Source organism: Ascidiimonas aurantiaca, from assembly GCF_037646345.1.
Taxonomy (GTDB): Bacteria; Bacteroidota; Bacteroidia; order Flavobacteriales; family Flavobacteriaceae; genus Ascidiimonas; species Ascidiimonas aurantiaca.
The window spans coordinates 1-57,671 of sequence record NZ_JBBEWR010000001.1 but is presented as its reverse complement, the minus strand read 5'-3'; the positions used below and the strand labels follow the sequence as shown (position 1 = coordinate 57,671).

At 36.3% G+C, this 57,671-nt stretch carries 51 protein-coding genes (1 of these 51 running past the window's edge); 12 read left to right on the top strand and 39 right to left on the bottom strand.

Annotated features, from left to right (window positions below):
* Window positions 1-13, top strand: partial view of a 3-isopropylmalate dehydrogenase gene (gene leuB, locus WAO84_RS00250; RefSeq protein WP_340063006.1) — the 3' end only. The gene continues 1,106 nt to the left of window position 1, outside the view; the window shows 13 of its 1,119 coding nt (coding positions 1,107-1,119); its start codon lies off the left edge, out of view; its stop codon occupies window positions 11-13.
* 129 nt (window positions 14-142) lie between these two features.
* Complete coding sequence (locus tag WAO84_RS00245; RefSeq protein ID WP_340063005.1) at window positions 143-325, top strand: hypothetical protein; 183 nt, start codon at window positions 143-145, stop codon at window positions 323-325.
* A gap of 538 nt (window positions 326-863) precedes the next feature.
* Here the strand turns inward: WAO84_RS00245 and WAO84_RS00240 are convergent.
* Genes WAO84_RS00240 through ilvD form a run of 6 tightly spaced genes read right to left on the bottom strand, consistent with a single transcriptional unit; the run spans window position 864 to window position 9,208 of the window.
* A complete protein-coding gene (locus tag WAO84_RS00240) occupies window positions 864-2,456 on the bottom strand; it encodes an NADP-dependent glyceraldehyde-3-phosphate dehydrogenase (RefSeq protein WP_340063004.1) in 1,593 nt (530 codons plus the stop codon).
* Window positions 2,457-2,469: 13 nt separating this feature from the next.
* Window positions 2,470-3,732: a threonine ammonia-lyase IlvA gene (gene ilvA, locus WAO84_RS00235; protein ID WP_340063003.1), complete on the bottom strand. Its 1,263-nt coding sequence runs from the start codon at window positions 3,730-3,732 to the stop codon at window positions 2,470-2,472.
* Window positions 3,733-3,745: 13 nt separating this feature from the next.
* Entirely contained in the window at window positions 3,746-5,215 is a 1,470-nt protein-coding gene (ilvC, locus tag WAO84_RS00230) for a ketol-acid reductoisomerase (RefSeq protein WP_340063002.1), read from the bottom strand.
* Between the two features lie 24 nt (window positions 5,216-5,239).
* Window positions 5,240-5,779, bottom strand: coding sequence for an acetolactate synthase small subunit (gene ilvN / locus WAO84_RS00225; protein ID WP_340063001.1), 540 nt, complete (start codon window positions 5,777-5,779; stop codon window positions 5,240-5,242).
* Between the two features lie 5 nt (window positions 5,780-5,784).
* Entirely contained in the window at window positions 5,785-7,518 is a 1,734-nt protein-coding gene (gene ilvB / locus WAO84_RS00220; RefSeq protein WP_340063000.1) for a biosynthetic-type acetolactate synthase large subunit, read from the bottom strand.
* Between the two features lie 13 nt (window positions 7,519-7,531).
* Entirely contained in the window at window positions 7,532-9,208 is a 1,677-nt protein-coding gene (gene ilvD, locus WAO84_RS00215; protein WP_340062999.1) for a dihydroxy-acid dehydratase, read from the bottom strand.
* A 462-nt stretch (window positions 9,209-9,670) separates the two neighbouring features.
* Here ilvD and WAO84_RS00210 point away from each other — a divergent pair, with 462 nt between their 5' ends.
* Together WAO84_RS00210 and WAO84_RS00205 are read left to right on the top strand one after the other, a co-directional pair.
* A complete protein-coding gene (locus tag WAO84_RS00210; protein ID WP_340062998.1) occupies window positions 9,671-11,050 on the top strand; it encodes an aldehyde dehydrogenase in 1,380 nt (459 codons plus the stop codon).
* 2 nt (window positions 11,051-11,052) lie between these two features.
* Complete coding sequence (locus tag WAO84_RS00205; RefSeq protein ID WP_340062997.1) at window positions 11,053-11,784, top strand: nitroreductase family protein; 732 nt, start codon at window positions 11,053-11,055, stop codon at window positions 11,782-11,784.
* Between the two features lie 39 nt (window positions 11,785-11,823).
* On the opposite strand, the gene WAO84_RS00200 is transcribed toward WAO84_RS00205, so the two are convergent.
* The 3 genes from WAO84_RS00200 to WAO84_RS00190 form a co-directional block, all read right to left on the bottom strand.
* The gene (locus WAO84_RS00200; protein ID WP_340062996.1) at window positions 11,824-12,468 is read right to left on the bottom strand and encodes a response regulator; all 645 of its coding nucleotides are present in this window, start codon (window positions 12,466-12,468) and stop codon (window positions 11,824-11,826) included.
* Window positions 12,465-13,250, bottom strand: coding sequence for a sensor histidine kinase (locus WAO84_RS00195; RefSeq protein WP_340062995.1), 786 nt, complete (start codon window positions 13,248-13,250; stop codon window positions 12,465-12,467). The genes WAO84_RS00200 and WAO84_RS00195 overlap by 4 nt, the downstream gene beginning before the upstream one ends.
* A 638-nt stretch (window positions 13,251-13,888) precedes the next feature.
* Complete coding sequence (locus WAO84_RS00190; RefSeq protein WP_340062994.1) at window positions 13,889-14,530, bottom strand: hypothetical protein; 642 nt, start codon at window positions 14,528-14,530, stop codon at window positions 13,889-13,891.
* A gap of 300 nt (window positions 14,531-14,830) precedes the next feature.
* Between WAO84_RS00190 and WAO84_RS00185 the strand changes: the two genes are divergently transcribed.
* The gene (locus WAO84_RS00185) at window positions 14,831-15,064 is read left to right on the top strand and encodes a hypothetical protein (RefSeq protein WP_340062993.1); all 234 of its coding nucleotides are present in this window, start codon (window positions 14,831-14,833) and stop codon (window positions 15,062-15,064) included.
* A 2-nt stretch (window positions 15,065-15,066) separates the two neighbouring features.
* Here WAO84_RS00185 and WAO84_RS00180 read toward each other — a convergent pair whose 3' ends face one another.
* The 5 genes from WAO84_RS00180 to WAO84_RS00160 form a co-directional block, all read right to left on the bottom strand.
* Window positions 15,067-15,900, bottom strand: coding sequence for a 5-oxoprolinase subunit C family protein (locus WAO84_RS00180; protein WP_340062992.1), 834 nt, complete (start codon window positions 15,898-15,900; stop codon window positions 15,067-15,069).
* Window positions 15,893-16,636 (bottom strand): 5-oxoprolinase subunit PxpB, encoded by a 744-nt coding sequence (gene pxpB, locus WAO84_RS00175; protein WP_340062991.1) that lies wholly within the window; start codon window positions 16,634-16,636, stop codon window positions 15,893-15,895. The genes WAO84_RS00180 and pxpB overlap by 8 nt, the downstream gene beginning before the upstream one ends.
* Entirely contained in the window at window positions 16,606-17,364 is a 759-nt protein-coding gene (gene pxpA, locus WAO84_RS00170; RefSeq protein WP_340062990.1) for a 5-oxoprolinase subunit PxpA, read from the bottom strand. The genes pxpB and pxpA overlap by 31 nt, the downstream gene beginning before the upstream one ends.
* Entirely contained in the window at window positions 17,361-18,566 is a 1,206-nt protein-coding gene (locus tag WAO84_RS00165; RefSeq protein WP_340062989.1) for an Nramp family divalent metal transporter, read from the bottom strand. The genes pxpA and WAO84_RS00165 overlap by 4 nt, the downstream gene beginning before the upstream one ends.
* A 104-nt stretch (window positions 18,567-18,670) precedes the next feature.
* Complete coding sequence (locus tag WAO84_RS00160) at window positions 18,671-21,892, bottom strand: S41 family peptidase (RefSeq protein WP_340062988.1); 3,222 nt, start codon at window positions 21,890-21,892, stop codon at window positions 18,671-18,673.
* 377 nt (window positions 21,893-22,269) lie between these two features.
* On the opposite strand from WAO84_RS00160, the gene WAO84_RS00155 reads away from it, so the two are divergent.
* Both WAO84_RS00155 and WAO84_RS00150 read left to right on the top strand, forming a co-directional pair.
* Entirely contained in the window at window positions 22,270-24,918 is a 2,649-nt protein-coding gene (locus WAO84_RS00155; RefSeq protein WP_340062987.1) for a M12 family metallo-peptidase, read from the top strand.
* A 246-nt stretch (window positions 24,919-25,164) separates the two neighbouring features.
* Complete coding sequence (locus WAO84_RS00150; RefSeq protein WP_340062986.1) at window positions 25,165-25,890, top strand: DNA alkylation repair protein; 726 nt, start codon at window positions 25,165-25,167, stop codon at window positions 25,888-25,890.
* Between the two features lie 251 nt (window positions 25,891-26,141).
* Here the strand turns inward: WAO84_RS00150 and WAO84_RS00145 are convergent, their stop codons facing one another.
* The 17 genes from WAO84_RS00145 to WAO84_RS00065 all read right to left on the bottom strand — a co-directional run bounded on the left by WAO84_RS00145 (window position 26,142) and on the right by WAO84_RS00065 (window position 44,181).
* Window positions 26,142-26,960 carry a hypothetical protein gene (locus tag WAO84_RS00145; RefSeq protein ID WP_340062985.1) on the bottom strand — a complete coding sequence of 273 codons (819 nt, stop codon included), beginning with the start codon at window positions 26,958-26,960 and terminating at the stop codon, window positions 26,142-26,144.
* Window positions 26,961-26,962: 2 nt separating this feature from the next.
* Window positions 26,963-27,490: a hypothetical protein gene (locus WAO84_RS00140; protein WP_340062984.1), complete on the bottom strand. Its 528-nt coding sequence runs from the start codon at window positions 27,488-27,490 to the stop codon at window positions 26,963-26,965.
* 16 nt (window positions 27,491-27,506) lie between these two features.
* Window positions 27,507-28,355, bottom strand: a complete 849-nt coding sequence (locus WAO84_RS00135; protein ID WP_340062983.1) for a hypothetical protein — start codon at window positions 28,353-28,355, stop codon at window positions 27,507-27,509.
* Between the two features lie 1,073 nt (window positions 28,356-29,428).
* Window positions 29,429-29,896: a GNAT family N-acetyltransferase gene (locus tag WAO84_RS00130; protein ID WP_340062982.1), complete on the bottom strand. Its 468-nt coding sequence runs from the start codon at window positions 29,894-29,896 to the stop codon at window positions 29,429-29,431.
* A 9-nt stretch (window positions 29,897-29,905) separates the two neighbouring features.
* Window positions 29,906-30,574, bottom strand: coding sequence for an FMN-binding negative transcriptional regulator (locus WAO84_RS00125; protein WP_340062981.1), 669 nt, complete (start codon window positions 30,572-30,574; stop codon window positions 29,906-29,908).
* A 258-nt stretch (window positions 30,575-30,832) separates the two neighbouring features.
* Window positions 30,833-31,306 carry a hypothetical protein gene (locus WAO84_RS00120; RefSeq protein WP_340062980.1) on the bottom strand — a complete coding sequence of 158 codons (474 nt, stop codon included), beginning with the start codon at window positions 31,304-31,306 and terminating at the stop codon, window positions 30,833-30,835.
* A gap of 157 nt (window positions 31,307-31,463) precedes the next feature.
* Complete coding sequence (locus WAO84_RS00115; protein ID WP_340062979.1) at window positions 31,464-32,414, bottom strand: hypothetical protein; 951 nt, start codon at window positions 32,412-32,414, stop codon at window positions 31,464-31,466.
* Window positions 32,415-32,758: 344 nt separating this feature from the next.
* Window positions 32,759-34,336, bottom strand: coding sequence for an acetolactate decarboxylase (gene budA, locus WAO84_RS00110; protein ID WP_340062978.1), 1,578 nt, complete (start codon window positions 34,334-34,336; stop codon window positions 32,759-32,761).
* An 11-nt stretch (window positions 34,337-34,347) separates the two neighbouring features.
* Window positions 34,348-35,355 carry a zinc-dependent alcohol dehydrogenase family protein gene (locus tag WAO84_RS00105; protein WP_340062977.1) on the bottom strand — a complete coding sequence of 336 codons (1,008 nt, stop codon included), beginning with the start codon at window positions 35,353-35,355 and terminating at the stop codon, window positions 34,348-34,350.
* A gap of 69 nt (window positions 35,356-35,424) precedes the next feature.
* Window positions 35,425-36,330, bottom strand: a complete 906-nt coding sequence (locus tag WAO84_RS00100) for an AraC family transcriptional regulator (RefSeq protein WP_340062976.1) — start codon at window positions 36,328-36,330, stop codon at window positions 35,425-35,427.
* 330 nt (window positions 36,331-36,660) lie between these two features.
* Window positions 36,661-37,140: a DUF6265 family protein gene (locus tag WAO84_RS00095; RefSeq protein WP_340062975.1), complete on the bottom strand. Its 480-nt coding sequence runs from the start codon at window positions 37,138-37,140 to the stop codon at window positions 36,661-36,663.
* A 4-nt stretch (window positions 37,141-37,144) separates the two neighbouring features.
* On the bottom strand, window positions 37,145-37,513 hold the full coding sequence (locus WAO84_RS00090; RefSeq protein ID WP_340062974.1) for a VOC family protein: 369 nt from the start codon (window positions 37,511-37,513) through the stop codon (window positions 37,145-37,147).
* 72 nt (window positions 37,514-37,585) lie between these two features.
* Window positions 37,586-38,401 (bottom strand): DUF6597 domain-containing transcriptional factor, encoded by an 816-nt coding sequence (locus WAO84_RS00085; RefSeq protein WP_340062973.1) that lies wholly within the window; start codon window positions 38,399-38,401, stop codon window positions 37,586-37,588.
* 315 nt (window positions 38,402-38,716) lie between these two features.
* Window positions 38,717-39,103 carry a hypothetical protein gene (locus WAO84_RS00080; RefSeq protein WP_340062972.1) on the bottom strand — a complete coding sequence of 129 codons (387 nt, stop codon included), beginning with the start codon at window positions 39,101-39,103 and terminating at the stop codon, window positions 38,717-38,719.
* Between the two features lie 270 nt (window positions 39,104-39,373).
* Entirely contained in the window at window positions 39,374-40,294 is a 921-nt protein-coding gene (locus WAO84_RS00075) for a mediator of RNA polymerase II transcription subunit 21 (protein ID WP_340062971.1), read from the bottom strand.
* A 293-nt stretch (window positions 40,295-40,587) separates the two neighbouring features.
* The gene (locus WAO84_RS00070) at window positions 40,588-41,787 is read right to left on the bottom strand and encodes a porin (protein ID WP_340062970.1); all 1,200 of its coding nucleotides are present in this window, start codon (window positions 41,785-41,787) and stop codon (window positions 40,588-40,590) included.
* 648 nt (window positions 41,788-42,435) lie between these two features.
* A complete protein-coding gene (locus WAO84_RS00065; protein ID WP_340062969.1) occupies window positions 42,436-44,181 on the bottom strand; it encodes a T9SS type A sorting domain-containing protein in 1,746 nt (581 codons plus the stop codon).
* 243 nt (window positions 44,182-44,424) lie between these two features.
* Here WAO84_RS00065 and WAO84_RS00060 point away from each other — a divergent pair, with 243 nt between their 5' ends.
* On the top strand, window positions 44,425-45,051 hold the full coding sequence (locus tag WAO84_RS00060) for a LytR/AlgR family response regulator transcription factor (RefSeq protein ID WP_340062968.1): 627 nt from the start codon (window positions 44,425-44,427) through the stop codon (window positions 45,049-45,051).
* A 239-nt stretch (window positions 45,052-45,290) separates the two neighbouring features.
* On the opposite strand, the gene WAO84_RS00055 is transcribed toward WAO84_RS00060, so the two are convergent.
* Complete coding sequence (locus WAO84_RS00055; RefSeq protein WP_340062967.1) at window positions 45,291-46,121, bottom strand: alpha/beta hydrolase; 831 nt, start codon at window positions 46,119-46,121, stop codon at window positions 45,291-45,293.
* Window positions 46,122-47,236: 1,115 nt separating this feature from the next.
* On the opposite strand from WAO84_RS00055, the gene WAO84_RS17180 reads away from it, so the two are divergent.
* Together WAO84_RS17180 and WAO84_RS00050 are read left to right on the top strand one after the other, a co-directional pair.
* Window positions 47,237-47,428, top strand: coding sequence for a transposase (locus WAO84_RS17180; RefSeq protein ID WP_422614468.1), 192 nt, complete (start codon window positions 47,237-47,239; stop codon window positions 47,426-47,428).
* Window positions 47,380-47,541, top strand: a complete 162-nt coding sequence (locus WAO84_RS00050) for a hypothetical protein (protein WP_340062966.1) — start codon at window positions 47,380-47,382, stop codon at window positions 47,539-47,541. The genes WAO84_RS17180 and WAO84_RS00050 overlap by 49 nt, the downstream gene beginning before the upstream one ends.
* Window positions 47,542-47,828: 287 nt before the next feature.
* On the opposite strand, the gene WAO84_RS00045 is transcribed toward WAO84_RS00050, so the two are convergent.
* The 7 genes from WAO84_RS00045 to WAO84_RS00015 form a co-directional block, all read right to left on the bottom strand.
* Entirely contained in the window at window positions 47,829-48,908 is a 1,080-nt protein-coding gene (locus WAO84_RS00045; protein WP_340062965.1) for a hypothetical protein, read from the bottom strand.
* 337 nt (window positions 48,909-49,245) lie between these two features.
* Window positions 49,246-50,085, bottom strand: coding sequence for a CPBP family glutamic-type intramembrane protease (locus tag WAO84_RS00040; RefSeq protein WP_340062964.1), 840 nt, complete (start codon window positions 50,083-50,085; stop codon window positions 49,246-49,248).
* A 163-nt stretch (window positions 50,086-50,248) separates the two neighbouring features.
* Window positions 50,249-50,848 carry a YdeI/OmpD-associated family protein gene (locus tag WAO84_RS00035; RefSeq protein ID WP_340062963.1) on the bottom strand — a complete coding sequence of 200 codons (600 nt, stop codon included), beginning with the start codon at window positions 50,846-50,848 and terminating at the stop codon, window positions 50,249-50,251.
* Entirely contained in the window at window positions 50,848-51,561 is a 714-nt protein-coding gene (locus WAO84_RS00030) for an SDR family NAD(P)-dependent oxidoreductase (RefSeq protein ID WP_340062962.1), read from the bottom strand. Before WAO84_RS00030 ends, WAO84_RS00035 begins: the two co-directional genes overlap by 1 nt.
* A gap of 370 nt (window positions 51,562-51,931) precedes the next feature.
* Entirely contained in the window at window positions 51,932-53,119 is a 1,188-nt protein-coding gene (locus tag WAO84_RS00025) for an alpha/beta hydrolase-fold protein (protein ID WP_340062961.1), read from the bottom strand.
* Between the two features lie 116 nt (window positions 53,120-53,235).
* Window positions 53,236-53,655, bottom strand: coding sequence for a hypothetical protein (locus WAO84_RS00020; protein WP_340062960.1), 420 nt, complete (start codon window positions 53,653-53,655; stop codon window positions 53,236-53,238).
* Window positions 53,656-53,959: 304 nt separating this feature from the next.
* Complete coding sequence (locus WAO84_RS00015) at window positions 53,960-54,712, bottom strand: hypothetical protein (protein ID WP_340062959.1); 753 nt, start codon at window positions 54,710-54,712, stop codon at window positions 53,960-53,962.
* Window positions 54,713-54,863: 151 nt separating this feature from the next.
* Between WAO84_RS00015 and WAO84_RS00010 the strand changes: the two genes are divergently transcribed.
* Together WAO84_RS00010 and WAO84_RS00005 are read left to right on the top strand one after the other, a co-directional pair.
* Complete coding sequence (locus WAO84_RS00010; protein ID WP_340062958.1) at window positions 54,864-55,964, top strand: type 1 glutamine amidotransferase domain-containing protein; 1,101 nt, start codon at window positions 54,864-54,866, stop codon at window positions 55,962-55,964.
* A 69-nt stretch (window positions 55,965-56,033) separates the two neighbouring features.
* Window positions 56,034-57,080 carry a helix-turn-helix domain-containing protein gene (locus WAO84_RS00005; protein WP_340062957.1) on the top strand — a complete coding sequence of 349 codons (1,047 nt, stop codon included), beginning with the start codon at window positions 56,034-56,036 and terminating at the stop codon, window positions 57,078-57,080.
* The last annotated feature ends 591 nt before the right edge of the window (window positions 57,081-57,671 follow it).

Sequence of the window (57,671 nt, the reverse complement as noted above, 5' to 3'; positions counted from 1 at the left end):
CACCATTATTTAGTTGATTTATTTTTAGTAGGAAAAGCCCGGGAATATTTCCGGGTTTTTTGTTAAATGTGTTAATTATCATATATTTTTTACACTAATTACTTATATTGTAGTAAGAAAAATATATTAAACACTCTTTATTATGAAAAAAGCACATTTAACATCGGAAAAACTCCGTTTTTCAAAACAAACCGTTTCCAAGTTAATGGCAGACCAACTATCAGGGGGCTTACAATCGATAAATAACCCAGATGAAAGCTTATGTGGTTGCACCCGCAGATGTGATACACCTCTGTATTCATGGCCCGGTATCCCCTGCTATTAATGTTTATCCATTCCTCTAAAATTAAAAATCATGAAAAAAGTACAAATCAACAAGTTGACATTAAAGAGAAATTCTATAGCCAACTTAAAGACTCATTCTATCAAGGGCGGACTTCGCTCAGTTAATAATGAAATTGAATGCTGGGGTACGCCCAGATGCGAAAGTACATTGTTTACCGTATTTCCCATTACCCCATGCTACTAAGATAATAACTCAAATATTCGGGAAGTGTGGTTTAAAAAATACTATTTCCTGTATATATCAACTATTGAGTTTTTACCTGTTTAAAGAAAGGTTCATAAAAAAGTACATATTAAACAAACTGGCACTAAAAAAAGTTGCATTACCAACCAATCTAAAAGTAAGTTCTATAAAAGGTGAGTAATGGCTCTTTTAATAACCCAGCCGGAATGTTTTGGTACGGGAAAATGTGAAACTACCTTATTTAGCGTATTTCCAGATATACCCTGTTTCTGGATCAAGAATACATATCCATAAGTAGAAAATAAGGGCGATTTTTTTAAATCGCCCTTATATTTTATAGAATGTAATCGGTACTCATAAAATTGGAGACCTTGGTTTCCAGTAATTTTTTGAGTATCTCATTATTATATGGGTTATCTTTTGATGCCACAAAAGTCCTGATGGAAAAAGAACGGAGTGCATCATGTACACTTAATGTACTTACTGCAGAATCCTTCCTCCCTGTAAAAGGATAAACATCCGGCCCTCGCTGGCAGGCGCTGTTAAGGTTTACTCTGCATACCAGATTTACCAGAGCATCTATAAGGGGGGAGAGTGTATATACATCGCTCCCGAAAAGGCTTACCTGTTGCCCGTAATTTGATTGTGCCATATCTTCCAAAGGTTGTTGTATATCTGTAAAAGATCTTATGGGAATTACCGGACCAAACTGTTCTTCCTCATATAAACGCATATTTTTTTCTACAGGATAAACTACGGCGGGAAAAATATAATTCTCACTTCGCTTTCCTCCTTTTTTATTGAGTATTCGCCCCCCTTTTTCCCGGGCATCGGTCAATAATTCTTCAATGTAATCCGGTTTTCCCGGTTCTGGTAACGGGGTAAGTTTTACGCCATCATCCCAGGGGTTACCAAAAGGAAGTGCATCTACCCGTTGTGCAAACCTTTGGTTGAACTCTTCTCTTACTGCTTCGTGCACATATACAATCTTAAGAGCAGTACATCGTTGCCCGTTAAATGAAAGAGTCCCTGCAATACATTCATCTATCGCCAGGTCGAGATCTGCATCAGGCAATACAATAGCCGGATTTTTTGCTTCAAGGCCCAGCACCAGTCTGAGACGATTTTTATTAGGGTGTTGATCTTGTAAGGCTATGGCAGATTTACTGTTACCTATTAGTGCCAATACATCGATCTTTCCGGTTTTCATTATGGGAGCGGCTACCTGTCGCCCTCTACCGTATAAAATATTGACTACGCCTTTTGGAAAACTGTTCTTAAAAGCTTCTAATAACGGTGAAATTAACAACACTCCGTGCTTTGCCGGTTTAAAGACCACCGTGTTGCCCATTATAAGTGCGGGTATAAGTAAAGCAAAAGTCTCGTTAAGCGGATAATTGTAAGGGCCCAGACATAAGACCACACCTAACGGCCCTCTTCGAATATGTGCATAAACCCCGTCTCTCTTTAAGAATTTGGCGCTATCCCTATCCAATTGTTTATATTCTTCAATAGTATCGTAGATATACTCAACCGTTCGGTCAAACTCCTTTTCAGAATCGGGTAAGGTCTTTCCAATTTCCCACATCAGGAGTTTTACTACCTCATCTTTTTTAGTTTCCATTTGTTTTACAAAACTCTCCATACTGGCAATACGGTCTGCCACTTTCATGGTAGGCCATGCCCCCTGCCCTTTTCGATAGGCATGATATGCTGCATCTAATGCCTCAAGAGCCTCATTTTCTTCCATGTAAGGAATGGTCCCTAAAAGTGTAGGCTCATAGATATCGGTGCTGGAAATGGTTGAATACACTTCTGTGACTTTGCCCTTCCAGGGCTTCAACTCTCCATTTATTAGGTAATGGTCCTGATGAATAGGGGTATTTATTCGGAATTTTTCGGGTATTGAAATTTGTATTGTTTTCATATGTATTATAACATTATACTAAAAATTGAAATAAATCCGGTTTGTCATTTAAATAGTCTCCATAAAAGTTGTGAACTTTCATCCTTTCAATCAATGGGTACAGATCCTCTTTCTTTTTCAGTTCGATGCCTACTACTGCCGGTCCTTTTTCTCTACTGTGTTTTTTAGAATACTCAAAGTGGGTAATATCATCATCGGGGCCCAGTATCTCGGCCACGAACTGTTTTAAGGCCCCTGCCCTTTGCGGAAATCGAACAATAAAATAATGCTTTAAATTGGCATATAAAAGGGCTCTTTCTTTTATTTCTGCGGTACGGGTAATATCATTATTGCTTCCACTTACCACGCAAACTATATTTTTGTTCTTTATTTTAGAACGGTATGTTTCCAGGGCCGCCAGTGTTAATGCTCCTGCAGGTTCTACGACAATGGCATCTTTGTTATAAAGGTCCAGAATGGTCTGGCACACTAACCCTTCATCTACAGTAACCATATCGGGTAACAATTGTTTACAGATCTCAAATGTTTTGTTACCTACCCGTTGCACCGCAGCACCATCTACAAATTTATCTATCTTCTCCAGAAGCACATTTTCTTTTTTTAAAAGAGATGTTTTCATAGATGCAGCCCCTTTGGGTTCTACTCCCACCACTTTGGTATCTGGCGATAATGCCTTAATAATACTTATTGTTCCCGCAATGAGCCCTCCACCTCCTACGGGAACAAAAAGATAATCAGGAGTTGTGGTGCTCTGATGCAGTATTTCCAGGGCCACTGTGGCCTGCCCTTCTATTATACGCTCATCATCAAAGGGATGTACAAACTCTTTTCCCTGTTGCTTACATATTTTTAATGCCTCTTCATTAGCTTCATCAAATGTATCTCCTTGTAAAACAATATCTACAAACGCCCCGCCAAACATTAGCACCTGATCTATTTTTTGCCCGGGCGTGGTTACCGGCATATAAATGGTTCCTTTAATTCCTAGTTTCTTACAAGATAAAGCAACCCCCTGGGCATGATTCCCGGCACTGGCGCAAACAATACCTTTTGCTTTCTGAGTTTCGGAGAGTCCGTATATTTTGTGATACGCGCCTCTTATTTTATAGGAGCGTACCTCCTGCAGATCTTCTCTTTTTAAAAACACCTGTGCCCCGTAGTGGTCTGAATAAGTTTTATTATACGTAAGCGGGGTTTCGCGTACTACCGAATGTAGTACCGATGCTGCCCGGGTCACATCTTCCAGGGTGGGTATGTATGTTGTGTTAACTTTCAAGACGTATGTTTTTTTAAACAATCTTTTTCATAGCAGTCATGGAACTCCTTAGCCGAGCACCTACTTTCTCTATGGGATGATTTCTAATGGCCTGATTTACTTCAATAAGCGTCTTATTATCTACTGTATGATCTTTGGTATATACTTCACCTATAAAGCGTGTATCTATTTGCTCCATAAACTCCTTTAGCAGGGGTTTACAAGCGTGATCAAAAAGGTAGCATCCGTATTCTGCGGTATCAGAAATGATGCGGTTCATTTCATACAATTTTTTTCTGGCTATGGTATTGGCAATAAGAGGGGTTTCATGAAGCGATTCGTAATAGGCTGATTCGGCTACGATACCGGTTTCGGTCATGGTTTCAAAAGCAAGTTCAACACCCGCCTTCACGAATGCAGCCATCAAAGTTCCGTGATCAAAGTACTCCTGTTCAGGAATGGTCTGTAATGCAGATTCGGTTTTTTCGAAAGCGGTTTGAGCGGTTTCTTCGCGCCAGGTAAGTAATTGTTTGTCATTATTGGCCCAATCTTTCATCATAGTTTCCGAAAAATGGCCACTCATAATATCATCCATATGTTTTCTGAACAAAGGCCGCATAAGGGTTTTTAACTCTTCTGATTTTTGAAAAGCTGCTATTTTTGATGGATTGTTTAACCTATCCATCATATGAGTGATACCTCCGTGCTTTAAGGCTTCGGTAATGGTTTCCCAGCCGTATTGTACCAGCCTGGCAGCGTAGGGAGGTGCAACCCCTTTTTCTACCATTTTGTCAAAACAAAGTATAGATCCGGTTTGTAACAAGCCACATAATATGGTTTGTTCTCCCATAAGGTCTGATTTTACCTCGGCTACAAAAGATGATCGTAACACTCCGGCACGATGTCCGCCGGTAGCGGCCGCATAAGCTTTGGCTACAGGTAACCCCTGCTCTAAATGATCATTTTCCGGATGCACTGCGATAAGGGTGGGTACTCCAAAACCCCTTTTATACTCTTCTCTTACTTCTGATCCTGGGCATTTGGGAGCTACCATGATCACGGTAATATCTTTACGTATCTGCATACCTTCTTCTACAATATTAAAACCATGTGAATAAGACAGTATGGCATTTTTTTTCATTAGTGGCATCACTGTTTTCACTACAGCGGTATGCTGTTTATCGGGAGTTAGATTACATACCAGATCTGCGGTGGGAATAAGTTGTTCATAGGTGCCTGTTTTAAAACCGTTCTCTGTGGCATTCTTAAAAGAAGGCCTTTTCTTTACAATGGCCTCTTCCCGCAAGGCATAAGAAACATCAAGCCCCGAATCTCTCATATTTAACCCCTGGTTAAGCCCCTGGGCCCCACAACCTATGATCACTATTTTCTTTCCCAAAAGCTTTTTTACTCCTTCACTAAATTCAGAATGCTCCATAAACTCGCATACACCCAGTTGTTCTAACTTGGATCGTAAAGAAAGTGTATTGAAATAATTTGTCATTTTTTAAAAGTTATATAAATTGTATTATGATTGTGTGGTTATTCCCTGGAATTTTTTTAAAAGAGCAGATATTTTCATTTCATTTCTTGAAACGGATATTCTTCCAGACCTTACAAACTGCATAATGCCGTAAGGCTGAAATATCTTGTACAACGCTTCAATTTCACTCCTTACTCCTGTTTTTGCTATTACAAAAAAGTCACGGGACACTGTTACAATAGTGGCATTGTGTTCTTTGATGATATGTTGTATCTGCAGATCGTCAAAAAGCAGATTACTCGATATTTTAAACAGTGCCGATTCCTGGTAAATAGTCTCTTCATTGGTGTGATAGTATGCTTTTATTACATCGATTTGCTTTTCTATCTGCCCTACAATACGCTTCACCCAGTTCTCTGTAGTATGCACTACAATAACAAAGCGTGACACGTGCTCGATCTCTGATTCTGAAACATTAAGGCTTTCAATGTTGATATGCCTCTTCAGGAAGATACCTGATATCCTGTTTAACAATCCTACATTGTTTTCTGAATATACTGATATGGTAAATGTCTTGTTTTCCATAACTCTTAACTTAAGCGAATATCTGAAACTGAAGCCCCGGTTGGGATCATGGGGAATACATTATCTTCTTTCTCTACACAAACTTCCAGGAAGTAAGCCTGTTTTGATGCGATCATCTCTTCAACTGCTTCCCGGAGTTCTTCTCTTTTGGCAACACGCCGTGCAGATATGTTATAGCCTTTAGCAATGGTTACAAAATCGGGATTAACCAATTCGGTGGAGGCATATCGCCTGTCAAAAAACAATTGTTGCCATTGCCGTACCATACCCAGGAAATTGTTGTTAAGTACTACTATTTTTACAGCGGTGCCCGTCTGGAAAATAGTTCCCAATTCCTGAATGGTCATCTGGTAGCCTCCATCACCTATAACTGCGATCACTTCTCTGTCAGGCACTCCCATTTTTGCTCCCAGTGCAGCAGGTAAGGCAAAACCCATAGTACCCAGACCACCGGAAGTTATATTACTTTTACTTCGGGTAAATTTGGCATATCGGCAGGCTATCATTTGATGCTGGCCTACATCTGAAACAATTACTGCATCGTTTCCGGAAGCCTGATTAATGCACTCCATTACCTCTCCCATAGTCAGACCGGATTTGGTGGGATACAGATCTTTTTTGATCACCTCATCAAATTCTACGGCATATTTTTTACGAAACTCTTCATGCCACGATTCATGTTTGTTGGCACGAAGCATAGGTAACAAAAGCTGAAGTGCTTCTTTTACATTTCCCAGAACGGCCACATCGGTTTTTACATTTTTATCAATTTCAGCCGGGTCTATTTCAAAATGAATGATCCTGGCCTGCCGCGCATAGGTGTCCAGTTTGCCGGTAACCCGATCATCAAATCGCATTCCTAAAGCAATGAGTACATCGCATTCATTAGTGAGTACATTGGGGCCGTAATTACCGTGCATACCCACCATCCCAACATTTAGGGGATGGTCTGTTGATAAAGCTGAAAGGCCGAGAATGGTCCAGGCAGCCGGTATTCCGGTCTTCTCAACTAATTGTTTGAGTTCGTCTTCTGCATGTCCGAGGATTATTCCCTGACCAAAAATGATATATGGCTTTTTGGCTGTATTTATAAGCTGTGCCGCCGCCTCTACGTTCGCGATATCTATTTCCGGGTTTGCTTTGTAACTTCTTATTACCGAACAGGGCTTATAAGAAAAATCCAATTCGTCAAACTGGGCGTTTTTGGTAATATCTATGAGCACAGGACCGGGACGACCGCTTCTCGCTATATAAAAAGCTTTGGCAATGACTTCGGGAATCTCTTCTGCACGGGTGATCTGATAGTTCCATTTGGTAACGGGTGTAGATATGCCTACTATATCAGTTTCCTGAAAAGCATCTGACCCCAGAAGGTGTCTCGCTACCTGCCCTGTAATACAAACCATGGGGGTCGAGTCTATCTGCGCATCGGCGAGTCCCGTAACCAGATTAGTGGCACCCGGGCCTGAAGTAGCCATAGCTACACCAACTTTTCCGGTAGCTCTTGCATAGCCCTGTGCCGCATGTGTGGCTCCTTGTTCATGACGGGTAAGCACATGATGCAAACGATCCTGAAATTTATAGAGCTCATCATAAATAGGCATAATAGCCCCTCCGGGATATCCGTAAATAAGATCTATTCCCTCTTCCAACAAACAACGAATTACTGCTTCTGCCCCACTTATTTTTAGGGTTTTTGTGCTTTTTTGTGGATTTACCTGTTTTTTAAGTGTTTCCATCTTGTATAGAGAATTAAAACTCATCGGTCACACAGCCCTGTGAGGCCGATGAAACGGTTTTGGCATATTTGTATAAAACACCTTTTTGATAACGAAATCCGGGCTGTTTCCAGTTCGCTTTTCGCAAGTGTAAAGTTTCCTCATCAATACTTACTTCTATGGTATTGCTTTCTGCATCAATGATAATGTGATCTCCATCCTGAATAAAGGCAATCATACCACCCTCCTGTGCTTCGGGAGATATGTGCCCAACCACAAAGCCATGGGTTCCTCCTGAAAATCTACCATCGGTTATCAGGGCTACTTCTTTGCCAAGGCCTGCGCCCATAATAGCTGCTGTAGGTTTTAACATTTCAGGCATCCCAGGCCCCCCTTTGGGTCCTTCATAACGTATTACAATTACATCACCTTTTTGTACCTGTCCTTGTTTTATGCCTTCATTGGCTTCAAACTCACTATTGAAAACTCTGGCCTTACCACTGAAACGTAAGCCTTCTTTGCCTGTAATTTTAGCTACTGCACCTTCTGATGCGAGATTGCCAAACAATATCTGGATGTGCCCGTTTTCTTTTATCGGGTTACTTAGGGGATGTATAATTTTCTGCCCTTCTTTAAGAGCAGGAACCTCCATCAGGTTTTCGGCAAGCGTTCTTCCGGTTACCGTAAGGCAATCACCGTGTAATAATCCATTCTCTAACATGTATTTTAATACTGCCGGAATTCCGCCGACATGATGCAGGTCTTCCATAACAAACTGACCGCTGGGTTTAAGATCGGCCAGTAAAGGGGTAGTATCACTGATTTTTTGAAAATCGGACAGTTTAAAATCTACTCCGGCAGCCTTTGAGATGGCCAGGAAATGAAGTACCGCATTCGTAGAGCCCCCCAACAACATTATAAGGCGTACCGCATTCTCAATGGCTTTTCTGGTAACGATATCTCTGGGTTTTATGTCTTTCTCCAGGAGAAGGCGCATGGCCCTACCGGCTGCTACACAACCTTCTTTTTTGGCGGTACTATTAGCCGGGTTAGAAGAATTATAAGGCAATGCCATTCCCAACGCTTCAATAGCAGATGCCATGGTATTGGCTGTGTACATCCCTCCACAGGCGCCGGCACCGGGACAGGCATTTTGTACTACTGCTTCAAATTCCTGCTCAGTAATTTTACCGGCAACTTTTTGTCCCCAGGCCTCAAATGCAGAGACTACATCTAGTTTTTTCTCACCGTGAAAACCCGCGGCTATCGTTCCGCCATATACTAATACCGAAGGACGGTTAAGACGTAACATCCCCATGAGAGCTCCCGGCATATTTTTGTCACAGCCTACCACAGTTACAACTCCATCGTAATTCATAGCCTGAATTACCGTTTCTACAGAATCTGCAATAACATCTCGCGACGGTAAGGAAAACCGCATACCGGTGGTTCCCATGGAAATACCGTCACTCACACCAATAGTATTAAAAATTAATCCTACCAGATCTTCTTTCTGTGTCCCTCTCTTAACCCAGGCAGATAATTCGTTAAGATGCATATTACAGGGGTTCCCTTCATATCCGGTACTTGCTATACCTACTAAAGGCTTAGAAAGATCTTCACGGGTAAGCCCTATGGCATGAAGCATCGCCTGTGCTGCCGGCTGTGTGGGATCTTGTGTGACATTTTTGCTGAACTTGTTTAGTGCCATTACAGTTTCTTTTCTTTTTACTTCGAAATTATCAGATTTAAAACGGGAGATTCTTCTCGTTCTTTCTGTTTATTGTAAATTCAATTGTTAAATAATTATTATAACTTTCTGTTTTACAGCTTTTTAAAAAAACTGATTTATCATAGCCAACAAGCCTCAGCCCATAAAAAAAGCCTGTATCTTTTTGATTGATACAGGCTTTTCTTGAGATAGTACTATTTGCATCAACCCGGTAGCGGATGAATTACTTTAATACTGCTAATGATCACTTGTAAATACATTTTTTAAAACAAAAAGCCTTCCGTAAGGGAAGGCATTATTTATATTTTTCAATTACCGGTCCCCTTATTTGCCTTTTGAGCAAATACTATTAATAGTGACCTTATTTTCGAAATTTCTTTTCATTACAGATCAATATTACAAATAATTATTTAAATTGAAAACATTAATGCAGTTTAAATTATGAATTCTTTTGCGGAGTCCCATTTCATTACACAAAAAGAATATTTTGAAAGTGGTAAAACTTTAAATATCAGTCACAGGATTACACTCCTTAAAAAGCTAAGAAAAGTAATTATTGAAAAAGAGGATGCAATATGCGAGGCTTTGTATTCCGATTTCAGGAAGAGTAAGTTTGAATCTCTCTTATCAGAAACACAATTTGTACTGGCCGAGCTTAATATGGTCATTAAAAAAACAAGATCATGGGCAAAAACTCAAAGAATATGGCCTAGCCTGGCAAATTTTCCTTCACTGGCATCGGTGTATAAAGAACCTTACGGACAGGTACTTATTATTTCTCCATGGAATTATCCTTTTCAACTGGCAATTGCCCCTCTTATAGGTGCCATTGCAGCAGGTAATACTGTTATTCTTAAACCATCAGAACATACCCGGGCAACCTCGGCCATTTTAAAAAATATCTTATCTGAAGTTTTTGATGCGGGGCATGTACAGGTAATAGAAGGAGATGAAGAAACGGGAAAAGCTTTGTTGCAACTCCCCTGGAACTATATTTTCTTTACGGGAAGTGTGGGTGTTGGCCGTAAAGTATATGAAGCCGCAGCGCGCAATCTTACGCCGGTAACTTTGGAACTGGGAGGTAAAAACCCCTGTGTTATTGATAAAACTGCTAATATCGCGTTAACAGCCAGGCGTATTACATGGGGTAAATTCCTGAACGGCGGACAAACATGTATTGCTCCGGATTATATTTTAATACACGCTTCACAGAAAAAAAACTTTTACGAAGCGATGAAAAACGAGATCGAAAGAGCTTATGGCAGCGACCCTTCAATATCTCCCGACTATCCCCGAATAATCAATACGAAAAACTTTGACCGACTGACCGGCTTACTGGAGGGACAAAAAATTGTATTGGGCGGTACCACCCGTTCATCTGACCGGTTTATTTCGCCAACACTCATCGATGAACCCGATAAAGACAGTTCTCTAATGGCCAGTGAGATCTTTGGCCCGATACTTCCGGTAATAAGCTTTACAAAAGAGGAAGAAATAGAAGAGATGGTAAAAAGGTATCCCAAACCTCTTGCTATGTATGTATTTTCAAGTAATCATAAAAAAGCTCGTAAATGGATGCGACATTTTTCTTTTGGAGGAGGTGCCATTAATGATACCATTATTCAAATTATAAATAAAAAACTTCCTTTTGGCGGGGTGGGACAAAGTGGTATAGGCAGTTATCACGGGAGAACCAGTTTTGACACTTTTACCCATAAAAAACCAGTAGTAAGGAGAGGTATATGGCCTGATATACCCATACGGTATGCTCCCTATTCAAAAAAATTAAAAATTGCTAAAAAAGTAAAACACTTAATTTGAAAATGGAAAAAACAGTTTCTGAGGCCATTGCTTACCGGCGTTCGGTAAGAGTTTTTAAAAAAGATGAGCACCCACACCCTGAGGAAGTGAAAGCATGTCTTGAAGATGCCGTGCTGGCCGCTACCAGTAGCAATCTGCAATTATGGGAATTTTATCATATTACTGATGATGTCCTTATGAAGAAAATGACAAAAGCCTGTCTGGGTCAAAACGCAGCAGCTACCGCCTCACAGTTGGTAGTGGTGGTAACCAGAAAAGACCTTTGGAAACAAAGAGCCCGTTTCAACGCAGCATTTCTTTCACGGCTTATCGGTGATAAACCGAAGGAAACTTATTCCCGAAGGGAGAAAAATGCCCTGGCCTATTATCAAAAGCTAATTCCTATGGTGTACTTTGATTTTCTTGGAATAGTGGGCTGGCTTAAATATTTGATATTTATCATTGTAGGGCTTTTTCGACCGGTTTACCGACAGTTACGCTCCAGCGATCTCCGTACGGTTGTGCATAAAAGCGCGGCCCTTGCTTCGCAAAACTTTATGTTGAGTATGGCGGCAAAGGGTTATGACACCTGCCCTATGGAGGGTTCAGATACTTTAATGATAAAAAACATTCTCAAATTACCTCGTGGCTCAGAAATATGTATGGTTATTGCCTGCGGTATTAGAGACGGTAATAAAGGTATTTATACAGAAAGATATAGGGTGCCTTTTGAAGAGGTATATCACTCATTATAATAACAGACAGAAAAATAAACGATCCTTAAAAAAGCTTTGTTAAACTTCAATGACCTTGTGTTTAATGGCATATAGAACTAACCCAATACGACTTTTTACATCGAGTTTATCAAAAAGTGTTTCCCTGTAACCATCTACCGTTTTAGGTGAAAGGAACATTTCACTGGCAATTTCCTTATAGGTCATTTCGGTGCAGGCCAGTTTTAAAAATTCTATTTCCCTCTCTTTTAGCTGGATCTCTTCATGCTTTTCTTTTCGTTCAAGGGTATCAAGTAATGTGTTGGTAATACGGTCTGAATAATAAAACCCTTTCTCCAGAACGTCTGAAAGGGCTTTCCTGAAAATATCAGGATGTATATCTTTAAGGAGATATCCCTTAGCTCCCAGTCTAAGCATTTTAATGATGGTTTCTTCGCTATCATCCATCGACAGGGCTATTGATTTTATTTCAGGGTGGTTTTGTTTTAGCCAGTTCATAGTCTCAATACCATTCATAATAGGCATATTGATATCCAGCAATACTACATCTGGCTGGGTTTTGCCTTTCTCCAGGGTTTCAATGAAGTTTTTTCCATTGGTTGCATGAAAGATAACCTCATAGTCTCCAAATGAGGAAACCAGGGCCTCAAGTGATTGAGCGAATAGCGAATGGTCATCTACTATGGCAATCGTATATTTTTTCATGATACCTGGTGCTTATATGGATATCTCAAAGTTACACAAACTCCTTCATTAACCTCTGCTTTAATTTTAAAATCTGCTTTAATAAGTTCTGAGCGTTTTCGCATATTCATAAGTCCCGAACCTTCATTAATGGCAGTAGCATCAAAACCAATACCATTATCATGAGCAGAAATAAACAGATCTTTATGTGAGTACTTTACCGTTATATTGAGATGAGAAGCTTTAGAGTATTTAATGCAGTTGGAAAAACATTCCTGAAAAATACGAAAAATAATGATCTCATCTTTTTTGTCCAATAATACAGGATCTCCTTCCAGATGATAATTTATATTTAGAAAATTGAGCCTTTTAAAACGATTGATCTCAGATTCCAGAGAATCTTTTAAACCAATATTAGATATAAAATCTGTATTTAGTGAGCGTGAAAGCTGCCGCATTTCACTCAACCCTTTTCCTAATACATCGGAAGCTTCACTTAATCTTTTTTTATGTGTATCGGGAAGATCTGCCTGAAGCATGTTGAGCTGCATTTTTGCTACTGACAGTAACTGCCCAATGTTATCGTGCAATTCCCAGCTTATATTTTTGAAAGTTTGCTCCTGAATCTCGTTCTGAGTTTTGGCAAGTTCTACTTCATAACGCCGTCTTTCTTCTGCTTTTTCAATAAGAAGCTGGGTTTTCCTTTTTTGAAAAACAGAAAAAATGAGTATTAAAGTAACTATTAAAATAAATAGTACAATAGATACTGCCAGTACTAATAATTGTATTTCTTCTTGCTCCATAAAACTCCGTACACAAAACAACTATGCATAAGTAAATTAAGTCCAAACAGAATAATAACATAAATATTACTGTTAAAGTTATAGTATTCCGCTATAAACTGAAAGGGCATAAAAGGTACATGAAACAGCAATAGTCCCAGGCTAAACCAAAACATGACCGATCTTTCAAACCGAAGGATGAACTCACTTGAAAGTACATCCATGAAATATATGACAATAGTACTTATTAAAAGAATTACGCCAACAGCATAAGTGTAACTCTGAGTTATTTTATCAAATTCCTGTAGAAAAGCAGAGATCGTTACAAATGCTATAAGAAACAGCATAAAAAACCATAACAGAGTCCTTCTTTTAAGTGGGTTTTTAACCAAATACCTGTACCAAAGTATATAAAAAGAAAATTGTACCAGAGTATAGATATTTACTATAATCTTTACAATCCTGATATCCTGGTCAAAAACCTTATAAAAAAGAAATTTATATGAAAACTCGGTGATAACAATAAACCAAATTGAAAATAAAAAGTACTTTGCCCTTCCATGACTATATTTATAAAAAAATAAGGTGCTGATGATAGCGCTTGTAAGGGCAATGTACTTTATTGAACCTTTTAGAACTTCTAGTTCAAGCATTCTTTTCTAGTTTGGATAGGCTGCAGCTGGCGGGTTTCCATTCCCACCATATTCCAGCGGGCCTATCGAAGTAATGTCGGGACTAATTTCTGAATCATCCAGTATCATACCGGTCATAAAAAAAGCGCCTTTTTGCTCATTAGGTCGTCCTGTAGGACTAATAAAAACCGTTAAGTTACCACTCTTTTTACCATACTTTTCTTTAGATTCGGGAAAAAGTCCGAAATAAATCCGAAAACCTTCCAAGTTAATTTGCTGTTTAGCGGCTTCACGTTTTGCATAAGCAATATAACTTTCAAGTTCTTCAAGTGTGTAATAACTGGATGAAGATAAATTAAAATTAGGTTTTACTTTCTGGTTCATAAACTCTTTTAAAACACCGGATTCTCTAGAAGCTACAGAAAGCTCTTTACTGTTAATTTCTTGTAACTCGCGATACTTTGACGACAGGTCCTGTAACTTTTGTATATGATCTACAAAACCGGAACTCATTTCTGTCGCAAAATCTTTATTTATGAGTTTGGCTTTCACCTTTTCGGGGAGGTCGGGATACGGCTCTTCTACCGGTCCCATTTTACAGGATGCCAGTGATAATAACGTCATGGGCAGAGCAACTAATAACAAGCTTTTAAAATATGTACTTTTCATAATATGGGAGATTTAATTTTGGTCGAAGATAGATAAAATTATTATTTACAAATTAAAAAAGGATACGATCTAATTAGATGATCCAAATATAAAACTTTAAATATCAAATGGTTGTGATTAAACCCCCTTTTAAAAAGGGGGAATTTCCCCGTTTCAATATTAACAGTCTTTTGTTTTAAGAGACAACATTGCTATTCTACCCTGTAATACTTTATAAAACAGGGAAAATCCCCTTTCCAGAAATACAACTCCTTTTTATTTTGTGAATTTTATTTTGTCAAGACAATGGAAGCAGTGTTTATGAAACATGATGAATATAAACAAGATATATCCCAACTGCTGGAAACGGCTTATGAGTATCAATTGATCTCCTGGAATGATGGCCTGATATACAAAGACTTTATCACAGCTCTGTGGAGAACTTTTTTAAAACACGAAGCTTTTAAAGAAAAAGCTAAAAGTATGCAGAGTGCTATTGGTGAAGGAAAATGCCTGGAGCTGATAGCCGCACAGATTGATCTTACGAGAAAATAATTCTATTGCTGAAGTTTCAGCCTATCTCCGGTTTTTTTCTGGGCCAGTTTAGACACTGAAGCTTCTGACAATTGTAAAATACGAGGGTACCCTCCTGTAGTTTGTCCATCTCTCATTAGAATAATTAATTTTCCCGAGGGAGTTAACTGCACCGTTCCGGGTAGTGTTGCAGAGGTAATCATGGAAAAAGTATTGGGGGGTAATACTTCTGTCAATTGGTAGGCCATTCGATTATTCTCTTTGGCAACTGTAAAACGCATGTTGAACAATGTTCTCTTCTGTTCATCTGGCAATTTGTGAAATTCAGGACCCGGAAAGACCGTAAGTATTTCAGAATCCAGGTAACTGTCGTCTATAACTGTTTTCAAACCATGTATTGATTGTCGGGTACCCAGTGGCAGTTCATCTCCTGCTTTTAAAACCAATTGACCGGTAATATTTTTAGCAAATGATCTACTTCCCAAAACAGTCTGGGTCTCTATCCCGCCAGAAACAGCGAGGTAGGTCCTGAAACCTTTTATGAGCTTGCCAAAACTGAGATGATCTCCGGGGTGTACTTCATAAGGTTCATAGTTAAACAAAGGAATATCATTGAGATAAGGAGACATATAAGCTCCGGTAATGGCAATACGGGCAGAGGTATTAAAATGCAGTTTCGGGCCGGTCATGGTAATCTCCAGTACTGCTGCATCTGGTATATTTTGCACCATTTTGTTTGCAATGTCTAACGCAAATCTATCCATCACTCCTCCAGTGGGAACACCCAAATGACGGTAATGATAACGTCCTTTATCCTGAACGGTTGTATAAAAACCGGACTTTATTACTTTAATCATTCCCTTTTATTTTTTCGGGTTTATACACGCCGGTTGCCACTTCTATTTTCAGAATCTGATATTGAGGTAAAGAAACAGGATAAAATTTAACTCTGTCTCCTACTTTAACAAAACAGGGAGGGTCTTTGAGAACATCAAAAAGCGGTACCGGGCAGTTTCCTATTAAATTCCAGCCTCCGGGTGATTCCTGAGGGTATATTCCCGTTTGACTTCCTCCAATACCCACGGCTCCCGCGGGTACCCGTAGTCTTGGCTCCTGCCTTCTGGGTGTTATTAAAGTTTCCGGCAAGCCTCCCAAATACATAAAACCCGGTAAAAACCCTATACAATACACAGTGTATAAAGGCGTGGTATGAAGACGGATCACTTCTTTGGGGGTTAATTCTTTTTGTTTGCTTATCACCTCCAGATCGGGAGCAAGATCAGATTCATAACATACCGGTATTTTCCACGAAGAGGAAACCAATGGTGCTCTATCTAAAGTGATGTCCAGATCGCTCAAATACCTGCAAATTTCGGTACCTGACAATACGGGTGAATTAGCGATCACGGTAAGTGAATGGTAAGCAGGCACCAGTGATACATTGTATGCAGCCAGTGTTTTTTCTATTTGAGCCTTTACACGAAGAATATCATATAATACATCTTCATTTATTTGCGGCGGCCATTCAATAAGAGCTGCGTATTCTCCAAATTCCTTAATAGTTATCGGGTATTTTGATGCGATATGTTCCATCCGTATTTAGGAAGTGTTGAATGTACAAAGTTAAGTATTTGTATGACATTAGGTGTATCTCCATGAATACAAAAAGTATCAGCTTTTATATCACAAAGTGTTTGGTTTACAGCGACAACTTTTCCGGTCTCTAAAACATGTAAAAGGTGTTTTACAACGGCCTGAGGAGCGGTTATAAGTGCGTTGGGCTCACTTCTTGGCACCAAACTCAGGTCCTCGCGATAATTTCGGTCTGCAAAAGCCTCAAACCATATGGGAAGCCCTGCTATTTTTGCTATAAATGCCAGTACTGAACCCCAGGGGGCTACTATGGCTATCTGGTTCCCATATACCTCTTTAACTGCCCGGATCACAGTTTCTGCAACTTCAGGATTCACGGCAGCTTCATTGTAAAGGGCCCCATGAGGCTTTACATGGCCGGTTTCCAGTGCATGACGGGTAGCTGCGTTTTGAAAAACCTGTAATTGGGCTACCAGTGACTGTGTGAGTTCTTGCTGAGAAATATCCAATACTTTACGCCCAAAATTTTTCCGATCGGGATATGATGGATGCGCACCCACGATCACGCCGTATTGTTTAGCCATGAGCAATACTTCATTAAGGGTTTTCTCATCTCCCGCATGTCCGCCGCAGGCAATATTACAACGGGAAATTAAGGGTAAAAGGTATTTTTCATTTCCCAGACCTTCTCCCAGGTCGCAATTAATATCTATTTGTTTTCTTTTCATGATACAACCCCTGTTACTTTTAAAACACTACGCAGTCCCAGTAATATAGAGAGTACCACGATACTCCCAGCCAATAGATTTTGAAAGGGGGTATTTCGAAACTTTCCCAATACTCCCGGCCTGTTTACCACCCATAACAGAAATACAGCCACTACAGGAAGTAATATTCCGTTGGCGATCTGAGCGATTTGAATAACACGAATGGGTTTCATATGAAAAAGCAGCGATAACATACCGAGTAACAGTACAGAGACCCAAACTAACCGGAACCGATAATCTTTCATGGAAGCCTTCCATCCAAAGCAACTGTTGGCTACATAAGCAGCAGCTAAGGGAGCGGTTACTGCTGAGGTAACTCCTGCCGAAAGAAGCCCTATTCCTAAAAATATTCCTGCCATATCTCCAAACAAAGGTTGCAAACCTTTGGCCAGCCCCTCTACTCCGGTGATCTGTTCACCTGACAATGCGGAAGCTGCTATTATTACAGACATAGAAACTAACCCCCCCAGAATTATAGAAATCCGGGTATCACTTCTCACCTCTCCGAGCTTATCTGTAGAAGACCATTTTTCACGAACCAGGGAAGCATGCAAAAACAAATTATACGGTACAATGGTAGTACCGACAAGTGCGGCAATGGTTAAAATACTTCCTTCGGGTATTGATGGTATGAGCATGCCGCTAAACAGATCCTTCCATGAAGGTTTGGTCAATATGGCTGTAATTACGAAAGAGATACTCATAAGGATTACCAGAGTAATAAGGCTCCTTTCCAGAACCCGGTAACTTCCTGAGTACAGAATTGCAAATGTAGCACCTCCAATAAGTAAAACGCCTAAACTTCCCAAAGAACCTACAGACACGGCATTTAACCCCAGTAATGCGCCTCCTATATTGCCGGCTTCATACGCAGCATTTCCCAAAACAATAGCCACCAGTATTAAAAAAATAGCTCCTTTACGCAATATGGGAGAAGGTATTTGTGAACTAATTACTTCTGCCAGGCCTTTTTGAGTAACCAGTCCAAGACGGGCAGCCATTTCCTGAAGTACCACGGTGGCAATTATAGCCAGCACCATGGTCCATAAGAGGGTATATCCATAATTAGCACCGGCAAGTGTGCATACCGTTACGGTACCGGGGCCAATAAATGCTGCTGCCACAAGGGTTCCCGGGCCGAGATTTCTAAAGAATCGTATCACAAAAGTGGTTTTTCACTTTTGCTAAGATACGTGATGTGTATGAGTAAAGGAAATAATATAATGAAAGAAAAAGCCCCGCAAAAGCGGGGCTTTAGTTGATATTTTTACTTTTCTAATTGTTCTAAAAGTGTGTCCACTGCTTTCTTTAGCTGCACATCTTTACCGTTTGCTTTATCATCTGGTGCATTATCCAGTACAATATCAGGCACTGCGGGCCCCAGTTCCATATTTTCTCCGGTACTTTTAACATACCAACCTCTAAATGGCATTCGCACAATAGAGCCGTCTATAAGTCCGCGAGCACCGGTTGAGATAACGGCTCCAAAAGTGGGCATCCCGACCAGGGTACCTATATCAAGTGATTTATAGGCATGTGAAAAGATCTCGGCATTGGAGTAACTGGTTTCATTACATAATGCTATGGAAGGTTTTGTCCAGGAAGCCAGGGGTAACCTTTCACTGAAGGGGTAATGTTCTGAAAAACGCTTGTTCTCTTTTTCCAGATCTTTGGCAGCCCCTCTGGGTACGGTATAGGCGTGTTGTTTAACTGATAATACGGCCATTAAATAATCGGTAGTCCAACCGCCACCGTTATAGCGTACATCGATAACAATACCTTCTTTTCCCGAACCGGCTGCTGTTAGTTCTCGTTCAAAGCTTTCAAAACTGGGCCAGTTCATGCCCTGAATGTGGATATAACCCAACTTTCCGTTTGAATATACTTCGGTAAGCCGTTTACGCTCATTTACCCAAGCTTTATAGTTTTCAAGTCGATTACCTGATTTAGGACGGATGACTACCTCGCGTTTCTCTCCTTTTTTGCCCTGTACGGTAAGATATATTTTTTGACCTGCAGTTCCTGTCAATAAACTATATATGTTGGTATCCGCTTTCAGTTCTTCACCATTTACTCCAAGTATAACATCTCCTATGTTGAGCCTACTTGCTTTACGGCTGGCCGGCATACCTTCAACTACACTCAACACTTCAAGCTTTCCTTTGGAATCGGGCTTTACTTCAACTCCCAAGAGTCCTGTGCTTTCCTTTTGCAGGTCGGCTCTTTCTTCTCCTCTGTACATCCCCATGTGACTGGCGTTTACCTGCCCTAGCATCCAGTTGAAAACGGTCTTGAAATCATCTCTGGTAGAGGCTTTCATGGCTAGTGGTTTGTAAGTTGCCTTTAACTCTTTCCAGCTTTTTCCGTGAAATTTAGGGTCATAAAATCCGTTGTTAATAGCATTCCAGGCTTCTTCAAATATTTGATTGGATTCTTCATAGTAGTCAATGGTCATTCTCGCCGTGAAAGAAAGTGCTTCGGGCTTCTCTTTTCCCATTTTTAAACTTTTAGGGCTACCCCCGGATGTTGTGAAATACAAATGGCTGTTCTTACTATCAATGGTTACATTAGAAGGTCGCGCATTATTGGAGGTAATTGACTTACGTTCTTTCCCGTCCCAATTGATAGAAAAAAGATCGGCATCCACTTTAGCATTTCCTCTGGATCCTAATCCTGTGGTATAATACAAGGTTTGGGCATCTTTGGAAAAAGCCTGCAGAAATTCTCCTCCGGTATAAGAGGTTACCTGTATCTGACGTTCGTGTATATTCTCAAAATCAATGTTTACAACTACTGCTTCGTTCTTATCTTTTTCGGCATCTTTGGCATTTGCAGCACCGGTATCAGTATCTTCATCTTCTTCACGGTCTTCTTTTGTTTTTTCCCAGTCTTCTTCTAACAACCATGTAAACCACACATCGTAATCACCGTTATTACGATTGGAAGAAAACCCAAGTTTTTTGCCATCGGGACTCCACACGGGATTTACGTCTTGTTTTGGGTGCATGGATATATTCACGGGTTTTTTTGAATTGTCGGCTTTATGAATAAATATTTCCTGATTAAAATCCAGGTCTCTGCTGGCATAGGCCAGCCATTGGGAATCAGGTGACCAGGCAACTCCGGAAGCCCCGGCCCAATTATCAAGAAGTACCTTCTCACCTGTAAGTGTACCTTTCTCGGTAACATTAGCAACTATAAGTTTACTGCTACCTCTTACAAATGCCAGTTTTTTACCATCGGGCGATAATACAGGCTGTGTTTCATCTTCTTCTGTTTTGGTAAGGCGTACGACTTCGCGTTTAAGGCTTTTATAGAGATTTTTTTCATCTGGGTCTGAAGAGCTTACTGAGTACAGGTCATAAGACCCCTCCCTGTCTGAAACAAACAAAATGCTATTGTCACCTATCCACACGGGAGAACTATCTCTATAAGGAGAATTTGAGAGGTTTACGGTTCTCTTTTTTTCCTTGTCGTTATTCGCTAAAAAGAGTTCCCCTCTAATTTCAAAAATACTGTATTTATTATCGGGTGAAGGAACAATAGCAGATACCTGGTTGCTGAAGGTTTTCTTTTCTTTGGGATCAAAGCGATAATCGGTCCCTATTTGAATTGAGACCTTCTCCATATTGCCTGATGAAATATCCATAACGTGAAGCTGATCTCCCTGTACACACACCATCTTTTCACCATTTCTATTTACGTTAAATGAGAATATACCCATTTCTTTAAATTGGGTAACCTGGGTAATGGCTCCGGATGGTTGTCCGTTTTGATCCAAAGAAATGCGATGTACGTTATACTTACCGCTTCGTCCGGATTGAAAATACAAGGTTTGGTCATTTACCCACTGCGGATAGAAGTCATTACCTTCATCTGTAGTAAGCTGGGTGTAACGATTATTCTTTGTATCGTATATCCATATATCTCGGTTAGCCGGTCCCCGGTAAGCTTCACGCTCCAAACGGCAGGAGCCTTTGGTCAAAGCAACAAACCGGCCATTAGGCGATACTACGGCATCAAACCCAAGGGCATTCATATACCGGTAAGGAGTTCCTCCTTGTTTTGGAGCCAAATAAACCTCCGGTTCTCTTTCCACCTGAGCAAAATACCTTCGGGTATTGAAAAGTATATCTCCCTGTTTTGTGATATCGGTCACAACATCACTACCGGAATGATAGGTAAACCTTTTGGGAACCCCGCCATTTACCGGAATGGTGTAAACGTCATTATTGCCATAACGATTGCTCTGAAATGCAATATAACTCCCATCATGACTCCAGACAGGATTGGTGTCATATGCTTCATGAATGGTAAGCCTTCGTACATTAATACCCGAAACATTGGCAATCCATATATCACCCTGATAATTAAATGCCAGCATTTGACCATCCGGGCTTATGGAAGGAAAATGTACAAGAGGTGCCTGTGCCAGAGCCGGTACAACTATTAATGAAAAAAGTAAGGAGAGCTTTGTAATGAGATTCATTTGCTTGGTTTTAGTTTTTAGAAAAGGAAAATGCCAAAATACTATGAACGAAAGCTAAGAGCAATGCCTTTAACGTTTTATTTGGAAGAATTTTTAGGATATTTTTGAATTTTAACACTTTCTGCGTGTTTACAGGATTTATTAGGTTGGTTACCATCCCAAAAAATACGCTTATCACTCATTGTCAGATAAATACATGTTTAAAATTACTGTTTTAACATTTTAATTTTGTATTTTACCCACAGTATTAATAGGTTTTTATTTGTTAAATTTGTGTTATAAGTGACCTTTATTGCTTCCCCCTTTAATAGCAATTTGTGCCAGGGGATATCTTAATTCTATCCCTTTACCTCTATTACATCACTAAATAACAAACCATGAAAACAACCAACAACCAAGACCAACCAATTGGTTTTACAAGACCTTTGAAAAGCATTCGCTTTTTAACCATGGCTGTATGTCTCTTATTTACTTCATTATGTTTTGGCCAGAATGTTATATCCCAACGCATTACCGAAGCAAAAAACCAGCGAATGGGATTTCCTGAAAAAGCTATTTTTAAACCAGTTCAGCAAAAATACAGCCGTACGAATGTATTTTCTGATCTAAATGAAGTAAACCTTCTTGATTACGATCTAAAGGTTTCAGAACTGAAAGATGCTTCTCTTTCGTTAACGGTTCCTATTGGCAGGAAAACGGTAACCTTAGATCTTCTGGAAGTAGAAGAACGATTCTATGAATACGAGGTTACAACAGACAAAGGAGACCGTACTCTGGCTAATAAAAATACGGCCAGGCACTACAGAGGAATTGTGCGGAACGTTCCCAACAGCCTTGTAGCATTAAGCTTTTTTGAGGGAGATGTTATGGGTTTTATTTCTACGGAAGAAGGAAATTATACTATTAGTAAGTTAACCGACTCTTCTCAATTTATTATTTACAATGATAAGAACCTCATAGAGCAGCCGGAATTTATATGTGAAACCACAGATGATGATTTTAAAGGGTATGCTCCTGAGCTTCTTATGAAAGATCAAGGTATTACTTCCAGGTCTTTTGATGCGAACTGTGTGCGCCTGTATTTTGAAACAGAATATGATATTTTTCAGAATCTGGGAAGTACCGCGGCTGTACAAAACTATGTAACCGGCCTCTATAATCAGGTAGCTACTATTTATCAGAACGAAGGAATAAGTACCACGATTTCTCAGATCAATATCTGGACCACTCCCGATCCTTATACCGGATTTAGTACGGGTTCGGTTCTTTCCCAATTTCAGAACAATATCACTACATTTAACGGTGATCTGGGGCAATTACTTACCTTTAGAAATATTGGCGGAGGTAGGGCCGCCGGCTTTGACGGTATATGTAACCCTAATCCCGATAGCAGCCTGTGCGTATCGGGAAATTTAAGTTCTGCTATTGTGAATTTCCCCAACTACAGTTGGAATGTAATGGTAGTGACGCATGAATTTGGGCATCTTTTTGGTTCCCGGCATACACATGCCTGCGTATGGAATGGTAACAATACTGCCATTGATGGTTGCGGAAGCTGCCAGGAAAGCCCCAATCCGTCATCACCCGGATGTAGCTGGTGTGTGCGACCTCCCGTACCTGCAAGTGGCGGCACTATTATGAGCTATTGCCATATCACTCCTGCAGGTATTAATTTTAGCCTTGGTTTTGGCCAGCAACCGGGAAATGTGATCCGTTCTGAGGTTGCTAATGGTTCTTGTCTGGGTACCTGTTCTTTATGTCCTCCTTTTGCAGGAACTTTCGATATTTACTCTAAGGACCGCCCGTTTGATTCGGGCCAGGAGCCTAATCCCGATACCGGCCCTATGTGGATAAGTGAAGATATCTGGATACGGCAGGATCTGGATGGCGGAACGGTACACCAGAACCCTGAATTCAAATTAGAGACCCCTAACGGAGTATATGTAAAAGTACGAAACCGCTCTTCTACAGTTACTTCTGCCTGTGCACAGCTAAGTGTGTATTTTAGCAAGGCCTCTACCGGTTTGGCATGGCCTGCTCATTTTAACAACTATTACATGAATATAGGGGGCACCGATGTCCTGCATGGAGATATTATTGGTACCACCACACTGCCTGCCATACCTCCCGGAGGAAGTGTTACCGTAGAGATCCCCTGGTATCCGCCCAATCCGGCCGATTTTGTAAACGATATACACCACTTCTGCCTGGTATCGAGAATTATTACACCAAATGATCCTATGTTTAATGAAGTATCGGGGGCCATAAGCCCTAATGTGCGAAACAATAATAACATTGTCTGGAAAAATATAAGTGTTTACGATTCTGATCCCAATGGTTTACCTACATCCACTTCGGTATTTATAAGAGGGGTTGATGAAAACACGGATACCAATTCAATTATGTTTGTAGATGATGGTTTTGGAGATAACAGCAGGTATCGTTTTTTTGACGTAGGAGAAATAGAGGTAGAAATGGAACCAGAGCTTTTTAAACGTCTCCTTGAGTCTGGCTTTCAGGAAACAAAATACGTGCGAATTATAAATGAAAACACGCTACTCGTCACATCTAACAGAGCTACTATACCAAGAGTACCACTTCGTTACGAAGAAACGTTTTCTTTGAATTTTAAGTTTCACATATTCAAAGAATTACCAGTAGGCACCAAACTCTTGCTGGATGTACTTCAGGTAAATGACCGTAAAGGGTATTTTGAAGGAGGAGAGCGTTTTACGATCATTAGAAAACATACACAAAATGTATTTGAACCTAGTCAGCCAATACAAAAGTTAGCCTCTTTTAATATAATACCAAATCCAAATGACGGGATATTTAAGCTGCAAATAAACAATATTTCCAAAGGGCAATATCGTGTATTTGACATACACGGAAGGCTTATTGAAGAAGGTTCTTTTGAAAATGTTGATGAAATTGATATCAACCTTTCGGGACTAGAGGAGAAACTTTATTTTGTAAAGATCAACTCAGGTACTCTTAATCTTAGTAAAGTATTGCTTAAAAATTAGGGTTACCGCATAATCATAAAAAGCCATACTTTAAAACAGTATGGCTTTTTTGTTACGTATAATATGTTATATAAAACTATTTTCCCTAAAGATAAATGTGTTAACACTGTTTAGATTCTTTTTAAGGATCGTAGGGTTTATTATTTTTGAATACTATAAAGCCTTTTAAAACTCAAATGCCAAGTCCTGAAAAAGAAATCGAGTTGAGTATATGCTCTTTTAAACAACATCTATAAAAGCTGTTATATGCACATAAAAAAAGAAAAAATACTTTCAGACCTGAGGGAAGAACTCATTAAGAATTCTGATGAAAAAACAAAACGCACCGGTCATTACTTTTTTAAGGAGCAGGTACAACTATTGGGCGTAAAAACAGCTACGGTTCGTAAAATAGCAAAAGAGTTTTTTAAGAAACCGGATATCAAAACTAAAACCAAAGCAGAAGTGTTTGCACTATGTGAGCAGTTATGGCAATCAGGATACATTGAAGAATCGTTTATTGCCTGTGAATGGTCCCTTTGTTTTAAAAAACAATATACTCCGGATGACTTTCCCGTTTTTGAGGGGTGGGTTTCCAGATATGTAGATAACTGGGCCTCTTGTGATACCCTTTGCAATCATACCATAGGTGCTTTTCTGGAAATGTATCCTGAATATCTTTCCAGATTAAAAGAATGGGCCAGATCTGATAACCGATGGGTTCGGCGTGCTGCCGCAGTATCCCTTATAGTTCCGGCCCGAAAAGGATTATTTCTGGAGGATATCCTTGCCATTGCAGATATTCTGCTACTTGACACGGATGATCTGGTACAAAAAGGATATGGGTGGATGTTAAAAAGTGCCAGTAATGCCCATTCGCAAGCTATTTTTGAATATGTCATGAGAAACCAACAGGTCATGCCGCGCACCTCTCTTCGCTATGCTATTGAAAAACTGGCTCCCGATCTTAGAAAAGAGGCTATGAAAAAGTAGATACGTTTCTTTTCTAACTGGAAATAACCGGATATGGTACCATTAAAAGCAACTGTTTTATCTTAACCAGCCTTTGGTACTGAATAGCTTGGGCCATACGCGTTTCTTTTGCATTTAGAGAAGTGTTCAGATCTGTATATATGGTAAGGGCTACTATAAAATACCATGCTGGGCCCTGGCAGACAGATTAAGAAACTCCATTGAATTTTTTAGCAAATCTTTGAGGCCTGATCCATTTTACAGAGACATCTTTATATTATGATGGATAAAAAAAGGATAGACGGGTAGGCACTTAAAAAAGAAAAGAAAAAACTATTGAGTCCCATAAAAAGAGAGTTGAAGGCGTGAAAGCAAATACCCGTAAACAAGATCAATAATTTATACTCAAAAGGAACTACCAAAACAAATACATATGCTATTTCAAAAAATATAATAAACCATGCTAACAGCAGTGAAATGGATTCACGTTTATACATATAATTATAAATAATTTGATTGCCGTAAGTTTTTGTTCCGAATATGCCAATAATTGCCTTGCCATTTCGCCATTTCTCCCCTTGTAGTTTTGTAATACCTGCAATCAAATAAGATAATATTCCTTGAATAGCAATAAAATAAATACAAAGGCTTGCCCCAAAACTTTGTTGTGGAAATAAGCTATATAGAAATAAACATGTAATAATAATCATGTTTAAATGATAAGATCCATCTAAACCATACATTCCTCTAATGATAAGCGAAATAGTGGTAATTGCAGCAATTCCATAAAGTATGCTGGGAATATTAATATTGTAAAGCGCAAATAATAAAATTAAAACGGCACTCAAAAGCCTTAATAAAATTGTGTATTTATAATATGTATATGAAAAAAATTTATCTACAATCTTACCTAAAAAACCATTTAAAGGCAGCTTACAATTATATTTAGTAATATCCCAACTTAAATAACTCTTGTCGGAAAGGAAATGATAGGATTTCAAATACTCTAAAGAAGAAAGTATAATGACAAAAGCACATAAAATTGAAGTAATTCTTACTGTGAACAAAAGGTCAATGTTTGCTAAATTCATAATTAACTTATTTTATGTAGTTTGGAGATCAGGCAGGCTGAGATATCTTCTGTTAAACAATTTTCTTCCAGGATCATAAACTGGATGAAATTTTGTTCAGAATTATTTTTAAGCATGCAACTTATTAAGTTTAAAATGAGAAGATAAGGAGATGAAATAGTAAGTAAATTTTCATCTTCTTTCTTCTCAATTTTAGAAAAACTACTTTTTAATTCAATTGCATAGTCTAAAATGGCTTTCTTTTTAATTTTATCTGGATTCCAAAATATGCTATACCATTTTCTTTTAGAAATTTCATCAAGATTTTTCCAATGCGATACAATACCTGATTCAGTTTGTGTACGGTATAATAAATAAAAATCTGAAATTCCTGGATTAGGTGCGAAAAAATTCCATTGAGGCACCAGGTAGCCGAAGATACCTATTTTGGTTGCGAATTTAAATCTACCACTAAACATGCTAAAAATAAAAGTTGCAATGATCCATAATAAAAAAAATATTGAAAGAAGTATTTCAAAAAAAGTAGTCATAATTTTGTTGTTATAATTAAAGTCCGAATTCTCTAAAAATATTTGCCCTAACATTTAGCAATTCCTTAGCTGAGTTTACAGCGCTTAATTTATCAATCATTTTTTCAGGCAATGATACTTCTGCTAATCGGTCTCGTAATGGAGAACAACACGTAGTTACTGCGGTATTAATTGTTACAAAAATAACAACAGTTACTAGCGCGGTTGGTGTTGCTGCTATGTGTGATGGATTAGAAATATTAATTTCAGATTGAGCTTTAGGAACCAGATCCAAAGCTGCACGCTCTATTCTACTTAACCTAGGAGGGTTAATAACTATAAAGTAATCATAATTACTACATTCATCATTAATATTGTGTTCTTTTATAGAAAATAAAGAATCTGATATGTAACCACCGTTGTAAGGAAAAACTAAAGAACCAATATTGTATTTTTTAGAAAGCCATAAGTTATTTGCAAGTTGTTTTCCATTGTACTCAAAGTCAAACAAAGTGTCTGCTTCCAATACGTCTTTCATAAGGGTTGCACTGGTTGGAACTCCATTTCTGGTAAACTGTTTAGCTATTTTTTTTTGTAAACTATCTAGCGTATTGCCGTCATATTTTACATAAGCATTTCTTAACTCATTTATAAATGACTCTTTTTTATAACCCCAGAAAAGAGTAATACTTCCTTCTATAGGATTAAAACCAAAATCCTTTTCTACAAATTCAGAATTTTCCCAGAGCATAATACCCGGTTGTAAAGCGTTAATTGTTCTTTTTCGCCTGCTCTCTGTAATGTCAGTATGAAAGTCAAAAATTTGTTTAACTTTTAATTCACGTGACAGTTTTTCTTTTAAAGTATTAAAGTTTGAATTTTCCATTATCGTTTGATTTATATTAATAATAGTAAAGGAAAACCAATTATATTAATATATAGTAAGGAAAAACACCTATAATTATTAGGTAAAATCCCTGTTTTTAAAAGATCTTTGCCATTGATATAGAATAGGTTAAGTAGTTTTTTAAGTTAATTTATAAACTCTAAACTCCTCTATAAAGATTTATGAATTATTCGGTTTACTAAACCAACGTACTCTGGTTTTAATGAAAAAAATTGATGTAATCTTTTTAAATAGCCATTACCCCCAAAAGCCCTCTCTCTATCCACACTTCGGTACTGAATAGCTTTGGTAATATGCATTCCTTCTGGATTTAGAGAAGTGTCCAGATTGGTATGGGCTAATTTAAAACACCATTAGAAGGCCTGGCAGGCAGATCCGGCTTTATTTTTCTTCACATATCAATTTTTTGCTTTTTCTTGGTATAGAACAGTCTTGTGTATAAGTAGTAGCGGGTTTCTACTCACTAACTTTTCAGTTTAGCACGAACCTTTGTTTTACATTTTGCCTTTTGTTTTATCAATTAAACCGCTATTACTTATACAATGTTAGCCACTGGCCAACTATTCTCATACAAGGGAAAACTGATCCTGCCCAAAAATGACTGTCAGTTTTAGCATACATTTCAGCATATTTTAATGGCCCTCTACCAGGAGCCAAAACTACATGGTTTTTATTATAGTCGTCAATAATCCAATCAATTCACGCACTATCAATATTTACTTTTCATTGGTTATAAATCTCTTTATTTGCATAACCTTTGGTGATATGAAAATGTATGTCAATTATAGATTGATTTTTTAAAAATTCATCAATACTGTTTTGTGCTCCAACTAAATAATTTGCTTAGAAAAACAGCAGGATCATTATTTTTAAAGCCTCATTGCTCATAGTTTTGTTAAATTTCGCATAAAAGGTAGTGCTGAAAACAAGGCGGTTACGAAGTGTGAAAATCTCTATTAAGTGTATAGTATGATAAGAACCAAGAGCGTTGAATTTAGCACTATTTCGCCTATTTTTTATACACGCTGTTAGCGGTTCATTGTTCTTCTTTTCTAATTTTCATGGTCAAAAGTATAGGTAAAGTGTATTGCATTAGTTTCACTATTAAATTTTGTTTTCCGGTAAAAGTTCACAGCATCAATGTCATCACTTTCTGCTTCTACATAAGCATCTTCAAATCCGTTTTCCTTGCAACATTCACAAACTTCTGCGATAAGCGCCTTGCCTAAACCCTGACCTTGCAACTCAGGGGTTACTCCAACATCATATATATAAGCAACCGGCTTTGTATTATAGTAACTTTGCAAAACATGAATGGTTAAACCACCTACTATCTTGTTGTTCTGTCTTACAACAAACACCATAAAGTTGGGGTTGGACAGTAGTGTACCTAATTGCTTGTTTTGTGATATTGGTTCTTCGTTTTCAAATACTTCTTTAAATATATTTACTAAATCCCTGAAACAAGCAACCTCGTTAGGATGCAGTTTATTAATTTCAAAAGTTATTTGCGACTTCATACTAATTGTCTAAGCGTCAAATTTGGAGCCGTCCCATTCAATACCTTCGGGAAATAGTTCAGCTTGTCTTTTTCGCATTTCTGAGGCGATCAAAGCGCTTTGTCCACCTTGTTTTTCAAGTTTGGAAATAATATTCAAATAGCTTTTTTCATCTCTATTTTGGCTGAGTTTGAAAACATTTTCAATATTGTCTGCCTTTATTTCAAAACCTATAATGGCTGGCATCATTTTATTCAGGAAGTTATCAGGGAGGTTATCATAGAATGTCAATGATTGTGTATTGCCTTTTTCAAATTTTAAAGTCAGTTTTCTCATAAAACCAATGAGATCTTCATCAGTCATAAAACTGACTTGACCTGCTACGTGAACACTCATATAATTCCAGGTAGAACCCATTTGAGGATTACTATACCAGGAGGCACTTACATAACAATTGGGCCCGGTAAATAGAAGAAGACCATTAGGATTTTCGACAAAGGCCTTATGGTGATCAGTGTTACGCATAATGTGTCCTTGTAAAAACAGTTCTCCATTCCTTTCTTCGAGTAAAACGGGTATTTGTGTTGCCACCTGTTTACCCGACAGAAAACTACCTGTCATAAACGCAAAGGGGTTTTCTTCTATGAAATCTAATATTTTTTGCTTGTCTTTTTCTTTGAAGTATGAAAAATTATACATATTTCTTTTTATTTATCTGTTGGTATTAGTTCTCTCAATAACGGCAACAGCCTCATGGCTGTAGCAAGTACCAAAATAGCGATGGTGAGAGCCTGTTATCAGGAACTAAATATAGCATTATTTTAAGTGAATTGGCAGTCGTACCGTGAGACTGTTAGTTATGGGTTTCAGGTTGCTATTTTTATTAAGTACTAAGGTTCGCAATTCCAGCTTGCCAACCAGACGGGCAGGTCACTTATAGCCCTTGTTAGCCAATGTTTAATTACATAATTCTATTCCCCAGTCTGTATGTCCTCTACCCTCCCAACATTTCCAATTCTTTTTTATGGAAAGAACGGTCCATTGGTCGTTACTTCTAGTTAACTCCATAATATATTTCTCTCCCCTTACGGAATCATCCAGCAGATTATCGTGAATTAATGTTACCACCACATTTCCATTATCAGAGGTTTTTTCCAATATCTCTATTTTCTCGTTTCCTTCACCTGTTTCTACCTTGTTAGGGTAAAATAACTTCATAACATCTTTGGCAGATAAATGCGCTCCCTTTTCTATTAACAGTTGATTAAAATCATCTGAACTTATTTCTTTAAATTCTTCATTTTTATTTGTAATCTTAACTTGAACTTCTTGTTCTTTCTCAGATAATGTAGTTCCTTCCTTTTTCTTGTCAGTCTTGAGATTACAGGAAATCAGAGTTATTGTTAAGATCATCATTATCATTTTTTTCATAATCATTGTTTTTAATATTTGCTAATGATCCCGGCTAAGAAATGTGTGGATTTTGTACCAGGCATATTCTAACCGAGGGCTTAAGTTTATTTTATGTACTAAATTTTATTTTACCATGTCAGTCCACATGTTTTCTTAGCCTATGTTGTGTGCGGTCTTATTTTATTTCCAAATTAATTTTTTCAGGGACTAAACTCTCTTCCACTTGATATGTGGTATTCCAATTTAACGTATCATTACTGAAATATAGTTTTGCTTGTCCTGATCTACCAGCATAGCAACTGAAAAAATTAAGATACAAGGTGTCTGAGTAAACGTAACCATTTATATCACAGGCTTTACCGCCTTGTTCGATATTTCCACAATCATATTTAGAAGGCGTATATGAACAATAACTTCCAGAAACAAAACTTCCTATTTGTCTGATTTCTATAGTAAAGCTATATGATTCGCTGTTTTTAGGATATTTCCAAGCTCCGTTGAAATTGACTTTTGAAGAGTCCAGGTAAAAATATTTATCGAGCAGCTCCTTTATGGAATCACCTACTACTATCGATTGGCTCTTATCGAGATTTTCCAAGGGATTTACTGCCTTTAAATCTTTTGGATCATTGTATTTTACCTGACTCAATTGATTGTTTTTATAATAATATTCAAACCAAGGTTCGTTTTCATAATTAACAAAAGTACCTCCCTCTACTTCTATTTCAGGTAGTATAGAAGCATAGTGTAATAAAGTATCATCTTGATTTAATTCATATACTCCGGTATATGTAATTCCACCTTCGCTTACATTTATACTAAACCAATTATCTGTGTATTCAAAGTGATGCTTATCCCTCCCTTTTATTATTGAATCATTATTATAATTAAGACGTATTCCCTCCAGTTGACGATAAGAATAAAGCTTATCTAAGTAAAGTGCCAATACATCTAGAGTATCTTCCTTTACAATTTGAGTATTGACATTCTCTTTCTCAGTTAATTCAAGCATCTTATTGGTTTCGTTGGTAGCTTCTGTACCTTTTTTAGTCAAACCATCATTGCAACCTGTAAAAATGAGCGTACCTAAAAAAATAAGATACAAATTTAGTAACCTTTTTCTCATATTTTTTTAATTAAAGTTCAATTTAAAACCTTTATTACGCCTGCATAAATTCAAAACACTTTATTGATGGTGAGAGCCTGTTATCAGAATTAAATATAGCATTATTTAAGTGAATTGGCTGTCATACTGTGAGGCTGTTAGGAAAAACAGTTCAAGAGTAAAGGTCTCTACGTGACCTGGCTTGAACGACTGCCGGTATTTTTCCCAATGTTTTGGTATATGAAAAACAGCGAGTTTACACATTGACTTTTCAGATTGTAATTGATCTTAAATTCATAAAAATAACTCTACCTTAAGCATTTAAACCGCTATTTTTATATACGTTGTTAGCTGATACCCTTTATTCATTGTTTTCCCTGTTCCACTTTTCGCAAAGATTCATTTTCTGTTTTTATAAATTCAAAGTTTTGGAATGCCTTATCATTTGGTGTGTTCATTTCAAAGGTTTTGAGTGTGGCTATTTCAATTTTCAGGTCCTTTCCGGCAAATTCCAGAATATGCCCACCTTTTTTCCTGTCGTTTGATAAAAAATGAAAGTGAAATCCACCTGCATTAATTCCATTTAAATAGCTTGGCAAAAAGAAACCAATTAAAGTTCCGTCTGTGTATTGGTAGTCAAAGAACTGTTGTTGGTCAAGTATATTTGCTAATTTTGGAAATGGTTCGTTTTCAACCGGGGGGAATGCTCTTGTTTTTAAGTGCTCAAATTTTCCTGAAATTTTGATGGCATACATTTTGTTCTTATTTGGCAATATTTTTTCGATGGTGTTCAAGACTGTACTTTTATCGGAAAATAAATTTTGAATAAAAGTTGTATCTGCTTTAAAGAAAGTGACCGAAGCAAATGATGTCAAGTGGTCATTGTCAAGTTCTACCGTTTCGCCTGTAGCCATTGTTTGGTAAGCTCTTCCATCTACTATTGTCAATTCTCCATTTAGCATATCTGGTGCCCCTAGTCCAAAATCTCCTTTCAACTTTAAATCTTTGAGAGGAAGTGTGCCACGATATAGTCCGCCAATAAAGGCATCGATAACGCCGTAGTTATAAAAATGGTTAATTCTGTCTTGAGTTTTACTTAACTGCTCCCAATCTGAAATCAGAACTCGGTTATGTAGCATTTGGGGCATATATATTTTTGAAGTTTCGATGTCATAAAAAATATCTGCTATACTTTCTTCTGTAATGTTGAACTGTGATTGCTGATCTTTAAGGTCGTAAATCCAAAGTTTGCCTGAACCATTTACAGGAAACGTTATCCAATCTGAAATTAAGATGTGGTCATTATCTATCCATTCAATGCCATCAAAAAATCCATTAGTAATATTGGGAAGTTCTTCAAATTCAGAATTGTCAGATTTTAAATATATTGAACCATCTCCATAATTCTCTCCGTTACTGCAAACTAATAATTGCTTTGTTTTTTGATTATACGCAATTCCATTAACTGTTGGAATGTTGGCAATAATTTCAACCGATTTACTGTTGATATTGACTTTGTAGATATTGCCTGAAACTGTTTCTGTTACTGCAATAAAGCCATCTTCTAACTGGCAAATATCATTCAAAAGTTTTGCCCCCTCAATGATGAGTTCAAAAACTGTTTGTCTATTATCAATATTAAAACCGGCAACTCGATCCAAATCAGCAACAAATAGTATATTATTTACAATGGTCATTCCTTTTGGTGCATTCAACACACCTGTTACAGGGAGAAATCTTTGATTCACGATCTTTCCATCTGCCGAAATCTCGCTTATAAAACCACCCCCATCTTTGTTCATAAAGTCTTGCCCCTGGTTAGACACAAAAAATCGTTTGCCATCGGATATAATACTCTCCGGCATTGAAAAACCGTTAATTACTTGTTGCGAAAAGCCTACCTGGCAAAGCATCAGGATAATGCCTGTTATGATATGTTTCATTTTTAAAGATTTTAGAATTTGATGACCAGTTTTCCAAATGCCTTACCTGATTTTAGTTTTAAGAAAGCTTCTTTTGTTTTCTCTAAAGGGAACACATTATCTACCACAGGTTTCAGGTTGTTTTTTTCGATCGCAGATACCAATGCAGTCAATTCCTGTGCATTACCAACCGAATAGCCTTGTAACCTGATGTAGTTCATTATTAAAGGAAAAACATCAACGGTTATTTTACTGCCAGACATAAACCCCACTAAACCAATAAAGGCATTTTCTCTACAGGAAAGGATACTTTGTTGAATGGTTTTACTTCCTGCTACATCGAGAGTAACATCAACACCCATACCGCCATTTAACCGTTTTACTTCAGTGTTCCATTCTTTGATTTCATTGTAATTTATGACTTCGTCTGCTCCCAATGCTTTTAGTTTAGATTCCTTTTCTTTACTTCCTGTGGTAGCAATTACTTTAAGTCCAAACATTTTGGCGATTAAAAGGGCGAATAGTGAAACTCCTCCGCTACCTTGTACCAAAATTGTTTGACCAGCTTTAATATTTGCCTGTGAGACTAATATTGTCCACGCTGTTAAACCAGCAACTGAAAGTGATGCAGATTCTTCATCTGAAAGATTGTGAGGTGCAGAAACTAAGGTGTTTTCAGGTTGAACCGAAAATTCAGCTAATGTTCCCGGCAACTGCATTCCTGTACGGTTTTGATTGTTGTACTCAGTTATTTTCCCTGATTCCCATCTTGGAATGAACGGAATAAGTACACGGTCTCCTTTTTTCCAACGCTTCACATTTTTACCTACTTGTTCTACCACTCCCATTCCTTCAGAAACTGGAATATGAGGAAACTTCAAATTTGACATCATTTTGCCCTCAACCATAAGTAGGTCTAAATATTGAAGTGAAACTGCCGAAGTTTTTACCAGAACTTCGTTTTCTCTAATATTCGGTATTGGAATGTTTACCAGTTTTAAATGCTCAATTCCAAACTGTTCTAATTGTATTGCTTTCATAAATTTTGTTTTTATGAAGCAAAATTAGAAACTTGGCAACTTCTTAAATTATGGGAATCAAACTATTGGTTATGAAATGGCAACACCTTGCTTTCTAAAGCCATTAGGGGTAATACCTGTTTGATTTTTAAAGAAAATATTGAAGTTTGAAGGGTGTTCAAAACCTAAAGAATAACCTATTTCTGCAATATCCCAATTACTGTTCAGCAATAGTGCCTTGGCCTCTTTGGCGTTTCTTTCGGCTATCCACTGGCTTGTGGTTTTACCGGTCATCTCTTTTAATGCCCGGTTAAGATGATTTGTATGTACATTTAACTGTGAGGCAAATTCGTTGGCATTTTTTAGTTTAACAATTTGGTTAGGAGAATCAATCGGGAATTGTCTTTCCAACAATTGCATAAATAAAGAATAAATCCTTTCGGATGCGTTAGTGGGTTTGTAGAAAGTTTCGGGCGGTTGCATTTTCAATGCTTCGTGCATAACAATCTGAACATAACTTCGAATAAGCTCATATTTATGTGGGTAATCAGATTGTATTTCTTTGAACATTCCCTCAAAAACCCCCGTTAAGGATTTTATACTTTCTTCATTTGGGCAAAAAACAAAGTTCCCTCCAACCTTGAACAAAGGTGATTGCGATAGGCTTTCACTTTTCAGGTTTTGGTTCACGAACTCTTCTGTGAAAAGACAGAAATAACCAGTTTGATTTGTTGATTTAGGCTCCCACGAATAGGGAATAAGCGGATTCATAAAAGTTATGGTATTGCCTTTTATATGGATAGACTTACCTGCGGTAGAAATTATTCCTTCTCCATCTAGGATCAATGAAATTTTATAAAAATCTCTTCGGTTGGTTGGTAAAGAAGTAGAATCGCAGGCGAATTCCTCACGTTTATATATGTTGAACTGTCCTTTGGTTCTTTTCTCCTGATTATGTTTTGCGTAAAAATCGGTTACCGTTTCTTTTGATTTCATTTTCTAAAGTTATGAAATTCAAATAATATTTCTGAAAAGCTTGTTGCTTAACTCAGACATTTCTCTGAGTTGCAGCTAACAGCCTCACGACTATGGGTCGCAGCGTTTTTATGCACTAACTTTAAATATACGAAAAAACCACAGGCAAAGTACAAAATACGCTATGGCTTATATAGAATGTTACCTGCTGGCTTTTTGTTCATTAAAAGCCTTCAGTTGCTGTTTGAAGATACTTAACAGACTTCCCCAGTTTCAAGTGAATTTGAATTTGTTATATTTTCTATAAGGCCAACAAGAAAATGACTATTTGGAAAAGATAGTTTTTCATTTTTATTTCATTCGTTTCATCGGGAAAATTTGTTTGCGCTCCAGGCCGTTTTTAATACCTGAAATTTCAGCAACCAACGAATCTGTTGTGATTTTTGTATAAGAAATTATTTGTGGAAAATCGTGCTTCGTATTTTCAAAGACCATTTGTGTATTTGATATTGTTTTGACTGAAAAACGAACAGGTAAACCGTTATTTTGACTTTTGACGGTAGGAATATAATAGAGTCCATCGTGTTCTTGTATCAATTGTATGGTTTCAAAAATTAGCGTGTCCTGCTCTTTGATAATATAGCTTTTTCCAAGAATATTACGATCATCAGTTTTATTCCACGTTTCGTAAATGCTTCCTTTTGGCGTTTTATTTTCCCAAGTTCCTATTAACCATTCTGCTTTTTTGATGTCGTTTGTTTGTACAGTTGTCCAAGCACAAAGAAGTATTGATCCAACGATTGCGATAAAAAATTTTGTTCCTGTTCTCATAAGTTTAGTTGATTGAATGAACTACCATTTTATTTCCTTCGGTGTCAATAAACATTCCAAAATATCCCATTTCAGGACTGATTTGTGTTTTCGGAACAATGACTTTTCCATTGTTGTTCTCTACATGGTTCAGTACACTTTGCAAATCGTTGCCACCGTTTAGATATGCAATTACTCCGTCAGATGAAGGTTTATAATCTTTGCCTTGTACAATTGCTCCTGATACATTTTTTCCGTCATTAGGGAAGAAGCCCATTTTTGTTCCGAACATTTCGGTTTCTTTAATATCCAATTCAAGAATAGATTTGTAAAAAAATACTGCTCTGCCAAAATCTGTTGCTGGGATTTCAAACCAATTGATTAAATTTTCCATTGTCAAATATTTTACATTACGGTGCAAAGTTGCTAGGTAACAGCAATCTAAAATTGTAAAAATGCGACAAGGTTAATTTGATCTGTAAAAAAGCGAAGACAACTTCAGGTTGTTACCGTAAAATTCTTTGGGTGAAACTCCTGTAAATTCTTTAAAGTCTTTAATGAAATGAGCTTGGTCGTAATATTTGTTTTCATAAGCCAAAGCGGTAAGACTTGAGAATTGTTTGTTCAACAACATTTTGAGTGTTGCCTGTAATCGAATAATTTTTGAAAGTTGTTTTGGGCTTAAACCAACAGCCGATGAAAACTTACGTTCTAATTGTCTGCGGGTTATATTTGTTAGTCTTGAAAGTTCAGAAACCGAAAGTTGCCCGTTGGCTGTCAAAATTGTCTCGACCGTCGATTTTACAATACGGTCAACAGTTTCAAAGTCAGTCAGGTGATTTAATAAAAAAGCTTGAATCAAGTTTATTCTTTCTGAAGTTGAATTAGCGCTAATAATTTTTTCTTCGATCTCGTGCCCATCTTGTCCAAATATAACTTCTAATGGAATAGCTGTATTTTCCATTTCCTTTATCTGAATAGTTGTAAAAGGTAAAAAACCGTTAGGATGAAAACGAACAGAAAAGATCCCTGTTTTGCCTGTTGGTTCTATTTCAAGCGGTTGTGTGAGTTGACCGATTACAAAACATCTCGGTTGAATAATACTCTCTTTGTTTGGGATATGTTGTTTATATAAATTTCCGTAATGAAAGATCATTTCAACACAGCCGTCAGGAACTATGGTTTGTCTCTCGGGCGTTTCTTCTCTCGGGCTTTCCAAAGTCCAATAGCATTTAACAAGTGTTGTTAAGTCTTGACTGGGCTTAAAAGTCTGATAATTCATTGTACTTTAATTTAATAAACTTTTTTCAGCTTGCAGGTAACGGTGCAGCTATGGCAAGTAGTGCAGGTTATGAGCAATTATCTTTCCGTTTAGTCTGTAGCCAAAGCATTGCATTTTGTTTTACCTTGTTTTTGTGAAGCCAAATCGAAAGATCTGGCAGACTTTGCAAACATGCGTAAGGCAATAGGTCCAGAACTTAATGCCCTATGTGCTGTAGTAAAATCAGTAGTACCCTATGATGAAAATTAAGTGTCGAGATTAAATTAAAAACCCTTACTTTTCAACTCAGTTCTTTGTTGTAAAACGCTATATTCTCTACCAAATATGTATGGTTTCAGTGAATTCTGAATCACCGGTGACTACAAGTTTTAGCTTAGAAGGAACAAAACTTCTTCCCTTATACTCAGGGGTTGCTTCAAAACTTAATTTTTTTCCATCTAACAATAAGTCCTCAACAATTTTGTCATATTGTTTTTTAAATTTTTGAACAAATTCCGGGACATACAGCGTGTTTTCTGCACTATCTCCCCCTCCAAACTCTAACGGCATCATGTAAATTTTAAACAATTCACCTTTTTCATATAATTCAATTACCTTTTCAATGCTATCTATATCACTAAAATCAGGTCCGTTTTCTACTTCTTGGGAAAATGATTTTAGAGCAAAGAACAGAACAAAAAAGGATAAGATTATTTTTTTCATAAGAGATAACAGTTTTAATAATGATTCTTACTCAATGCTTTACAACACCCTGCTAAACGCAGTTATTTTCTGGATCTGCAATTACTAATACCTAAGGTACGAAGAAATTGTAAACACAAGTAGAACGTTACTAAATTGCTGTTTGACCCTTGTGAGATTGAGTTTCACTCGATGTCTGTCTTTTACGGTAGCAATTTGGTTTAGCAGGGCATTAGATTGAATTTATCTCCCGAAGGTAGTGAAGGAAATATGCAAATTGTTATAAGCTTTTTACTTTTCAGATTCTAACTTTTCAAGTCTTGATTGTAATTCATGAAGCTTTTTGTTTAGTAATTTTATCTCTTTATTTTCTTTTTCAAGATTTTGAATTTTCTTTTCTTGTTGGATTGTATAAAGGGTTAATTCCTCTATCTTTTTAAGAAGGTTCATATCCATTTCCCCTTGCATAATTCCATTTTGTTCAAATTCTTTAGCTGATGGAATCTCTGGTAGATGGCTGTTTTCTTTTATGAACTTTTCTAGTTCAGCTATACTCATTAGATTGTAATTTTCTTTGAATACATAATCTGGAACAGGGATATTGAGATCAATTTTGACTTCCTCTGCGTGGATGTTTCCTTTTACGGTAAGTTTCATATCAGGTGTTATGGTTCCTATGCCTACAAAGCCATTATCCCCTCCAAGTGTCATAATAGTTTTATCATATGAACCTCCGTTGTTAAACCATTTTTGGAAACGAATTTGGTTGGAAATCTCATAAAATTCAATTACACCAGCATCTCCGTTTTCATCAACTAACGCTATTTTGGGTCTATCGTCAGCTATAGTTAAATTCTGTTTTACATCTGTAGTTCCTATACCAACATTACCGTTTGTATAGTCTATTGTCATTAAATTGCCATTCCAAACTCCATTATTCCAATTCTGAAATCTTAGTTGTTTAGAGGTATGATATTCTAAAATTGCATTTTCTGAGAACCCTGAGTTGATAAAAGCTAATCGAGAACTGCTGTTACCTTTTGATATTGATAGTCTGTAATCATAATTGTTTTGTCCTCCAATAGCTATATTACCATTGTTATATGTAAAGTCACTTTTTAATCCAAGATTTGTTTGTATTTGTTCCTGAGAACTTACGCTAAAGTTAGCTCCAACTATTACTGTTATTACTAGTATAATCGTTTTTATCATTTTATTTATTGTTTAATGATGGTTTCTATATTTAATTGTTTATAACGTTTATGTATATGAGCTGTGGCGTTTTTAGGCACAGACCTCTTCAAATATAAACTATCGTTGGAAAATCTGCAGAATTTTCTAAGTAAGGACTGACCAAGCCATAGTTTATATACTTTGTTACCTGCTGCCTTTTGGTTGGTTTTTTTTGTTCAGATTGTAGCGTTGGCAAAAACATGCTCTTTGGTAATTTTTGGCTTGTGTGTTGGCTAGCGCGACTTGCTAATGTGTATGGCTTTTAGCGTAGGCTATTTGTTCAGAGTTTCCGAAAATTTGATTGCTATCGATGCTCCGATTATAAAGTTGTCGTTTGTTAAGTTGCTTTTGGTTTCAAAAACAGTGTCTTTACTATTTAGCCAACGGCCTTCAATTCGGCAAATGATGTTTTGATTTGGTGAATAGTCTAGATTTAAGGAAAGGCCTCTGGTTTGGAAGCCATTCATTGTTGTTGTTGGGATTATTATTCCTGTCTCATCTTGATAATATTCTGCTCTAACAGCGGTTTTCCAATGGTAGTTAATCGTATATTGTCCAATAATGACAGGACTAAACCAAAAGTCGTAAACGGAACTGTTTTTTGTTCTCTGTTGTGTTCCAATGTCAAGACCTGCGATTAAACCAAACTTTTCGGTTAGTTGAAATTGACCGTAAAAATTATTGAAATATCGCATTCTTCTTGTTGTGTCAGGGTCGTCAGTTCCAATAAATGTGCTCCAATTTAAAGTGACTTTATCAGTCGGGCCGTAAGTCACCTGTGTTCCAAAAGAAGGTAATGAATTACCTTCCAATCTTTGAATGCGTTGCCAACCGTTGACAATCAATCCTGCTATTTTCCATTTGTTGTTTGGGTTAAAAGTTAGTTTTGCTCCTGTTAAAAAGTAAGGTGAGTTTTCAGCCAACAAAGAACGTGTCAAAGTCATATTGTCCATAGAAATGGCACTTTCAAAACCAATATGAGAGGGTAAAACGCCTGCATCAAGCCAAAGATTGTTTTTCTTATTTAGTGAAATGCCAATATTCGCTTCAAAAATGTTCTTTAAAAGCCCTGGTTCTGCTGCATAATTGTCATTGGCATATGTACCTGTCTGTAGTGCAAAATTGCCTCGGTATTTTGAATGCTCGACATTCAATTTTACAAGTCCTAAATTCAAGTTAAATTCGTTGTGTCGATTATGATTGAATAAGAATGCTTGTCTTTCCGTGCCTTGTGGTTGGTTAAAATCATAGACATAAAAAACGTCTGCAAAACCCGAAATATTTAATTGCGGTTTTTCTTGCCAAGTGCTATCAACTTGTGCCGATATGCTTGAACTTGAAAAAATTAGTGCAATAAGTATTATAAATTGCCAAATCTGCTTCATCTTCTTTGGTTTTAATTTTTGCTTACCGAAAAGATTGGATACTTCTGTTACCTTTTTGAGCTGTGATAAAACCACAACAATATCCAATACTTCTATTTTAGTTTCGCCTTCGGGAATGATAATTTGATTATTCCTTTTAATTCTGACTAACAGTAAAATTACCGAATCATAAATTATTGTGTATTAGCAATTTCAAATTTTATCGTTAGCAAAAGAAATTAATTAGCCCTGGTAGGAATTGATACCTTTTTTCATTAATTTCGGATGGGTCAGAATGACGCACAACGCCCTGCTAAACGCATATACGTTCTGAATTTAAAATTATTCATACCGAAGTTACGCAGAAATTTTAAAGACTGGTAGAACGTTGCCAAATTGCTGTTTGGCCCTTGTGAAGTTGAATTTTCAAAATAGCGGGGATTTGCCCTGACAAATTATAGCGATTTTGGGCAGCCAAAGGCTGAATTTAAGCTAACGTTTATGTATATGAGCTGTGGCGTTTTTAGGCACAGACCTCTTCAAATATAAACTATCGTTGGAAAATCTGCAGAATTTTCTAAGTAAGGACTGACCAAGCCATAGTTTATATACTTTGTTACCTGCTGCCTTTTGGTTGGTTTTTTTGTTCAGATTGTAGCGTTGGCTTGTTAGCTCTTTTGTGTTTTTTATTTGGTTTATGTGTGGGCTAAAAATACAAATGTGCTGACAAAAGCGTTGGCAATTCAGTTTTCCAATTCAAAATATTATGACTCTTTTTATTATTTTTTTATTATTTTTTGATAACTTCAAGAAATAGATGCCTGCTTTTAAATTTTTAATGGCAATGCTGTTATCTTGATTTATACCATTCATAAGTGCTTTACCTTGGATGTCATAGATGGAATATTTCCAGTCTGTTGATTCCAGTCCGTTAATATAGATGATATCTTTGGTTGGATTTGGATACACTTTAATGTCATCTTCTGTAAATTCATTTTCATAAACAGATAGTGGTGAAATGTGACGTTGTAATTTTACTAAAGACCTTGAACCAGAATAGTAAATACTTCCATCCTCATCTATAATATGGTTTACACCTTGGTCATAAAATGGGTCGTCAGGAAAGTTCTCTTCCTGACCGAGCAGATATCTTAATTGAACATTTCCAGTATCCCAATTCAGTCCATAATAATAATAGTTGCAATCTAATTCTTTACCTGTTCCATATACAAGATTACTTCCAGAAGAATACGTTAATACACCATTCATATTTACGTTGTTATTTGTCCATTCTAATTGAAAATTGTTGTTAGTTTCATTCCATCTAAATTTTGAAACTCCTTTTTCATTATCACAACCGTACCCTAAAAACCCATTGAATTGTGCAATAGCAATATCGTAATTGAAGGCGGTTGGCGAATTTTCAATGGATTGAAATAGATTGCCAAAAGATTGGGCATTTGGTATGGTTATGGAATCTGCAAAGTGTAGAGGCATTCCAGGAATACCTGTCCAACCATTTGGCAGTTCTCGCCAAAAAGCTACCAGATTATTATTAGCGTGGCCATCTGCTACTACCACCAATTTGTCGTTCCCATCTCCCCAACCCATAAGAGTAGGTGTTGTACCACTTCCATAGGCAAAATTACCAGTTGGACCATCATTTACAAAGTCATATAGCGCTTCCCAACTAATGGTCACGTCTATGCCATCCCAAGCAAATGCTATGAGCCTGTGAGAAGTTACGATATAAAAGGTGTTATTTTCATCTACTGAAATTGAATTGTGGTTTACTCTTTCGTTCGGAAGCGTGCTAAATTGTAGCGTATCGAGCATATTAAAATTTTGGTCAATTACTCCCGCATAAGCGATGTTAAGGTTTGGGTCTTTTTCCGAATACCAAACGATCTCTCCATTATAGTTTATATTATACATATTGACTCTATTTATGCCATAGTCTCCAAAATTTAAGGTGTCCAAAGCAATAATTGGCGAGTAAGGGTTCGTAGTGTCAGCATCTGAAAATTTGTACAATTCTGAAAATTTGTTATTTGCTGGGTCATAGGTTGGTTCATACGAGAACCATATTTTATTTTTCGTCAATAAATGGTTGTAACCATTTGATGCAAGCGTATTAAAGTCTAATCTCAAACTATCTATAGCAACCAAGTCGCTACCATTATCTATAAATTTAAATATGTGGGTAGAATTAGAATATAGAATCGTTCTTTCTCCATTAGGATATTCGTCAGATAGATATATCCAAGGTGAAGTACCTCCAGTTATATCTCGCCTCATTTTTATGGAAATACTATCATTTGGTTGAATGCCCTCTATACAACTTGATGCTTGGCCATAACTGTTTCGATGGTAGATAGGATATGGCGAATCTGCCAACCAAGGGTTTAGTGGTGGGTCATCTTGACAAAAAGAGGTTTGACCATTGGTAATCAATGTGGTCAACCCAAGTATAAAAAGCAATAAATATTCATATTTGTTCATATCATTAAAAGTATGGACTAAACAAAAGAAATCAAATTTTTCATTTCTTTGTATTAATTACATCTGTATTCAATGAACGGACTGATAATTTCAATGAGCAATCTCGTAAAAAACCATATATCGCTAAAAGGATGGCTATGTATTGTATTGTTGTTTTTAGGAAGTGTTGGTTATTATTTTGAATTTTTTGGTTTTATAACTTCTATTTTATTAGCTTTTTTTATAACCTCTGTAATCATAAGTATGTTTATTGTTGGTTTTTTGAAATTAGGAAAAAAAACAAGTTTTCCTTATAAGAAATTTATTTTACTCATCGCATTGTTTTCGGCTATACGGTATGTATATATTTATTTTTTCTTAAGTAATCATTTACCATCCTACACCATTTTTCATTATCCTTTGAGAGCTATACCCATTACTATATTAGGAACTGCATTTGTACTGTTTTTAGGATATAGTTACGCTATTTATGAATGGGGACTTGCAGCAAGGGAAAAGTATACAAAAATGCTCAAAATAAATAAAAAGCAATTTGACCAACCCATTAAAATACGTAGTTCTGGAAAATGGGTGTATTTATTGTCGCAAGATATTTTATACTTAAAAGCCAATGGCGAATATGTAGATTATCACACACTTTCTAACAAATACAGTTGTTTCCAGCGATTGAAACAATCAGAGATAGAAATGGTGAAATTCGGTTTTTTAAAAATCCATCGTTCCTATGTTGTTAATCCAATTTTTGTTAAAAGTATTAGTGTTTCTGAAATTATTATGAAAAATAATATCAAACTCCCCTTGAGTAAAAAATACAAAGACTCGGTCACTAAAGAAATTGAAAGCAGGTTGCTACGGAAGGATTTTATTTAAGATAACCTTTGAATTCAATCAATAAAGTGTAGCGGTTGAGTAAAATTAAATATGGCGTTTTGAGTTGGTTTTAGCGTTGGAAAACGCCTCTTTTAATTTTGCGAAGTGTTGGCTTTTATTTCTGTTGTTTAAGTTACTGAAAGCCGACTCACTAAAAAGCCCGGTACAAGGGCTTATTTTGATCCATTTTTTCGTCGATCAAGGGCTTGTGTAACGGTTACTATTGTTGGCATTCGTATTTATTTATCTTTATTTCCCCAATCTTTAAATATCATTTCAAATCCATCACAGATACTTTTATGACCTAATGTATTATGATTTTCGTTTTTATAAAATTTATGCTCCCAAATAAAACTTTCAGGTGCGTACATCTCAAGCACTCCTAAAAATGAATACATTCCATCTTGTTTTTGACTACAAGAGGTTATGAATACTTTTTTATTTATGGTTTTGTTTTCGAGGAAAAACCCCTTTGTAGATTCAATACATTGAAAGTCATTCCAGCCAACAGTAGGGTCAATAAGCAAAAATGAGTCAAAAAGATCTGGTTTTTTTTGAAGTACATAAACTCCAAGTAAACCAGCAATAGAATGACCCACAATAGTATTATAACCAGATGTTGGGTAATTTTTATCTATATACGTTGTCAGTTCTGAGTTTAAAAAATCAATAAATTTATCAGCACCACCTCCGTTTGGATAATCTTTTACGGGAGCCGGAGAAAAATCATGTATTCTATCTTTATTTACAATACCAACTATGATTACTTCAGGCATTATTTCCAACATTTTTGAATAATAATTGGCAATTCCATGTGTTGCAAAAAGATTATTACCTGCATCTAACACATAAACTACAGGATATTTTTTCTCCGGGTGATTTTTATAACCAAAAGGAGGAATTACAACGGCTAACCTTTTTTCGTTGAGTATTTTTGAATCAAACGAAATTTTATCCCCAATTATAAAACTATCTGTTGTTTGCTGCGCAATACACAAACTGAAATGTAAAAATATTAATACTAATGAAATTGATGTTACAATTCGATTTATTGATGTTTTTTTATTCATTTTTCTATTCTGTTATAAATTTTATTTCCTTGTCGTCAATTAATTGTTTTCTCTACTTATAATTTATCTATAAACCATTTTTTTTGGTTTGTCAAATTCAACCCAGGCTTTTGGCAGGTATAAACCATTAATTTTCTAAAATCCGTTTTTTTTGTTTCTTTTTATTCAAAAATTTAATTGCCAGTTTACATCTCGTATCAAATAACAAGTTATTATTTTTTAACAATCAAAGGATTTCAATCAAATTCGTTTTATATGAAAACGGGTATGTTAATTTGACTATTCTAATATAGCGAGGTATTTGTTTCATACATCCGCCATATTTTTGAGTTCTTGAACCTTTCCAATTGTTTGGTAATACGCGTTCAAAATTTTGATAATTTAAAACCCATTCAATCCTTTTGAGATTATTTCTGTATTATCATAATTCATTTTTGTTAATGCATTAATAATCATTAAATTATAGAACGAAAAAATATCATCACTTTTTCCTGTGAGTAAAAATCCATCTTCACAAAACGACAAATCTACAACCCTGCTAAACGCATTTACGTTCTGAATTTAAAATTATTCATACCGAAGTTACGCAGAAATTTTAAAGACTGGTAGAACGTTGCCAAATTGCTGTTTGGCCCTTGTTAGATGGAGTTTTGCCCGATGCCAGTCTCTGGCTGTACCTGGGCTTTACATTATATGGTAGTTTGGTTTAGCAGGGCGTTAAATTGAATTTCCAAAATGGCGGGGATTTGCCCTGACAAATTATAGCGATTTTGGACAGCCAAAGGCTGAATTTAAGCTAACATCCAAATATACGTATGGCGGTTATCCAAATAATCCTTTAAATATATGAATGATTTTTTGGTTTTGTTCCTTTTTACTCGTCTAAAAAGGAACGGAAAAAGGACGCCTTTTCCGAAGGGGTTTTGCTACGCAAACCGTACTCGAAACACTGCCCAAAAGGAGCAGCCCTCCTTTTGGTGTACCACCAGCGCTTTCTCGTACTACCCGGAGGAAAAGGAGATGTTTTTCCAAATACTTTTGGTACGTTACGCTTTGGTAAGATTAGGGTATAATCACCTAGCACACAAACAAGTTACTTATAGCTATGTTAGGCTTTGAGAAGGTCTAAAAATATCAAACAACTTGCCAGCTATGTTGGTCTGCCCACTGGCATTTATCAAAGCGGGGTTACTTTAAGGCATACCGACATGAGCAAGCGGGCGCACCGATTGATACGTATATATTTTATAGAGGCCTCATGGCAGGCCATACGCACAGATCCGGTAATGCAGACGTATTATCGCTAGCACTAGGGCAAGAACACCAAAAAAGTAATCGGCAAAGTGGCCAGAGAGCTATTGAACCGGACATTGGCCGTGACAAGACAGCTACACATTATGAAATAGGGATAGTGGAATAAGAGCAATAACAAAGCTCATTGAAGGCAACATTCAAATCACAGAACAATGCAGGTGATGTCCTTTTTCAGGTAATCACAACGGTTAGCAAGTGATTGAAAGTATGATAGCTTAAGATGGTACAAATACCGGTGACGACCTTTACGGCAGATCACATATACGATGCCGAGCAAGTTATACTAAAAAGAAAAAAGTGGTTTAAGGCAAAACGACATATTGACTATGTTTAGGACACTGGACTTTGGTTTTTCATAGGAGCTATTGTTACCATTTCGTTGTTTGTCAGATATTAATTTCTTATCCTATTTAAATTTGCTCTTGGATTTAATCTTGGATTTGAAACGGATAAACAGTCATTCCAGCTATTCATTTTGAAATAATAAGTTTGCCCAGAAATGACCATTTTGTAAGTTATATCATTACTAAAATTATAAGTTGGAAAAATATCTTTTAACTTGACGAATGTTAAATTTTCGTATGGAAAATTATACACAATACTTTGTGTGTTTGAAGAATTTCCAGTTATTGTGTCAAATGTAGATATAGCTATTAAAATTTTTTCATCTATTCTTTCACATTCATTTAAAGCAATGTTTCTGCTAACTCTTAATAATACACCATCATTATTTCTAGAATTACAAATATTATAAATGGTATATATATTAATTAAAGATGTGTCTTTATGATTAAATGTAACTAAAGGTTCTTTTAATGAGTTACTTGTAATTTCAAAATTAACAAAAAAAAATTTAGAACATCCTCCTTTTAAGGTTGAGTTAGATTCTTCAACGCTGAAAATTATACTATAATTTCCTGTAGTAAGATTCAGAGTGTTGCCATAATTATTTGGCGTACTTAAAACTTGTTTTAAATCAATTGGATTATTGTAACTGAACTTTGTAGTAGTAAAAATGTCATTACCATTTTTTCTAACCGTTAGATTTCCAACTGATGAATTATTATTTAAATTAGATCTAATAGTTATTTGTTCATCTTCGCAATACTTACTTTTATTTGATGATATATCTCCAAATACACCTAAAGGTATAAACTCATTGTAAAAACATCTTTCTGACCACAACCACCATATACGGTTTCTACCAGATACTGAAATTAAATATCTTTTACCTCTTTGTAACCCATTAATAGTAGCTACTGAGTTTCTAGCAAGATTATTTGTGTTAGCTTCCCAACTAGGCCCATTTGGTTGTTCAATAACTTTAATCTTAGTATAATTTTTTCCGCTATGAGCCTCTATTTTAAAAGATGTATCATCTAGACAAGTTTTTGTGTAGCATAAATCTTGCGAAATGGCATAAGACGATATTAATGTTAGAAATATGGTAATACATTTTTTAAAATTATTCATAATTTCTATTTTTTAAGTTTAACAAATTTAAAGGCTGACCTTATATAATTTATGGGTATTTTACCCCTAATATAATAAGTGTTACAACCCTTTTTTTCAAAAGTGTATTGATAGTAATAAATAGTGAAGAGTCAATTTGTTAACGGTATAGCTCAATCGATTATCGATTTTCCGCACAATGAATAGCAACGGTTCGTATATGAGAACTAGGCGATTACGAAGTGCAAAACTTTAGGTTAAACACAAATTTCGATACGAGCCAAAAGCCTTGGTTTTACTAATATTTCACCTATTTTTTTATATACATTGTTAGTGGCAGTTTTTATTTTTTCTTTAACTATATCTGTTTCTTATTCCAATAATAAAGTACAAATACGACGGTTATCCATAGTCCAATAGCTATTAAGAGATAATAATTGAAAAGAGCTGTCCCTTCTTGAGAAATATTGAAAATAAAAAATGTAAATGCAGTAAGAGAAGCATGCATAATCATTGGTGGTATTAAACTGTTTGTTCTGTCATAAAGCCAAACCATTGTTATGCGTGTTGGTATCAAACCAGCATAATGGAAAAAGAATCCAGGTAAAAATTTTCCTAATACTAAATTCCCATAATTATCGCCACATCCCCAAATAACTGGTAGAAAGTGCCATACTCCCCATAGAAAACCTACAAATAAACCTGTTTTTAAAACTCCATATCTTTCTTTTAGGTTTGGAATTGCAAAACCTGACCAACCCAGCTCTTCTAATAAACCACCACCGATAATTCCGTATATCAATCCACTTACAATTAAAGTGACTTTGTTTTCAGCAGAAAAAATAGCTGGAATGTATGCATCGGAAAACTGGTATAGTATTAATAGAGAAAGTCCTGAAAGAATTGGTATCGTTAAAGTAGCGATTAAATAGAATTTTGCGTCAAATCTCCAATTCGTTAATTTTTTAAATAGTTCTTTAAACCCTTTTTTTCCTTTAATTACACTAAGCAGTAAAAAACTTGCGACTACAGGACCCAGTAAATATGGAATCATTGCGATAGGTAATAATCTATCAAATTGTGTTGGCGTTGCTGGAATCCCAGTCTGATTAGACACAATAAGAATTCCACTCCATGAAATAATAAATGTTAGGATAAAGAAGAGCTTAACGGGATTTCTTTTTATATAAGCTTTCATTATTTTGATTTTTCCAAATTGCCATTAACGGTTGGTATATAAAAAGTAGGCAATTTCGAAGCACGGAACTTTCGGTTAAACACAAATTTCGATACGAGCAAAAAACTTGGATTTTACTGCTACCTCGCCTATTTTTTATATATGTTGTCATGCCTTCGCCTTTTTATTTCTTTCTTGGTTGTCTGTAATGATTTGCCCTAATGTCTTTTTCAGCCAGTGATACGGTTTCTTCAATTCGCTTTTGTCTTGTTTCAGGCTTTTTAGCATTTAAAATCCATTCCAAAATTCCTCTTTTTGAAGAGGGTGGAAAGTTCTCCCAATTTTCATACGCTTTTTTATTATTTGAGAACAATTCTTGTAAGTCATCAGGAATTATCAGATTCTCAACTTCGTCCAAGGCAGTCCAAGTACCATTTTGTTTGGCAATTTTTATCATCTCATAGCCCGCTGGTTGCATAAGTCCTTGTTCAATTAGTTTTGTAACTTTCTCTTTGTTTAGTTGGCTCCAATTGCTCTTGGGATTTCTTTTCGAGAAGAATTGATAGTAACTGTATTCGTCCCGTTTGTTGGGTTTGCTGTCTATCCAACCAAAACACAAAGCTTCCTCTACCGCTTCGGGATAATAAATGCTAGGTGTCTCGCTCTCCTTTTTGTAGATAATTAGCCACACAGATTTTTCTGTTGAATGATTTTTCTCCAACCACGCTCGCCATTCATTTCTGTACTTAGCATGAAAAGTTTCTATGTTATTATACGAATCCATTACCAACTCTTTGGTTCTCCGTCTTTGAAAAATCCACCTGAAGGTCCGTCATCAGGTAAAGTAGCTGCCCAAATAATTCCTTTTGCACCTTCTTCTACTGGTCTTGCTCCCCATTCTTCGGTTCCTGGATAAGTGGCAGTAAAGCCTGGGTCAACAGAATTTATTTTGATTTTACTCTCTTTAAGTTGGGTTGCAAGTTTCACAGTTAGTCCGTTCAGTGCAAGTTTTGTAATTCCGTAAACCGGAACTTTACTGAAATGATAAGTAAGTCCGAATACCGGGTCATTATATGAACCTGCACCGCTTGAAACATTCACAATTCTTGGCTGGTCGCTTTTGTCAAGTAATTTATGAAATGCCTTAATCATTCTCCAAGCTCCTAAAAGGTTCGTATCAAGAGCGTCTTTTATAAATTCAAGGTCAGATGAAAGGGGTTCTGTACCTTGGTCGAAGAATGCCCCTGCGTTGTTTATAAGCACGTCTAATTTCCCATATTCAGTCTCAATGTCATTAGCTAGTTCGTTAACGGATTGGTCATTTGTAATATCTAATTGTCGTGCATCAACGCCAATGTTATCGGCAAGTTCTGATACCTTTTTATGGTCACGCGCGGTAATAAGAACCTTATAGCCGAGTTCTTTCAATTGTTTTGCTGTTTCATAGCCAAGTCCCATTTCTCGGCTTACTCCCGTGATTAATGAGATTTTTTCCATTTTCAAAGGGCTTTATTTGTTTATGTTTTGTTCTTTAGGTGAGACATAACGGCCCTGCTAAACGCAGTTACGTTCTGGATTTACAATTGCTGGTACCTAAGGTACAAAGAAATTGTAAAGACATGTAGAACGTTGCCAAATTGCCGTTGTGCCCTTGTGAAGTTGAATTTCCAAAATAACGGGGATTTGCTTTAGCAAATTATAGTGGTTTTGGGCAGCCAAAGGCTGAATTTAAGCTAACGGTCTTGTGTATGAGTAGTAATGGATTTCTACTCACAAACCTTTCGGTTTTGCACCGACCTTTGTTTTATGTTCATAATTTTGTTTTAACACTTAAACCGCTAATACTTATACACCGTGTTGTAGCCAGTTATTTTTCTATAAGCCGTTTAATTTTATTTTCAAACTCTTCTTCTCGGTTGTAATTATTTTTTTTGGATATAATAATGGCTCTTTTATAAGTTTCTATAGCTAAATCAACATCATCATTCTTCTCATATGTATTAGCCAAAAAATTCATTAAACCTACATCAAAAGGATAGGCTGATACACTCCTTTTAATTATGGTAATTGCTTCCGAATATCTTTCTTGCCCTAATAATATGGACGCTAAATTCACATAAGATTCTGCGGATTGTTTTGCGGACTTACCATATTTATTCATTATGTGGTTTTCGTGTTCCAAAAACTTTTCATCGGAATAATTTTCATATAGATTTTCAGGAAAAGTCATATTTGAAAAAATAAATTTCAACCCATAATAGTTTGATAACAAAACTGAAGACATATGTCCTTCCCTTTCAAGTTCTTTTCGTTCAATCCTTAATTTCTCAGGTTTGTTTTCTATAATGACATCCACATAATTTTTGAGTTCTTTTCTCATTCCATATTCAGCGCCGGATTCGTAAGTGCCAACACCAAAAAATAATGAGTTCCTCAAATTGGTATGTGTTTTGAAAAATACTGGTGCCTTCTTGGTGAGTTCCTCGTCATTCCACCATAATGATGGACTCATCACAATATAACTATTGAACAAATCGGGATTTTTCATAAAAGTTGACACTGTAAATAATCCACCTAAAGAATGTCCTTCTAAAGTTCTATAAGAATTTGTTCTATAATTGGTATCTATATAAGGAATTAATTCTTCTTCAATGAACGCTAAGAATTTTTTTCCACCTCCGCTTTTTGGATTGTTTTCACTTGTTGTTAGTGTAAAATCACGCATTCTATTTGTACTTTCGATACCAACAACAATCATTGGCGGAACGCTACCCGTTCTTGTTAATACTTCTAATGTTCCGACTACATGCCAAATATTTTGCATTCCATCAGTCAAGTACAAAACAGGATATTTTGCATTAGATTTATCATAATCCTTTGGCAAGGAAATGATAATTGGCCGTTCCTCGTTTAGAATTGTAGAGCTAATTATTTGTTTAGTAGCAATACTTAATTTCCCAACTTCTTTTTTCTTGTTTGTAGTCTCCTTTGTGTTTGCTTGGCAACCAAATAATATTAGGGTAAATAAACTGGCTGTAAATAGATTTTTAATCATGATTATCTTGTTTTTCTAATAAATACAAATGAATTTGATTTATGTGACATAGTTGCTTTAATTGGCTACAATGCTTATCCACGGTAGTTAATTATTATTTTAAACTTCTTAAGAAATTATTGTTGAGACCTTAAAGTTTCAATAATTTTTGCATCTATCCATTTTCTATTATACGGTGGATTGCAACTGGGGCAGAAGGAAAAATACTTTCCATCAGGCATGACGTAACCTCCTCCGTCTTCTCGGGCTGTGTTAATTTTATCTCCCATATTAATGACGTTGCCCCATGAACCATCTTTTTGTCGAAAACTAATGTAAAGATCAGATGAGCCATAGCCACCTTCTCGTTCACTATCCGACTCGTCAGGTGCTATAAAAGGATGAGACGTCCATTTACCTGTGTTTATCTCTTTACCAAAGGGTATTGGTTTTTCACGTTTGCCATTTACCAATTTAGAAAAACGAAGAAGACCATTTCCATCTCTAGTGGCTTCATCAAAAACTAAAGTTCCCTTAGCAGAAGACCAAAGCCACATGATGCGATAGTCTTCGAAAGCTAACAACGAGCTGATGTAATACTGATCCACGAGTAGATGTCAAGTAAAATTCTTCCATATTAGCATCGTGTATACCTCCTAATACCCAACCTTTTTTAGCAAGCGAATCTAATACTAAAGTTTCAGAGGTCATACCAGGTGGTCTAAGACCTAGATATAGGTTTTCTTTGGTAGTTGAATGATTTTTTTTGTGTTCGATTTATCCGCATTGCAGCTACTTAAAACGAATGCAAATATAAATATGGAGAATCTAAGTATAGGTTTTCTCATTGTTCTATTAATTTTAATTATTCCCACCTGAGATTAAACTCACAGTAAAACCTATGCTATTCCAAATAATATGAGTTCCAAACGAATAAATAAATCCATAATGCACTCTAACATACCCATAACAAAATGCACTAACTAGCTTATCAAAAGTAATGATGGGAAGTAGTAGTAAATTTAATACCGTTAACTCATAATTTAAGATATGTGGCCAAGCAAAACCAAAACAGAAGAAATACAAAATCCAGCGAAAATTATTCACCCAAAACACTTCAAGTTTTTTCTTAATTATGGGTATCCTAAAAATAAAGTAGCTGAAAATTATAATAGCAATAACAGCCACAAGCCTTATTATAAAATGATTTTCAAAGTCACTTAATTTAGTTTGATAGATGCCCTTACTCAGAACATAATAAGTCAGAACTCCTGCAGTGATGGCTAAAAAAATGGGTTTAAATTTTAAGGACAACCTAAATGCAAATTCCTCAAGTAAGGACAGAATAAATACCACCATAAACAATAAAAATGGATTAGTAAATCGCTCCATCATACTGCTTTTAGTTAAATTTTCAGGTTCATAAAATAAACCTATTCCTATACCGATAACTAGCGTTAATACAAACTTTACCACAAACATTTTCCAAGTTCCTTCGATTTTCTCAACTAAAGTTAGTTGTGTTTTCGAGTTGTATTCTGGTGAAATAATGAACCCATAGAGCTGCCTAAACTCCTTGTAGTAATTTTTCGGATTAATGAATTTATATCGCATTTTAAATAAAAATATTAGAGTAGTCAAATTAATAGGTTATTCGAAAGTTTAAGTATTTCAATTATGATTTACTCTGACGGAATTATGATTTCATCATATTTTATGTATGCATTCCTCTTGTTTTGCCATCATAATTTTAAAAATTCATACGATGTTCAAAAAATACCGCATAGTTAAATGGTCGCTACTTTCAATTCTTGGTTTAATTCTTATCATGATATCAATTGGTGCCTGGTTTATTAATTTATTACCTGAAAAGGGGGTAGATATAACAAAAACTACAGTAGCAGATTTACCTTATTTATATGAAGATAAAGTTGAACCAAGAGGTAAAATTTTAGCCATAGTAACAAGTACAGATAGTATGGGCAGCAGTGAGAAGAGTACAGGTTATGAACTCTCTGAATTAGCAAGAGCCTATTATGTTTTTATGGCAAATGGTTATCAAGTTGATATTGCGAGCCCTCTTGGCGGTAATGCTCCGGTAGTCCTAGACGATGAAGATATGGGTGCTTTTGATTATGCTTTTTTAAACGATCCCGTTGCACAAGAAAAAACAAAAAACACAATAAAGTTAGAAGATGTTGTTGCTGATGAATATCAGGCAGTGTTTTTTGCTGGAGGTAAAGGAGCAATGTTTGATTTTCCAGAGAATCATACAATCCAAACTATAGTGCGTAATTATTATCAATCCAATAAAGTAATAGGCGCTGTTTGCCATGGTCCAGCAGCATTAGTAAATGTAGTTTTAGATAATGGACGTCCACTCCTTGAAAATAAAAAAATTACAGCGTTTACAAACAAAGAAGAACTACTTATAATACCAGATGCAAAAACAATATTTCCGTTTCTTTTACAAGATAAAATTGTTGCACAAGGAGCTTCATTTGATGAGGGTATAATGTATTTAGAGAAAGTCAGTCATGATAATAATTTAATCACAGGTCAAAATCCTTGGTCAACATGGTCATTAGCTGAAAACATGATCAAACAATTAGGTCATAGCCCAAAATACAGAGAGTTAACAGATGAAGAAAATGCTGTAAAAGTTTTATTGACCTACCATTTACATGGCAGACAGAAAGCTAAAGAATTGATAGAAAAAACACTTTTAATAGAAAACAAACCGCTAAGCAGATTATTAATTGCTAAACACGGTTTTATAGAGGCCATGCAATTTAACATTTGGAGGTTTTATGAAATATCGAAACTAGCTTCTTATGCAAAAAAATGCGAAGAAGGGAAAAAATAAAAAGTTACCTAACCAAAGTGTAACAACTTACAAATAAATTCGTTGTATTCATACAATCAATAATTGTGCATGAATACTGTTGATATATTTCTAATTATTATTTGTGGTGCTGGGCTAATTCATGGGTTATCATTAGGGGTTTATTTTAGCTTTATCAAGACTAAAAGAACAAATGCAGATGTTTTTTTAGCCATTTTATTAAGTTTAATGGCATTTAGAGTGGGCAAGTCAATTATACTTCAATTCAATGCCAATCTTGAACTTTTATTTATATTATTGGGGCTATCTGTATTATTGGTAATTGGGCCGTTACTCTACTGGTATACAAACTCTTTAATTCGTATAAATTTTAAGTTGCCAAAACTCTTTTACCTTCATTTAGTTCCATTTCTTTTAGTGATAGTTACAAGTATAACCGTTTCAAAAGAATGGCTAATTACAAATGGTAAACTATTGTTTTTCATTATCTTAGTTGGTGTTTACCTTCACTTGGCCTTCTATATTTTACGGTCATCAAAATTATTGTATGTTTTTAATAGATCTTTTTACAACAAAGGCAAAACAAAAACCCAAGAAAGAATATCTACATGGCTACACTGGGTGATGTTAGGTATTGCATTAATTTGGTTTTCATATGTGTTAAATATTTTTGATGATCAGGTACCCTACATTATGGGTCCAATAATATATTCCGTGTGTATTTATGTCTTGACATATATAGCCTATGCACTAAAAATTAATGAGATTAACTCGAAGACATTCGAACAAATTGAGGATAATTTAAAAGTTTATAAACAGGTAGAAAAACTTATAAAAGATCGTGAGCTATACCTGGCAACAGATGTATCACTCCAAAAATTAAGTGATTTAACTGGCTATTCAAACCATACAATTTCATCAAGTATAAACCAATATGCTAAAATGAATTTTAACAACTTTATAAATCAATACAGAATACAAAAGGCCAAAGATATTCTAGATAATGACAAACTTCGTAAGTACACTATTGCTTCAATTGCATATGATTCTGGCTTTAGCAGTTTGTCTTCATTTAATACTTCATTTAAAAAGTTTGAAAAAATTACTCCGTCTGCATATCGTAATTCAGTAAAGTAGTGAATTTCACTCAAAATAAGGTGAAAAGCGGGGTGGGAAACCTTCCTTTTCTAAAAACTATGAGATGGTTGCTCCAAACCTGCCTTTGGCTGTATTTAAAGCCTTTAAATACAGCCTCCGGTTAAGAGAAATAAATTGAAAAAAGCCCTTAAAAGAGGACAGATATTTTTTTAATTAGTGGCTTGTGCAACGGTTACCATTGTTGTAACACGTTTATTTCATTTCATTCGAATTTTCATTTTGGTATTCTAGAGTAAATCTATTTTTTCATTCCAATCATTTTTTATTTAAGAATGGATTTCCTTTTTCCCTTAATACTTTTATATACTTATTGCATTGTTCCATGATCTCATCAAGATTTTCAGAGAAAAATAATTTAAACATATTCTCGGTATCACAACTTATACCTAGGACATATCCCGTGGGGAATTTTTTAAGAGCAACAGCAGATTCAGTTCGGTCATCTTCCTCTTTTATTATGATTGGAAATTCAGTTCCATTTTGTGCTAGCCTATACGCTTCCTCTGTAGCCTTCCCTAAAAATAGGACAGCTTAAAATTAGAATTTTCTAACTTTAAATTTTAACTGTCA

Excerpts from the sequence above, each read along its gene's own strand:
- WAO84_RS00245 (WP_340063005.1), top strand. The coding sequence starts at position 143 with ATGAAAAAAGCACATTTAACATCGGAAAAACTCCGTTTTTCAAAACAA.
- WAO84_RS00240 (WP_340063004.1), bottom strand. The coding sequence starts at position 2,456 with ATGAAAACAATACAAATTTCAATACCCGAAAAATTCCGAATAAATACC.
- ilvC (WP_340063002.1), bottom strand. The coding sequence starts at position 5,215 with ATGACAAATTATTTCAATACACTTTCTTTACGATCCAAGTTAGAACAA.
- ilvN (WP_340063001.1), bottom strand. The coding sequence starts at position 5,779 with ATGGAAAACAAGACATTTACCATATCAGTATATTCAGAAAACAATGTA.
- ilvB (WP_340063000.1), bottom strand. The coding sequence starts at position 7,518 with ATGGAAACACTTAAAAAACAGGTAAATCCACAAAAAAGCACAAAAACC.
- ilvD (WP_340062999.1), bottom strand. The coding sequence starts at position 9,208 with ATGGCACTAAACAAGTTCAGCAAAAATGTCACACAAGATCCCACACAG.
- WAO84_RS00210 (WP_340062998.1), top strand. The coding sequence starts at position 9,671 with ATGAATTCTTTTGCGGAGTCCCATTTCATTACACAAAAAGAATATTTT.
- WAO84_RS00205 (WP_340062997.1), top strand. The coding sequence starts at position 11,053 with ATGGAAAAAACAGTTTCTGAGGCCATTGCTTACCGGCGTTCGGTAAGA.
- WAO84_RS00200 (WP_340062996.1), bottom strand. The coding sequence starts at position 12,468 with ATGAAAAAATATACGATTGCCATAGTAGATGACCATTCGCTATTCGCT.
- WAO84_RS00195 (WP_340062995.1), bottom strand. The coding sequence starts at position 13,250 with ATGGAGCAAGAAGAAATACAATTATTAGTACTGGCAGTATCTATTGTA.
- WAO84_RS00190 (WP_340062994.1), bottom strand. The coding sequence starts at position 14,530 with ATGAAAAGTACATATTTTAAAAGCTTGTTATTAGTTGCTCTGCCCATG.
- WAO84_RS00185 (WP_340062993.1), top strand. The coding sequence starts at position 14,831 with ATGAAACATGATGAATATAAACAAGATATATCCCAACTGCTGGAAACG.
- WAO84_RS00180 (WP_340062992.1), bottom strand. The coding sequence starts at position 15,900 with ATGATTAAAGTAATAAAGTCCGGTTTTTATACAACCGTTCAGGATAAA.
- pxpB (WP_340062991.1), bottom strand. The coding sequence starts at position 16,636 with ATGGAACATATCGCATCAAAATACCCGATAACTATTAAGGAATTTGGA.
- pxpA (WP_340062990.1), bottom strand. The coding sequence starts at position 17,364 with ATGAAAAGAAAACAAATAGATATTAATTGCGACCTGGGAGAAGGTCTG.
- WAO84_RS00160 (WP_340062988.1), bottom strand. The coding sequence starts at position 21,892 with ATGAATCTCATTACAAAGCTCTCCTTACTTTTTTCATTAATAGTTGTA.
- WAO84_RS00155 (WP_340062987.1), top strand. The coding sequence starts at position 22,270 with ATGAAAACAACCAACAACCAAGACCAACCAATTGGTTTTACAAGACCT.
- WAO84_RS00150 (WP_340062986.1), top strand. The coding sequence starts at position 25,165 with ATGCACATAAAAAAAGAAAAAATACTTTCAGACCTGAGGGAAGAACTC.
- WAO84_RS00145 (WP_340062985.1), bottom strand. The coding sequence starts at position 26,960 with ATGAATTTAGCAAACATTGACCTTTTGTTCACAGTAAGAATTACTTCA.
- WAO84_RS00140 (WP_340062984.1), bottom strand. The coding sequence starts at position 27,490 with ATGACTACTTTTTTTGAAATACTTCTTTCAATATTTTTTTTATTATGG.
- WAO84_RS00135 (WP_340062983.1), bottom strand. The coding sequence starts at position 28,355 with ATGGAAAATTCAAACTTTAATACTTTAAAAGAAAAACTGTCACGTGAA.
- WAO84_RS00130 (WP_340062982.1), bottom strand. The coding sequence starts at position 29,896 with ATGAAGTCGCAAATAACTTTTGAAATTAATAAACTGCATCCTAACGAG.
- WAO84_RS00125 (WP_340062981.1), bottom strand. The coding sequence starts at position 30,574 with ATGTATAATTTTTCATACTTCAAAGAAAAAGACAAGCAAAAAATATTA.
- WAO84_RS00120 (WP_340062980.1), bottom strand. The coding sequence starts at position 31,306 with ATGAAAAAAATGATAATGATGATCTTAACAATAACTCTGATTTCCTGT.
- WAO84_RS00115 (WP_340062979.1), bottom strand. The coding sequence starts at position 32,414 with ATGAGAAAAAGGTTACTAAATTTGTATCTTATTTTTTTAGGTACGCTC.
- budA (WP_340062978.1), bottom strand. The coding sequence starts at position 34,336 with ATGAAACATATCATAACAGGCATTATCCTGATGCTTTGCCAGGTAGGC.
- WAO84_RS00105 (WP_340062977.1), bottom strand. The coding sequence starts at position 35,355 with ATGAAAGCAATACAATTAGAACAGTTTGGAATTGAGCATTTAAAACTG.
- WAO84_RS00100 (WP_340062976.1), bottom strand. The coding sequence starts at position 36,330 with ATGAAATCAAAAGAAACGGTAACCGATTTTTACGCAAAACATAATCAG.
- WAO84_RS00095 (WP_340062975.1), bottom strand. The coding sequence starts at position 37,140 with ATGAGAACAGGAACAAAATTTTTTATCGCAATCGTTGGATCAATACTT.
- WAO84_RS00090 (WP_340062974.1), bottom strand. The coding sequence starts at position 37,513 with ATGGAAAATTTAATCAATTGGTTTGAAATCCCAGCAACAGATTTTGGC.
- WAO84_RS00085 (WP_340062973.1), bottom strand. The coding sequence starts at position 38,401 with ATGAATTATCAGACTTTTAAGCCCAGTCAAGACTTAACAACACTTGTT.
- WAO84_RS00080 (WP_340062972.1), bottom strand. The coding sequence starts at position 39,103 with ATGAAAAAAATAATCTTATCCTTTTTTGTTCTGTTCTTTGCTCTAAAA.
- WAO84_RS00075 (WP_340062971.1), bottom strand. The coding sequence starts at position 40,294 with ATGATAAAAACGATTATACTAGTAATAACAGTAATAGTTGGAGCTAAC.
- WAO84_RS00065 (WP_340062969.1), bottom strand. The coding sequence starts at position 44,181 with ATGAACAAATATGAATATTTATTGCTTTTTATACTTGGGTTGACCACA.
- WAO84_RS00060 (WP_340062968.1), top strand. The coding sequence starts at position 44,425 with ATGTTTATTGTTGGTTTTTTGAAATTAGGAAAAAAAACAAGTTTTCCT.
- WAO84_RS00055 (WP_340062967.1), bottom strand. The coding sequence starts at position 46,121 with ATGAATAAAAAAACATCAATAAATCGAATTGTAACATCAATTTCATTA.
- WAO84_RS00050 (WP_340062966.1), top strand. The coding sequence starts at position 47,380 with ATGGCAGGCCATACGCACAGATCCGGTAATGCAGACGTATTATCGCTA.
- WAO84_RS00045 (WP_340062965.1), bottom strand. The coding sequence starts at position 48,908 with ATGAATAATTTTAAAAAATGTATTACCATATTTCTAACATTAATATCG.
- WAO84_RS00040 (WP_340062964.1), bottom strand. The coding sequence starts at position 50,085 with ATGAAAGCTTATATAAAAAGAAATCCCGTTAAGCTCTTCTTTATCCTA.
- WAO84_RS00035 (WP_340062963.1), bottom strand. The coding sequence starts at position 50,848 with ATGGATTCGTATAATAACATAGAAACTTTTCATGCTAAGTACAGAAAT.
- WAO84_RS00030 (WP_340062962.1), bottom strand. The coding sequence starts at position 51,561 with ATGGAAAAAATCTCATTAATCACGGGAGTAAGCCGAGAAATGGGACTT.
- WAO84_RS00025 (WP_340062961.1), bottom strand. The coding sequence starts at position 53,119 with ATGATTAAAAATCTATTTACAGCCAGTTTATTTACCCTAATATTATTT.
- WAO84_RS00020 (WP_340062960.1), bottom strand. The coding sequence starts at position 53,655 with ATGTGGCTTTGGTCTTCTGCTAAGGGAACTTTAGTTTTTGATGAAGCC.
- WAO84_RS00015 (WP_340062959.1), bottom strand. The coding sequence starts at position 54,712 with ATGCGATATAAATTCATTAATCCGAAAAATTACTACAAGGAGTTTAGG.
- WAO84_RS00010 (WP_340062958.1), top strand. The coding sequence starts at position 54,864 with ATGTTCAAAAAATACCGCATAGTTAAATGGTCGCTACTTTCAATTCTT.
- WAO84_RS00005 (WP_340062957.1), top strand. The coding sequence starts at position 56,034 with ATGAATACTGTTGATATATTTCTAATTATTATTTGTGGTGCTGGGCTA.